This window comes from Nocardia sp. GP40 (assembly GCF_050434125.1).
Taxonomy (GTDB): Bacteria; Actinomycetota; Actinomycetes; order Mycobacteriales; family Mycobacteriaceae; genus Nocardia; species Nocardia albiluteola.
On record NZ_JBNPVW010000015.1, the window covers coordinates 1 to 57671 of the forward strand.

32 protein-coding genes (1 of these 32 running past the window's edge) are annotated in these 57671 nt (G+C 68.0%); 17 read left to right on the forward strand and 15 right to left on the reverse strand.

Annotated elements, in window-relative coordinates:
- The first annotated feature begins 24 nt into the window (after positions 1-24).
- The 3 genes from ABH933_RS35220 (at position 25) to ABH933_RS35230 (ending at position 12389) form a co-directional block, all read left to right on the forward strand.
- Positions 25-10308, forward strand: coding sequence for an amino acid adenylation domain-containing protein (locus ABH933_RS35220; RefSeq protein WP_429424419.1), 10284 nt, complete (start codon positions 25-27; stop codon positions 10306-10308).
- Positions 10309-10661: 353 nt separating this feature from the next.
- Positions 10662-11900 carry a cytochrome P450 gene (locus tag ABH933_RS35225; RefSeq protein WP_429424417.1) on the forward strand — a complete coding sequence of 413 codons (1239 nt, stop codon included), beginning with the start codon at positions 10662-10664 and terminating at the stop codon, positions 11898-11900.
- 30 nt (positions 11901-11930) lie between these two features.
- Positions 11931-12389, forward strand: coding sequence for a glutamate synthase-related protein (locus ABH933_RS35230; protein ID WP_429424415.1), 459 nt, complete (start codon positions 11931-11933; stop codon positions 12387-12389).
- A gap of 209 nt (positions 12390-12598) precedes the next feature.
- Here the strand turns inward: ABH933_RS35230 and ABH933_RS35235 are convergent, their stop codons facing one another.
- From ABH933_RS35235 to ABH933_RS35250, 4 genes are all read right to left on the reverse strand, one after another.
- Positions 12599-13519, reverse strand: coding sequence for an SAM-dependent methyltransferase (locus ABH933_RS35235; protein ID WP_429424413.1), 921 nt, complete (start codon positions 13517-13519; stop codon positions 12599-12601).
- 171 nt (positions 13520-13690) lie between these two features.
- Positions 13691-14380 carry a class I SAM-dependent methyltransferase gene (locus ABH933_RS35240; protein WP_429424411.1) on the reverse strand — a complete coding sequence of 230 codons (690 nt, stop codon included), beginning with the start codon at positions 14378-14380 and terminating at the stop codon, positions 13691-13693.
- Between the two features lie 931 nt (positions 14381-15311).
- Positions 15312-15986, reverse strand: a complete 675-nt coding sequence (locus ABH933_RS35245) for a DUF6875 domain-containing protein (protein WP_429424409.1) — start codon at positions 15984-15986, stop codon at positions 15312-15314.
- On the reverse strand, positions 15983-16873 hold the full coding sequence (locus tag ABH933_RS35250; protein ID WP_429424407.1) for a condensation domain-containing protein: 891 nt from the start codon (positions 16871-16873) through the stop codon (positions 15983-15985). Before ABH933_RS35250 ends, ABH933_RS35245 begins: the two co-directional genes overlap by 4 nt.
- A gap of 899 nt (positions 16874-17772) precedes the next feature.
- Here ABH933_RS35250 and ABH933_RS35255 point away from each other — a divergent pair.
- Positions 17773-19239, forward strand: coding sequence for a class I adenylate-forming enzyme family protein (locus ABH933_RS35255; RefSeq protein ID WP_429424405.1), 1467 nt, complete (start codon positions 17773-17775; stop codon positions 19237-19239).
- On the opposite strand, the gene ABH933_RS35260 is transcribed toward ABH933_RS35255, so the two are convergent.
- The gene (locus ABH933_RS35260; RefSeq protein WP_215921671.1) at positions 19236-19490 is read right to left on the reverse strand and encodes an acyl carrier protein; all 255 of its coding nucleotides are present in this window, start codon (positions 19488-19490) and stop codon (positions 19236-19238) included. The genes ABH933_RS35255 and ABH933_RS35260 overlap by 4 nt on opposite strands.
- A gap of 66 nt (positions 19491-19556) precedes the next feature.
- Between ABH933_RS35260 and ABH933_RS35265 the strand changes: the two genes are divergently transcribed.
- Positions 19557-20855, forward strand: a complete 1299-nt coding sequence (locus ABH933_RS35265) for a hypothetical protein (RefSeq protein ID WP_429424403.1) — start codon at positions 19557-19559, stop codon at positions 20853-20855.
- A gap of 274 nt (positions 20856-21129) precedes the next feature.
- Here ABH933_RS35265 and ABH933_RS35270 read toward each other — a convergent pair whose 3' ends face one another.
- Positions 21130-21525 (reverse strand): hypothetical protein, encoded by a 396-nt coding sequence (locus ABH933_RS35270; RefSeq protein WP_429424401.1) that lies wholly within the window; start codon positions 21523-21525, stop codon positions 21130-21132.
- Positions 21526-21728: 203 nt separating this feature from the next.
- Between ABH933_RS35270 and ABH933_RS35275 the strand changes: the two genes are divergently transcribed.
- Positions 21729-22352, forward strand: a complete 624-nt coding sequence (locus ABH933_RS35275; RefSeq protein WP_429424399.1) for an antibiotic biosynthesis monooxygenase — start codon at positions 21729-21731, stop codon at positions 22350-22352.
- Between the two features lie 229 nt (positions 22353-22581).
- Here the strand turns inward: ABH933_RS35275 and ABH933_RS35280 are convergent, their stop codons facing one another.
- The 3 genes from ABH933_RS35280 to ABH933_RS35290 are packed head-to-tail and all read right to left on the reverse strand — an operon-like array spanning position 22582 to position 26010.
- On the reverse strand, positions 22582-23082 hold the full coding sequence (locus ABH933_RS35280; RefSeq protein WP_429424397.1) for a winged helix-turn-helix transcriptional regulator: 501 nt from the start codon (positions 23080-23082) through the stop codon (positions 22582-22584).
- Positions 23079-25328 (reverse strand): molybdopterin-dependent oxidoreductase, encoded by a 2250-nt coding sequence (locus ABH933_RS35285; RefSeq protein ID WP_429424395.1) that lies wholly within the window; start codon positions 25326-25328, stop codon positions 23079-23081. The genes ABH933_RS35280 and ABH933_RS35285 overlap by 4 nt, the downstream gene beginning before the upstream one ends.
- A 52-nt stretch (positions 25329-25380) precedes the next feature.
- On the reverse strand, positions 25381-26010 hold the full coding sequence (locus ABH933_RS35290) for an LUD domain-containing protein (protein ID WP_429424393.1): 630 nt from the start codon (positions 26008-26010) through the stop codon (positions 25381-25383).
- A 154-nt stretch (positions 26011-26164) separates the two neighbouring features.
- On the opposite strand from ABH933_RS35290, the gene sigJ reads away from it, so the two are divergent.
- Both sigJ and ABH933_RS35300 read left to right on the forward strand, forming a co-directional pair.
- Positions 26165-27100: an RNA polymerase sigma factor SigJ gene (gene sigJ / locus ABH933_RS35295; protein WP_429424391.1), complete on the forward strand. Its 936-nt coding sequence runs from the start codon at positions 26165-26167 to the stop codon at positions 27098-27100.
- A gap of 103 nt (positions 27101-27203) precedes the next feature.
- A complete protein-coding gene (locus ABH933_RS35300) occupies positions 27204-27629 on the forward strand; it encodes a GlcG/HbpS family heme-binding protein (RefSeq protein ID WP_429424389.1) in 426 nt (141 codons plus the stop codon).
- A 101-nt stretch (positions 27630-27730) separates the two neighbouring features.
- Here ABH933_RS35300 and ABH933_RS35305 read toward each other — a convergent pair whose 3' ends face one another.
- The gene (locus ABH933_RS35305; RefSeq protein ID WP_429424387.1) at positions 27731-28009 is read right to left on the reverse strand and encodes a hypothetical protein; all 279 of its coding nucleotides are present in this window, start codon (positions 28007-28009) and stop codon (positions 27731-27733) included.
- Positions 28010-28313: 304 nt separating this feature from the next.
- Here ABH933_RS35305 and ABH933_RS35310 point away from each other — a divergent pair, with 304 nt between their 5' ends.
- Both ABH933_RS35310 and sthA read left to right on the forward strand, forming a co-directional pair.
- Complete coding sequence (locus tag ABH933_RS35310; RefSeq protein ID WP_429424385.1) at positions 28314-28814, forward strand: hypothetical protein; 501 nt, start codon at positions 28314-28316, stop codon at positions 28812-28814.
- Between the two features lie 13 nt (positions 28815-28827).
- Complete coding sequence (gene sthA / locus ABH933_RS35315; protein ID WP_429424383.1) at positions 28828-30228, forward strand: Si-specific NAD(P)(+) transhydrogenase; 1401 nt, start codon at positions 28828-28830, stop codon at positions 30226-30228.
- A gap of 74 nt (positions 30229-30302) precedes the next feature.
- Here the strand turns inward: sthA and ABH933_RS35320 are convergent, their stop codons facing one another.
- Together ABH933_RS35320 and ABH933_RS35325 are read right to left on the reverse strand one after the other, a co-directional pair.
- Positions 30303-30647, reverse strand: coding sequence for a hypothetical protein (locus tag ABH933_RS35320; RefSeq protein ID WP_215921692.1), 345 nt, complete (start codon positions 30645-30647; stop codon positions 30303-30305).
- Positions 30648-30707: 60 nt separating this feature from the next.
- Entirely contained in the window at positions 30708-31409 is a 702-nt protein-coding gene (locus tag ABH933_RS35325; RefSeq protein ID WP_429424443.1) for a GNAT family N-acetyltransferase, read from the reverse strand.
- Positions 31410-31888: 479 nt separating this feature from the next.
- On the opposite strand from ABH933_RS35325, the gene ABH933_RS35330 reads away from it, so the two are divergent.
- The gene (locus ABH933_RS35330; RefSeq protein WP_429424381.1) at positions 31889-33412 is read left to right on the forward strand and encodes an alpha-N-arabinofuranosidase; all 1524 of its coding nucleotides are present in this window, start codon (positions 31889-31891) and stop codon (positions 33410-33412) included.
- Positions 33413-33621: 209 nt separating this feature from the next.
- On the opposite strand, the gene ABH933_RS35335 is transcribed toward ABH933_RS35330, so the two are convergent.
- Both ABH933_RS35335 and ABH933_RS35340 read right to left on the reverse strand, forming a co-directional pair.
- Complete coding sequence (locus tag ABH933_RS35335) at positions 33622-34284, reverse strand: hypothetical protein (RefSeq protein ID WP_429424379.1); 663 nt, start codon at positions 34282-34284, stop codon at positions 33622-33624.
- Positions 34285-34354: 70 nt separating this feature from the next.
- A complete protein-coding gene (locus ABH933_RS35340) occupies positions 34355-35632 on the reverse strand; it encodes an ROK family transcriptional regulator (protein WP_429424377.1) in 1278 nt (425 codons plus the stop codon).
- Positions 35633-35882: 250 nt separating this feature from the next.
- On the opposite strand from ABH933_RS35340, the gene edd reads away from it, so the two are divergent.
- The 3 genes from edd (at position 35883) to eda (ending at position 39501) form a co-directional block, all read left to right on the forward strand.
- Positions 35883-37712 (forward strand): phosphogluconate dehydratase, encoded by a 1830-nt coding sequence (gene edd / locus ABH933_RS35345; protein WP_429424375.1) that lies wholly within the window; start codon positions 35883-35885, stop codon positions 37710-37712.
- A gap of 121 nt (positions 37713-37833) precedes the next feature.
- Positions 37834-38832 (forward strand): glucokinase, encoded by a 999-nt coding sequence (gene glk, locus ABH933_RS35350; protein ID WP_429424374.1) that lies wholly within the window; start codon positions 37834-37836, stop codon positions 38830-38832.
- A 51-nt stretch (positions 38833-38883) separates the two neighbouring features.
- Positions 38884-39501: a bifunctional 4-hydroxy-2-oxoglutarate aldolase/2-dehydro-3-deoxy-phosphogluconate aldolase gene (eda, locus tag ABH933_RS35355; RefSeq protein WP_429424372.1), complete on the forward strand. Its 618-nt coding sequence runs from the start codon at positions 38884-38886 to the stop codon at positions 39499-39501.
- Between the two features lie 91 nt (positions 39502-39592).
- Here the strand turns inward: eda and ABH933_RS35360 are convergent, their stop codons facing one another.
- Positions 39593-40132, reverse strand: coding sequence for a hypothetical protein (locus tag ABH933_RS35360; RefSeq protein WP_429424370.1), 540 nt, complete (start codon positions 40130-40132; stop codon positions 39593-39595).
- Between the two features lie 200 nt (positions 40133-40332).
- Here ABH933_RS35360 and ABH933_RS35365 point away from each other — a divergent pair, with 200 nt between their 5' ends.
- The 3 genes in view from ABH933_RS35365 to ABH933_RS35375 are tightly spaced (each overlapping or abutting the next) and all read left to right on the forward strand, a layout consistent with a single transcriptional unit that may run on beyond the window.
- A complete protein-coding gene (locus ABH933_RS35365; protein ID WP_429424368.1) occupies positions 40333-40752 on the forward strand; it encodes a YbaB/EbfC family nucleoid-associated protein in 420 nt (139 codons plus the stop codon).
- Positions 40749-42329, forward strand: a complete 1581-nt coding sequence (locus tag ABH933_RS35370; protein ID WP_429424366.1) for a WXG100 family type VII secretion target — start codon at positions 40749-40751, stop codon at positions 42327-42329. The genes ABH933_RS35365 and ABH933_RS35370 overlap by 4 nt, the downstream gene beginning before the upstream one ends.
- A protein-coding gene (locus ABH933_RS35375; protein WP_429424364.1) for a protein phosphatase 2C domain-containing protein crosses the window boundary here: on the forward strand, positions 42326-57671 show its 5' portion. 14750 nt of this gene lie beyond the right edge of the window; the window shows 15346 of its 30096 coding nt (coding positions 1-15346); the start codon lies at positions 42326-42328; the stop codon falls past the right edge of the window. The genes ABH933_RS35370 and ABH933_RS35375 overlap by 4 nt, the downstream gene beginning before the upstream one ends.

The following is a 57671-nucleotide window of genomic DNA, read 5'->3' on the forward strand; positions in this document are numbered from 1 at the left end:
CCGATAGAACACACGATCACTCGAGTGTTCACCGATGTACTGGGCATCGACACCATCGGTCTCGACGACTCCTTCTTCGCCCTCGGCGGAGACAGCATCATGTCGATCCAGTTGGTGACTCGAGCCAGGGCAGCAGGTGTGCTGTTCTCCCCGCGCGATGTGTTCGAGTGTAGAACGGTCGCCGGGCTGGCCCGGGTCGCGATCCGCGACACCGCCGCGGCGACCGCCCTTGCGGCCGAACTGCCCGGCGGAGGTGTAGGGCCGATACCGCTGACGCCGATCATGCGATGGCTGCTCGAGCGGGCGGAGTCGGGGTTCGGCCGCTTCTCGCAGGCAATGATGCTGGGTCTGCCGGCGGAGATCGACGGGCGGCGGCTGGCGGACACGGTGCAGGCGGTACTCGATCGGCACGACATGCTGCGCGCACGGCTGCGGCCGGACGCCGATGGGCAGTGGAGTTGGGAGGTGCTGCCGGTCGGAACGGTTCGCGCCGACGACGTCATCCACCGGGTGGCGAACGCGGGCGGGCTGGGAAGCGTCGAGTTCCGTGCGTTGGCGGCGGCGGAGCTGGATGTCGCCGCGGACCGGCTCGATCCGGGCGCGGGGATCGTGGTGCAGGCAGTCTGGTTCGACCCAGCGGACGCGGCGGAACCGGGCAGGGTACTGGTGCTGGTGCATCATTCGGCGATCGACGGGGTTTCCTGGCGGGTGCTGGTGCCGGATCTCGCGATCGCGTGGGCGCGGCTCGAATCCGGACAACCACCCGACCTTGCCCCGGTCGGAACCTCGATGCGCAGGTGGGCGCACGGTCTGGTCGAGGCAGCCCAGCGCCCGGAGCGTGCCGCCGAACTCGAGTTGTGGCAAACGATGGCCGTCGGTGACGATCCGGTGATCGGCTCGCGGCCCCTCGACCCCGCGATCGATGTCGCCGCCACTGCCCGCACGATCGAGGTCGGAGTGTCTCCCGAGGTGACCGAGGCGCTGCTGACCGACGTCCCCGCGAAATTCCGGGGCAGTGTGGGCGACGGGCTGTTGGCCGCGCTGGCGGTGGCGGTGACGAAGTGGCGGCGCGAGCACGCGACGGAGGCCACAGACCACCCGCTTGCGGACATGGTGATCGACCTGGAAGGGCACGGCCGCGAGGAGGACGCTGTCCCAGGTTCGGACCTGACCCGGACGGTCGGCTGGTTCTCCACAAGTTTTCCGATCCGGGTGGATCTGTCGGGCATCGATCTCGACGACGCGTACGCGGGTGGGGCCGCTATGGGGGCAGCGGTCAAGTCCGTCAAGGAACAGCTCCTCGCCGTCCCCGACCACGGGATCGGCTACGGCTTGTTGCGGTATCTCAACGAGGACACCGGCCCGATACTGCAGGCCCTGCCGACGCCGCAGATCGGGTTCAACTACCTCGGCCGCGTCTCCACGGGGATTCCCGAAGGAATGGCGGCGCTCGGATGGATGCCGGTGGACGGCGGCGGTGACCTCGGCGGTGCCGAACTTGCCGGTGCACGGAATCCGGATATGCCGGTGTCTGCGGTGCTCGATATCAATGCCCTCACCCTCGACGACGCGGGCCGGCCGCGACTACGAGCGATCTGGTCGTATCCCGCCGGGGTGCTCACGGCCGACGAGGTCCGCGAAGTGGCGGAGTTGTGGTGCCGGGCATTGACTGCGCTGGCGACCCATACCCGCCACTCCGGGAGCGGGGGACGGACGCCCTCGGATCTGGATCTGGTCAGGCTCGGGCAGTCCGAGATCGAGCGACTCGAGGACAGATATCCGGCGTTGAGCGACGTCTGGCCACTGACTCCGTTGCAGGAAGGGTTGCTGTTCCATGCGCTGGTCTCCGAGGAGTCGGTCGACGCCTACGTGATGCAGTTGGTCCTCGAGCTGCGCGGGCACGTCGATCCGCAGCGGCTGCGCCGAGCCGGGCAGGTGCTGCTCGACCGGCATGCGAATCTGCGCACCGCGTTCGTCACCGACATCGGCGCCGCACCGGTGCAGGTGGTCCACGAACATGTCGAGGCTCCATGGTCGGAGCTCGACCTGTCCGGGCTGGACAACGATGCACGGCATCGCGAGTGGGAGCAACTCATGGCCGCGGACCGCGCGACCCGATTCGACCCGGCTCGTGCCCCACTGATGCGCTGGATGCTGGTCACGACGGGGCCGGGGCACTACCGGCTGGTGCTGACCAATCATCACCTGCTGCTCGACGGCTGGTCGACGCCGCTGCTGCTGCAGGAGCTGCTGGTGCTCTATGCCACCGATGGCGACGCCGCGATGCTGCCGCGTGTCCGTCCCTATCGGGACTTCCTGGCGTGGATCGCCGGGCAGGACCCGGCCGCGGCGCTGGACACCTGGGCCCGCGTGTTCGACAGCGCCGACGAGCCGACCCTGGTGGCTGCGGACGATCCTCGCCGTCGATACACCGAATCACGTGAGGTGGTCGGCGAACTGACCGAGGCGCAGACCGCAGCGCTGACCGGTCTCGCGCGGTCCCGTGGAGTCACCCTCAACACCGTGCTCCAGACGGCGTGGGCGATCGTGTTGGGCGGGTTGACGTCCCGAGCGGACGTGACGTTCGGTAGCACAGTCTCCGGACGGTCCCCGCAGCTCGCGGGCGTCGAATCGATGATCGGGCTGTTCATCAACACGCTGCCGGTGCGCGTCCGTCTCGACACCACCGAGAGCCTGGGGCAACTGCTCGACCGAATCCAGGCGGAGCAGGTCGCGCTGCTCGATCACCAGTTCGTGGGTCTGACCGATATCGAGCGGGTGGCCGGGCCGGGGGGCGTGTTCGACACGATGACGGTGTTCGAGTCCTATCCGGTCGATCGCTTCGGGCTGACGGCGGACACCGATATCGCCGGCATGCGGCTGGTCGACGTGTACGGCACCGACGCAGCGCACTATCCGCTGGGAGTGGTCGCGCATGTCGACACGCGACTGCACCTGAAAATCAAGTACCTGCCCGAACTCTTCGACCACGACACGATGGAGGCGACCCTGCGGCGGGTCCTGCACGTGATCGGCGTCGTGACCACCGACCCTGATCTGCCGCTGGCCCGGCTGAATCTGCTCTCCCCGGCCGAATATCGGGAGTTGACGTCGGTGTCGGGCGATCCGGCTGTGCCAGGGCGAGTGTTTCCGGAGCTGTTGGCGGCGGCGGTGGAGAGGAATCCGAGGGCCGCCGCGGTGGTGTACGGGGATCGGCGGTGGACGTACGGCGAGCTGGATGCCGAGTCGAATCGGTTGGCGCGACTGTTGATCCGTCGGGGTGTGGGGCCGGAGGCGACCGTTGCGGTGGGGTTGCCGCGGTCGGTCGAGTCGGTGCTGGCGGTATGGGCGGTGGCCAAGTCGGGGGCAGCGTCCGTACCGATCGATCCCACCTACCCCGCCGACCGGATCACGTTCATGCTGACCGATTCCGGTGCGCGGGTCGGTATCACGGTGTCGACGGTAGCGGCAGAGCTGCCCAGCACGATCGACTGGCTCGTACTCGACGCCCCTGAGCTACGAGCCGATCTCAGCGCCACCTCCGTGGCCGCCATCACGCCGGCTGAACGGAAGGCACCGCTGCACGTGGCTCACCCGGTGTACGTCATGTACACCTCCGGCTCCACCGGGCGCCCGAAGGGTGTGATCGTCACCCATGCCGGACTGGCGAACTTCGCTGCCGAGCAACGTGACCGATATGCGGTGGTGCCCTCGGCGCGGATCCTGCACTTCGCGTCGCCGAGCTTCGACGCGGCCGTGCTCGAACAGTTGATGGCGATCGAGGCCACAGCGACACTGGTGATCGCACCGACAACCCTATATGGCGGAGAAGAGCTGCGGCACTTGCTGATCGAGCAGTCGGTGTCGCATGCGTTCATCACCCCGTCGGCGCTGGCGTCGATCGACCCGACAGGTTTGGATGGCCTGCGGGTGCTCGTCGCCGGTGGCGAAGCCTGCCCGGCGGGATTGGTCGGACGGTGGGCGCCGGGCCGAGCGTTCCACAACGGATATGGTCCGACCGAGACCACGATCATGACGAATATCAGTGCGGCGCTGGATCCATCGGCGGCGGTGACGATCGGCGGGCCGATCCGTGGGGTCGGGCAGGTTGTGCTCGACGCGTGGTTGCGGCCGGTACCGGTCGGGGTTGAGGGGGAGTTGTATCTCGCGGGTCCGGGTCTGGCTCGCGGTTACCACAACCGGATGGATCTGACGGCGTCACGATTCGTCGCCGATCCGTTCGCACGCCCGGGACAACGCATGTACCGGACCGGGGACCTGGTGCGCTGGCGGCGGCAACCGGAAGGGGGCCTGACCCTCGACTATGTCGGCCGGACGGATTTCCAGGTCAAGATACGTGGTTTCCGCATCGAGCTCGGCGAGGTCGAATCGGGTCTGCTGGCATGCGCGGGGGTGGCCCGCGCGGTAGCGACCGTGCACCGGAGTTCCGCCACCGGCGATAGGTTGGTCGGGTACGTGGTGCCCGAGCCCGGCGCCCACCTCGAGCCGGCTGCGGTCCTCGCGTCGGCCGGGCAGCGGCTGGCCCCGCATATGGTGCCCGCGACCGTGGTGATAGTGGACGCGCTGCCGATGACGGAGAACGGCAAACTCGACCGCACCGCGCTGCCCGAGCCCGACTTCAGCACGGGCCGAACCGAATTCCGGGCGCCGGTCACCGATGCGGAGACCACGTTGGCGGGACTGTTCGCCGAGGTACTGGGTCTCGACAGGGTCGGTCTCGATGATTCGTTCTTCGCCCTGGGCGGAGACAGCATCATGTCGATCCAGTTGGTGACCGGCGCCAAGACAGCGGGCCTGGTGTTCTCCGTGCGCGAGGTGTTCGAGCATAGAACGGTCGCCGGGCTGGCTCGGATCGCCGACCGCGAGAGCGCCGCGGCGGCCCCTCTTCCGGCAGAACTGCCCGGCGGGGGTGTGGGGCCGATGCCGCTGACGCCGATCATGTGCTGGATGTTCGAGCGCGGCGGATTCGACCGACTCTGCCAATGGGTGACGCTCACGCTGCCGGACGGCATCGACAGCACCGGGATCGCGGCGACCCTACAGGCGGTGATCGATCACCACGACATGCTGCGGGCCCGGCTACGGCCCGAACCGGCACATCCATCGGGGTGGGCATTGCAGGTGCAGCCGGCCGGGATATCCGCCGCGGGACTGATCCGGCACGTGCCGGTGGACGCGGCGCCGGACAGCAGCGCGTTCGCCGCGATCGCCGACACGGAGGCCCGCGCGGCCGCCGAGCGCCTCGACCCCGCCGCGGGAATCATGCTGCAGGTGGTCTGGTTCGACTGTGCCGGGCAGCCGGGCCGGCTGCTGGTCGTCGCCCACCATCTGGTGATAGACGGAGTGTCGTGGCGGATCCTCGTTCCCGACCTCGCTGCCGCCTGGGCCCAGGTGAGTGCCGGGCAACGGCCGCGGCTCGCGCCTGTCGGTACGTCGATGAGACGCTGGGCGCACGGTCTGGACACCGCCGCCGCGAACCTCGACGAACTCGACTGGTGGCGTTCCACGCTCGCCGCCGCTGATCCGCCGATCGGGACCCGGCCTCTCGACCCGGTCGTGGACGTGCAAGCCACCTCGGCCACGGTCAAGGTGACGCTGCCTACCGCGGTGACCCGCGCTGTACTCACTACCCTGCCGGAGGCGTTCCGCGGCAATGTGGATGATGCCCTCATCGCCGGGCTCGCATTGGCGCTGACCCGGTGGCGGCGCCGCCACGGCGACAACATCACCGAGACGCTGCTTACTCTCGAAAGCCACGGCCGCGACGACACGGTCCTCCCCGGTGCCGACCTCACCCGCACCGTCGGATGGTTCACCACCACCTATCCGGTGCGGCTCGACCTGTCCGGCATCGACATCGACGACGCGTTCGCCGCCGGCGCTGCCGCAGGGGCGATCGTCAAATCGGTCAAGGAACAACTCCGCCAGGTCCCCGGCCACGGGATCGGCTACGGGCTGCTGCGCTACCTCAACACCGATACCGCCCTCGTCCTGGGCGCGCTGCCCGACCCCCAGGTGAGCTTCAACTATCTCGGCCGGTTCGACACCATTCCCGACGCGTTACGCGAGAGCGGGTGGATGCCCGCCGGTAGCGACGCCGACGGCGGCGGTGCACAGAACCCCGACGCATCCGCGGCCGCCGTCCTGGGCATCAACGCGTTCACCATGGACACACCGGACGGACCCGCCCTGACCGCGGCCTGGGACTATCCGGCCGGCCTGCTCGCCTCCGCGGAGGTCACCGACCTCGCGGGACTGTGGCGCGACGCGGTGACGGCTCTGGCCGATCACGCGTCCCGGCCCGGTGCCGGCGGGCTGACCCCCTCCGACGTCGGCCTCGTCGACCTCGACCAGACCGCGATCGACCGCCTCGAGACCCGGTATCCCGCGCTGGACGATATCTGGCCGCTCACACCGCTGCAGGCGGGGCTGCTGTTCCACGCCCAGCTCGCCGAGGGCAGCCTCGATGCCTACATCGTGCAACTCTGTATCGAACTCGGTGGGCGCGTCGACCCGGACCGGTTACGCCGGGCAGCGCAGACTCTCGTCGGACGTCACCCGAACCTGCGGACCGCATTCGCGCGCGACGGCGCCGGCGACCCGGTGCAGGCGGTGCATCGGCACATCGAGGTGCCGTTCACCCAGGTCGACTTGGCCGGGCACGACGACACCGAGGCCGCGCTCGAACACGTCATGGACACCGACCGCCACTTCGACATGACCGTGGCGCCGCTGCTGCGACTGACGCTGATCGGCACCGCCCCCCAGCGGTACCGGCTGGTGCTGAGCATCCATCACATCTTGATCGACGGCTGGTCCATGCCACTGCTGACCCGGGAACTGCTGATCCTCTACGCCGGCGACAGCGACCCCGCCGCACTGGCCCCGGTGCATCCTTACCGCGACTACCTGGTGTGGCTGAAAAACCAGGATCGCGGCGCGGCGGAAACCGCGTGGGCGCGGGCTCTCGAGGGAATAGCCGAGCCGACTCTGCTGGCGCCCGAAGCCCGCGGCCACCAGCAGTCCGCTGCCGCGCGTGAGGTCCAGGTGCCGCTGAGCGAACACCGCACCGCGACCCTCGTCACCGTGGCCAACCGGCAGGAGACCACCCTCAACACCGTCGTCCAAGCCGCCTGGGCGATCGTGCTCGCGAGCGCGACCGCGCGCGAAGACGTCGTCTTCGGCACCACCGTCTCCGGGCGCCCGCCACAAATCCCCGGCATCGAATCGATGATCGGACTGTTCATCAACACCGTGCCCGTCCGGGTCCGGCTCGACTACCGCGAAACCCTCGCCCAGCTACTCCGGCGAATCCACACCGAACAAGCCGCGCTGCTCGACCATCACCACCTCGGACTCGCCCGAATCCAGCAGGCGGCCGGGTCCGGGGCGATGTTCGACACCGCGACCGTCTTCGAGTCCTACCCGGTCGACACCACCGGGCTGTCCGAAGACACCGACATCGCCGGAATGCATGTCCTCGACGCCCACGGACGAGACGCCGCGCACTATCCACTCGGCCTCATGGTCCACCAGGACACCCGGCTGCACCTGACCTTCAAATACCAGCCCGAACTGTTCACACAGCACCAGATCGAGGCCATCGCCGATCGGGTGCTGCGAGTGCTCGAGGCCATCGCTGTGCACATCGATCTCCCCCTCACCCAGCTGGAGCTGCTATCGCCGGTCGAGCGCGCCGCGTTGGTACCCGTTCGCGGTTGCCCCGGCGAGGTGATGTCGGTGCTGCCACAGGTTTTGACGGCCACGGCGAGGCCGGACACCGAAGCGGTGGTCTGCGACGGCAAGCGGCTGTCCTACCGCGAACTCGACGAAACCTCCAACCGGTGGGCGCGGGTACTGATCGACGCCGGAGCAGGACCGGAATCGTTGGTAGCCGTGGCGCTACCACGCTCCATCGACGGCGTGATCGCCGTATGGGCCGTCGCCAAAACCGGCGGGGCGTTCGTTCCGATCGACCCCACCCAGCCCGAAGACCGGATCACACGCATTCTCGTCGATTCCGGCGCCGCCGTCGGCGTGACACTGCAGACCCACCGGGATCAGCTACCGGACGCCATCAGATGGCTCGTCCTCGACACCCCTTCCTTCGCCGCGACGGCGACGTCGGCGCACTCCGAGGCGATCACCGACCCTGAACGCACAACCACACTGCGGCCACAGCATCCGGCCTACCTGATCTACACCTCGGGCTCCACCGGGACCCCCAAGGGGGTCATGGTTACCCACGCCGGAATCGCGAACCTGGCCGCCGAAATACGGGAACGGTTCGGCCTCTCCCCAATCTCACGAATGCTGGCTGTCGCCTCGCCGACCTTCGATGTCTCGATCCTCGAATGGCTCGGTGCCGCCGTCACCGGAGCCACCCTGGTCCTCGCACCCGTACCGATAGTCGCCGGCGCCGAACTGGACGAGTTGATCAACGCCGAACATGTCACCCACGCCGCTCTCACCCCAACAGTGCTCGCGTCGCTGCACCCCGACGAACTCGACACCGTGCACACTCTGATCCTCGGTGGCGAGACATGCCCAGCAGACCTGGCAACACGATGGGCCCCCGGCCGCACGCTGATCAACGCTTACGGGACTACCGAGACCACCATCCAGAGCTGCACCGACGTCTTCCTGACCACGACCGCCGACAGTCCGCCGCCGATCGGCGGCCCGGCCCGTGGGTTCTCCGCCGTAGTGCTCGACCGCGGATTGTGCCCGGTCCCGCCCGGAGTGGTGGGCGAGCTGTATCTGTCCGGACCGGGCCTCGCCCGCGGCTACCACGGGCAACCCGCACTCACGGCAGCACGATTCATTCCCGACCCGTACGGGCCGGCCGGGACACGCATGTATCGCACCGGCGACCTGGTCACCTGGACCACCGACCGAACATTGCAATTCAAAGGCCGGAACGACACGCAAATCAAGATCCGCGGCCACCGCATCGAACCCGGCGACATCGAAACCGCGCTCCGCAGCCATCCCGACATCGTCCATGCCGCCGTCGCGGTCCACACCCAGCCGAACGGTACGGACCGACTCACCGGATACGTCGTACCCACTCCCCACACCACACCCGACACCACTGCGCTGCGAACCTACCTCGCAACCCGGCTACCCACCTACATGATCCCGACGACCATCCTCACCCTCGGCCGGATACCCCTCACCTCCACCGGCAAAGTTGACTACAAAGCTCTGCCCACACCCGATCTGCGACACACGCGGTTCCGGGCGCCGTCCACCCCACTCGAGGCCACCGTCTGCGACGCCTTCACCCAGACCCTCGACATCGAACAGGCCGGCGTCGACGACGATTTCTTCACCCTCGGCGGCAACTCGTTGGCCGCCGCCCAACTGGTGGTGCGGCTGGCGGAGTCGACCGGTGTCGACGTGCCGGTGCAGTGGATCTTCACCGATCCGACACCGCAATCACTGGCCCGCCGCATCGATACCCGCCTCCACGGCATCGACGAACAAGACCCCAGCGACGCGATCTCGGTCATGCTCCCCCTGCGCCCGGCCGGTACCGCCCCGCCGCTGTTCTGCGTTCACCCTGCCGTCGGATTGGCTTGGTGTTTCAGCGGGCTCGTGCAGCACCTCGACCCCGACCGTCCCGTCCGAGGGCTGCAATCCCCGGCGTTCACCGATCCCACCGTGCGGTTCGACACCCTCGACCAACTCGCCGCCCGCTATGTGCGGGAGATCCGGTCCGTCCAACCGCACGGCCCCTACCATCTGCTCGGCTACTCGCTCGGCGGCACCATCGCCCACGCGATGGCGGTCCAACTTCGTCGCGACGGTGACTCCGTGGCCACCCTGGCCATGATGGACACCCGCGTCGTCACCGCCCGCACCGCTCGCGCTCCCACACCCACCATCGCGGAGATGCTCGCCGAGTTCGGCGGTTTCGCCTCTCCGGACGGCCACGCCGACCTGACCGTCGAGGCCGCCACCGAGTTACTGCACCAGCAAGGCGGACTCTTCACAGCCGTGACCCCCGAACATCTCGTGATCCTGCGCGACGACTACGCCCGCCTCGTCGACCTCACCTGGAACCACCGGCCGGCGCTCTTCGATGGCGACCTGATCTATTTCAACGCCGCCGACCACACGGACGACGACCCCTATCCGGCGCTCGCGTGGAACGACTACATCACCGGCCGTATCACCGAACACGACATTCCTGCCCGCCACGAACGGATGACCGAACCTCCCCCGCTTCGCGCAATCGGACTCGTCCTCACCGAGCACCTCCGCTCGACCCCGACCACCTAGCTGAAACTCCTACACCAGCAATAATAAACCGATACGGCTTTCGACCAATTGTGACTGCCGAGCAGTTCCGTCGCCCTGGGCGGCGACGGAATGGTTTTCTGTGGATATTTGCCGACCCAAAGAAAATGCTGGCCAGGTGCGGCGTTGGAACTGATCAGTGGCGCAATCGATCTCGGCCGATGGTCACGCGGACATCGTTGCTTTCTACGCCGCGGCTGCTGGGATCGCTGACGGAACCAACCAGCCCGGCAATAGCACTCTGTCGTAGTAGATGCCTATTATAAGGAAGAGCGGAGTGGGAGGCGACAATGCTGACTCGCACCTGGGTTCGGTGGCTGCTAATACACGGCCTAATGCGGTCCTATCTGCGGTGGTCGGCGCGTCGGGGCGATCCCCTCGCACAGATCGCCTTCGGCCAAGATCGCTCGCTCGGCACGTCGCCGTTCATCGAGGAGATCCGGCAGCGGGGCCGTCTGCCCAAGCTGTCGGGGATGTACGTCACCACGGACTACGAAGTGTGCCGTCGTATCCTGCGAGACAATCGCTTCGGCGTGGTCACACCCAATCATCCAGTCATCCCGAAGCCCATTCGCTGGGTGATGGCCAAGACGGATCAGGAACTTCCCAACCTGACCGAACCGCCCTCCATGCTGGTGGCCGATCCACCGGAACACACTCGGTACCGACGCCTGGTCGGACAGGCATTCAGCCCGAAGGCGATCGCCAAATTAGAGAAGCGGGCTGTGGAAGTGACCAATGGCCTGCTCGAAGGCCTGGAGTCGAAACCGCGACCGGATCTGATCGAGGACTTCGCCGCACAAGTGCCCGTCGCGATCATCGCCGAGATTCTCGGGTTTCCCGCCGACATGCATTCGACCCTGCTGAAGTGGGGGTACAACAGTGCGCCGCTGGTCGACCGCGGCCTGACCTGGACCATGTATCGCCACGCCACCGAAGAGCTGACCGAGGTCAAGCAGTACTTCGACCAGCGCATCGACAAGCTCACCGCCGAACCAGGCAATGACCTGCTCACCGTGCTGGTCACGAGTGGTGAGCTCACCCGCCGCGAGCAGATGGCCAACGGGGCCCTGCTGCTGGACGCCGGGTTCTTGACAACGGTGAATCTGCTTGGCAATGGAATCGCCCTGCTGACCAGCCATCCGGACCAGCTGGAACTGCTGATGGCGCAGCCCGAGCTGTGGCCGGGCGCGATCGAGGAAATCCTGCGCTACGACTGTCCCGTGCGGATGACGGGCCGGATGACCAACTGTGACGTCGACATCGCCGATCAGCACATCAAGCGCGGTTCCCTGGTCCTTCTATCGCTGGCCGGGGCAAACTACGACCCCGGCGTCTTCCCCGATCCCGAACGATTCGATGTGACCAGGGCCAATGCCGCGGATCACCTCGCGTTCAGCAGCGGCGTGCACGGCTGCCTGGGATACCGGCTGGCCCGGATGGAAGGCGTCATCGCGTTGCGAACCCTCTTCGAGCGATATCCGAATCTGCGCTTGGACGGCCCCCCGACCCCACGTGGCCTGATGAACCTGCACGCCTACCGCAGCATGCCCGCCAAACTCACTGCCGACTAATGTGTCGCGCCGGAATCAGCCCGGTTCATAGTGGCGGGCCTCGGGGCGAGCGGCAAGGTCGCCACGGGCATCGACATCGTCAAGCGCCTCGTGCAGGGAGCGGACTTCACCAACTCAGCTCGCTCGATGATGATGGCGGTCGGCTGTATTCAGGCCCAGCTGTGCCACACCAACACGTGCCCTACCGGCATTGCCACCCAGGACCCCAAGCGGATGCGTGCCCTGTACGTGCCTGACAAGGCGGACCGGGTCTTCAACTATCAGCAGCACTGTGTGGAGCAGGCCATGCAAGTGATGGGCTCAATGGGAGTCACCGGCCCTGGGGACTTGCGTCCCGACATGCTGCGGCGCCGGATCGATCACCGCGAAGTGTTCTCCTACGCCGACCTTTTCCATCACCTTGCCCCGGGCGAGCTGGTCCAGGCGCCTCCCGCGGGTGGCTGGGCGCGCGACTGGGATCTCGCCGACGCCGACACCTTCCACGCGTGACCACCCGAAGGAATCCGAATGAGCACCATTGCCGAGCTGATCGTCACTGCCCTCGCCGACCACGGCGTCACCAGCGTATGGGGTGGTCGGTGACGCGCTGAACCCGGTAACAGACGCCATCGGCGAAAACCGCGGGGAATGCGTCGATCTCGACCGCGACGTCGGTGCCGGGCGCGGCTCCTGCGACCGGGTAGGTAGCTCAGCAAGCCTTACGCCCTGTCGGATCGTCGGGCCGTGATGAACCGACCCGCGCGAGTCGGAAGCATCGTCGGCTCCGGGAACTGCGTGCCGTATTGCTCGGCTACGTCGATGGCGCGCTCGGCCGTCACCGTCCACCCGTGCTCGCTCAACCAGGCATCAACAGGATAGTCCTCCTCGTCTGGCCACAACTGCGCGATATCCAGGCCCATCCGGCCGGCCATGCGGGTCCACCGCTCCTGGAACTCCGGATCGCGGCGCAGGCCTGCCAAATCGTCGACGTACTCCAATTCGATGCTGCTGCCCGGGACAGCGAGTCCATCGACTGCGGACAGCAGCCGTTCCTTCGCCGCATTCGGCAGAAATGGCAATAGCCCCTCGGCAAGCCAGGCCGACGGGCGAGAGGGATCGAAACCCGCCTGTAGCAACGGGCGTGTCCATTCCTCCCGCAAATCCACCGCGACCACCCGCCGCTGCGCCCGGGGACGCGCACCCTGCTCGACAAGGACGCGGTCCTTGAACTCCAGCACTTTCGGCGCATCCAGCTCATAGATTACGGTTCCCTCCGACCAGCCCAGCCGGAATGCGCGGGCGTCCAGACCGGCAGCGAGCAGAACCACCTGGGACACCCCAGCCGCCGACGCCCCGGTGAAGTAGTCGTCGAAGTACCGCGACCGTACTCCCATATAGCGGGCCATCGACGCCCAGGGAATATCGGAATCGCGCTCGGCCGCGTCCAGCCGTGTCGGCACTTCGACCGGCGGGTCGGCCGCGTGCACGAATGCTTCCGCATAGGGGTCCGACACCAACCCGCCGTCGCGGTGTGTCTCCATTGCCCGGCCCGCCGCGACTGCGAGTGCCGTCAGCCCGACGCCGGTGACGATGTCCCATCGGGCCGACATGCCTCCCGTGGACTCGTTCGCACTTGTCATGTCTACCCAAGTTACGCGGCCATCGAGGCGTACAGCAATCTATCGGCTATTTTTCGATCGATGAGTTGCTCACGTGGGGAGGCCAGCCCAGCGGGCAAGGTCGATGCCGGCGATATACCGCCGGCACGACGACGATCGGCTCGGTGCAGACCTTCGGCAACGAGGTTCGTCTCACACGCGACGGAAGCGGGCGAGCCAACCGCTGATGTTGATTGGCTCGTTACTCGACGGCAGGACTGCCCGCAGTGTGGACTCATCGATGGCCTCTAGCTGCCAACCGTCGGCGAAGCCGGCGCGCAGCTCGTCGGGACTTTTGCTCGGCGGCATCAGATTCGGCGGTAGGCGGTGTTCCTCGTCGGCCGACAGCTCGCGCAATTGCGCGGCTATTGTCTCCAGACCCTGGCCACTGAGGGCCAGCAGGTACACCACAGCGTTCGGACGACAGGCACGGTGCAGTGCAGCCGCGTAGCGGCGCAGGGCGTCTTCGTCGAACAGATGCGCCAGACCGGAGTCGACGACGGTGTCGAAACGTCCGGTATAGGCGTCGAGGTCCAGTGCATCCGCCACCTCGAAGGTCGCCGCCGAACCACGCTCGGCGGCCTTGCCCCGGGCCTGCTCGACAGCGGTGAGCGACAGGTCCAAACCGATGACCGAGTAATCCTGGTCTGCGAGGTACAACGCGTTTTCCCCGGTTCCGCAACCGGCGTCGAGCACCGTGCCGGTGATCCCACCGGCCTGTTCGACGGCAACGTAGGCCGGTTGCGGGGCACCGATGTCCCACGGGGCACGGAATGGACCTACGCCGCGGTATATGGCATCGAAGTCGAGCTCGGTGGGCCGTTCAGCCGCTGAATCGGTCATCACACCACGATCCCTCACCAAACGGCCACTGGCAACCCATCGGCAATCTAGTTGCGGTATGGGACGAATGGTCGCCGGAACGGTGCGGTGTTGGTGATGCGCGGCGCACGCTGCGTTCAGGCTGGTGCATTCCGCATCATGCGGGAGTAATATAACTTGCGGGTCTTTCCATCGAACCCAGGCGTATTGTCCGCTCCGAGCGGCGTCGCGGCGCCCGACTCGGACAAATGTCATATAGCTGACGGGCTGACGAACAGGCCCGTCGATGGTTATCCGGGGGGCGAGCGGTCATTGCCTGAGCATCAAACGATAGCGAGACTCGCAGTGAGGACGACGGCCCTTGCAGCGTGGCAATTACCGAGCCGTCGCCGGCGCGCCACCAGGTGAACAGTCGAGATGGCGGTTGTTGTCAGACCGTCATAGTCCGCATGGGTCTGCTGCACGATGAGCTGACAAGATGTCACCTTTCTGTACAGCAGACCCCATCGAAGCTATCGAAGGTCGAAATAATGACTACAGGAAAGCTCAAGATTCTGGCAGTGACCGCGTTGGCGTTGTCCCTGGGTGTGCTCGCAGCTCCCGCGACGGCGGCCCCGGCTATGGCGACCTCGCCCGTGGCTGTGACATCGCACCAGGCAACCCCGATCGGTGGCGGTGGCTCGCTCCACATCTGTTTCCCCCTGGGCAGCTTTGTGTGGTGCATCTGAAATAGAAGGTCGATACCCCCGACACATCTCAGCACAACCTCCTGCCGATACGCCGGGGGTTTCTCGAGAGCCCGGGACTGTCTGAGAGAGATCTCAGACAGTCCCGGAGGAATTTCTTGACGGCCCGGAGGAATTGGCTGACGGTACGACATGCCGAGCGTCTTTGATATCGACCATGCTGACCGATTGGGGATGGATCAAATCTTTGCTGCGACAGCGCGAGATCAATTCGCGCGCGGCGGTTCCTGGCGCTCGACCAGCTTCTCGGCCAGGGAATGGCTCAGGAAACTGGGGATGCCAGGTGCGAAGATCCTGAGATAGGTATCGATCCAGTCGTATCGGGTCTTCAGGAATGCGAAGTCGGTCGGGGCCATCTGGCGCACGGCGAGCAGGGGCAACGGAGAATCGAGCGCTGGGAAGTCCGGGTTGTGCAGTCCGGCGACGGTGCAGCCCGGATAGAACTGCCCGAGCATCAATCCCTGCTCGACGAACTTCGTCTTCAGGTTGCGCTGGACGGCCTCCAGGTTCTCGTATTCGGTGAGGTCGGGAAAGACCGCCAGGACGGCCTTGAGCTTGGAGCCGGGTCCGCGCCCGGGAGGCAGCACGGGAAACAGATCGTTCATGTCGTCGACGACCGCTGTGAAGTACTCCTGGCCGATCTCGTCACCTTCGATGAATGCCGCCCAGAGGTATCGGTTTACCACCGCGCGCCCCGTATACGGGCAGACCGGGCCGGGCCGGCCGAGGTCGGGATGGGGTCGGCACAGGTATTCCACAGTCCACCTCCGCAATTCCTCGGCGCAGGGGTGCTCGTGCGGCTGGGCTGTCGCGTCGGTGGCGAACAGGTTGATCGGTTTCACGCCGGAGCGCGTGCCGATGCGTTCATCTAACGCTTTCATGATCGAGTCCTCTGTACTGTGGTGTGCACTCGCAATGCCAGAGTCGCGACGGTGTCCCCCGGATCGAGGACGATCCGAATCGGTGCCACATTGACAAACATCCCGGCCGACCGCCGCAGCACGGCGGTCGTGCGACCCGACACAGGAATGTTGACAAGCACCTCGTCCCGGCCGGTGCGGCGGGCCAGGTAGCAGCCGAATGCGGCGATTACCACCGCGGCCGGGCTCACGCCCAGTGCTTTGGCCGAATTTTCGATCCGCCCCACCGTTGACGCCGACAGTTCGGTCATTGCGACAACACTGTCCGCACACGGGGGCGCGTCCCGGTCGGCCAGGCCGGGCTCCTCGCCGACGTCGGCGAGTTTGCTCACCCAATATGCCTGGTCGTCGGTGAACCGCGTCGACTCCCGGTAGCTACGATCGGCCTCGTAGAGAGCGCGAATGTCTGCCGCTCGGTTGGGCTCCGCGATGCGGCCCTGCACCGCCGCGGTGTACAGCGCCGCAATCCGATTCACGATCATCATCGCGCCGTAGCCATCCATGGCGACGTGGTGGCTCCTGCAGTACAGCAGATAATGCCGATCCCCGAGCCGCACGATCGCGGTTGTGACCAGCAGGTCCCGTGTCATGTCCAACGGCGCGGTGTATTCCCGGCGCAACTCGCGGCCCGCTCGGATCCCCATCGTGCGCAGCAGATCGATATCGAGGTCACCATGGCACTCGATATACTGCGCCTCGGATATCGGCACATCCGGACTCAATTTCTGCGCCAGCCACAACCCCTGCTGTCCGGCAGACAGCGCTATCGGTTGTTCGACTGACGGGTCCCGCTCTGAATTGTCGCTCGATCCTCGGCCGGGGTCGAGTTCGGGTCGCGAAACGGTCATCTCAGCCTTCTTACACCGACCTCGCAAACCGCCGAGCACCAAGATCTTTTCTATATCCACAAGGGAGGATCGGCCGTGCGGTGCGGATTCTCGGTGTAACTCACCAAGGACACCGTTACGCTAGATGAAAACGACAGAGGACTTTAGCCTTTCGACTCGGCGACTAAATACCCTCCCGGTTCCACATTTGCGCCGGCCGACCCCTCGGATATCGGCATATCCGGACCTAATTTCCGCACCAGCCGCAACCCGCGCTGTCCTACAGGCAGCGGTTTCGGCTGTTCGGCTGACGCGTCCGGTTCAAACTTTCAATCGACCCTCGGTCAGGTCGATTTCAGGTCACGGATCGGTCACTATTTCGTTCTTAACCCCGACCTCGCCAAGTATAAGCCGAACAACACGCCCGCGCAAATAGTCAGCACCAAGATCATTCTTATACCCACCAGGGACTATCGACCGCGCTCTGCGGATTCTCGACAGAACTCTCACCATCGACGCCGATACGGCCGAACGAAAACGACAGAGGACCTTCGCCCTTCGGTTCGATGACCAAATGCCTTCCGGCAAAAGGAGAATCATGAATGTTCCACATGTCCTGTGACGGTTGATACCGAAATGACGCACAGTATCATAGGAGCAGGTCAGGATTGAGAGGTGGCAATGTTGACTCGCGCTTGGGTTCGGTGGGTGCTCACGCATGGCATCCCGCGGACCTATCTGCGGGTTGCGGCGCATCGCGGTAAACCTCTTGCCCGAGCGGAAGGCGCCATCGCGCTACGAGCCCTCTTCGACAGGTACCCGAATCTGCGTCTGGACGGCCCCCCTGTCCCTCATCCCCTGCGAAACCTGCACGCCTACCGCTCTATGCCCGCCACGCTAGTTGCCGACCAGGAGTAGAGATGATCTACGACAATCTGCTCGCGGTCACCGCGCGAGCGCCGATCACCAGCGGATTGCGGCAGGGTGAAGCATTTACGCCCTACGCCGCTCTGGTCGAGCGCATCGGCCGACTCGCCACGGGCTTCATCGAATGTGGCATCGAGAACGGCGATCCTGTTGCTCTGCTGATTCCGAACTCACCCGATCTTTTCGTCACCGCCCACGCGCTCTTCGCCATCGGCGCGATCGCGATGCCACTGGCCGAGACGTCCCCGCGAGCCGAACTCGCCATGCTCGCGCACAAGGTCGGCCCCAGGGCCGTCATCGCATCTCCCGGCCTCGCCGCCGCGGCCGAGATGCTGATTGAAGATGCAGCCCCCGGCATTCCCTTGTTCCTGACGAGCGCCCTGCCCGAAGGACGTGCAACCGTCCAGCCGCCGGCACTGCCCGGCGACACCGTGGCGCTCTACCTCTTCTCGTCCGGCTCTACCGGGCTGCCGAAGGTGGTGCCGCACACCCATGCCGAGCTCGTCGCCGATAGTGAACGGTCCAGCACGGCGTGGGACATTCAGCCCGACGACATCGTCCTCGACGTTCTGCCGGGCAACTTCTCGATGGGCTTCCTGCTGGGCGCTACGCAAGCCGTCGCCCGCGGCGCAACGACGCTGTACTGGAGCGATCCCCTGCCCCTGGCGCTATCGCGCCGGAAGCTGCTCGACACCATGGTCCGCGAGCGCGTCACCGTTATGGGTGCTGTTCCGGCGATGTACGACATCCTCACCGGTCAGAGCGGCGGTTTCGATCTGAGACTGCGCCTGGCCTTCTCCGGCGGCGTCGCACTGAAGCGGCGGGTCTTCGAAGCGGTACGCGAGCGCCTCGGTGTCACACTTCGCCAGGATTACGGCTCGACCGAGGCGAGCATGTTCTCGCACAATAATTCCGCCGATCCCGACGCGAACTGGGCCTCGGTGGGCAAGCCGGCGGGCGACGGCCGGGTCCGCATCGTTCCGTCGGAGACCGAATTCGGCCCATCCGTTGGTGAAATGGAACTGAAATCGTCGTCGCTCACGCGGGGTTATCTCGGCGATGCCGCGGCCAATGCTGAGGCATTCGATGAGGGCTGGTTCAGGACGGGCGACCTCGCCTCGCTCGATGAGGAAGGTCGCATCTTCATTCGTGGCCGGAGCAAGCTGCTGATCGAGGTGTCCGGCTACAAGGTCGACCCCATCGAGGTGGAGGAGACGCTCATGAGTTCGCCTGCCGTCGCCGAGGCCGCGGTGGCTGGTCTCCCGGATCCGGATGCGCGCAACGGCAATCGCTTGATCGCGTTTGTCGTCAAAGGGGCGGATGTGTCGGCCGATGAGTTGATCCGCTACACCCGCGAAAGGCTGTCGGTTCAGAAGGTTCCGGCCGAGATCGCATTCATCGACGCACTGCCGAGGAGTTCGGCCGGCAAGCTGCTCCGTGCGCGGTTACGCGAGCTCTAAGCGGGGCGCGTCATCCGCTGCGAAACGTAGGCTGCCAGATGCGCGGGGGATTCGAACAGGTCCGCCCGTATCTCCGTGTCAGGGAGGCTGATCTCGAATCGCTCCTCGAGAAAATGTACGAGTTTCACCAGACTGATCGAGTCCAGCAGACCGATCTCGAGGAGACGGGTCTCGCGATCAACCGGCGCCGCACCGATTTCAGCCGCCATGGCGGAAATATACTCGATTATCGGCCGTTCGATATCGTTCATCACTCCAACCCCTTATATACTCAGCATATCAGCCAATTTCATCGCAACGAAAATATGGAGGACGGCGTGGGCGAAATGCGCCCACTGGGCGAACGGGAGCAACTGCTCAGTGAACTGCACATCCGTGGCGAGCTGATCGCCATGCAGGTGCTGCACGTGCGAGGCCACCTCGATCCGGCGCTGGTACAGCGGTCGCTCGCCTGGCTCCAGACCCAGCATCCTATGCTTCGCGCTCATATACGTTACGGCAAGATCGTCTGGCGACCCCGGCCGCCCTTCGTCTCTCGCCGGCGCTGGTTCGACACCGAGGGCACCACGGAGATCCCGTTGACGGTGCTCGACGACACCGACCCGGACGCTTGGCGCAAGGTCTTTGCCGATGACATCCGCACACCGATCCGGAAGGGCAGCCATCCCCGGCTACGGATAACGCTGGTGCGACGGTCGCCCGACGCGGACCTCAACCATCTCGTCATCTGCGCCGATCACGCGACGCTCGATGCCCGGTCCGCCAATATGTTCGCTCGCCAGCTTCTGGAATTCCTTGCCGATCCGGCCATGGCGCAACTGAAATCGCCGATCAGCACCGCCCTGCCCCCGCCGATCGAGGAGGGCCTGACCAAGAAATCCGGCAACGACAAGAAGCTCGGCAGTGGCATGAAGACCACCTATACGCCGGCCATTCGGCTACCCAAGCAGACGGTACGCGATCGGAAGAAAGGAACGCGAGTACTGGCACGCTACCTCGGGCCCACCCCGACGGTAACGCTCACCGACGCCATCAGGGCCAACAGAACGACGCTTCACGGTGCGATAACGGCTGCGTTCCTGCTTGCCATGCGCGAACGGTACGGGCTCGACGCCATGACCGTGCTGAGCCCGATCGACCTCCGGCGCCTCAGTACACTCGCGCTACCGCGCGATACCTACGCCTGCTACGTCGACATCCTGCGTACCAAGCACCGGATAACCGACGACTTCTGGGTAACCGCCCGCGATGCCTCGTTCGGATTGATTGCCGCGCTGGCCAAGGACCGGGAGTCCGCCTCGATCATGAAGTTTCCCACTTGGGAGGTGTATCGGCACGAAGCCGGCCCGACGATCCGGAACAGGCGGCGCCTCGACGGACTCGCCGTTACCACGGCAGACGAGTCCGGCCTCCAGACCAGCTACGGCGCCTACGAGCTCGAGGGCATCACCAGGGCCGTTTCGCTCGACATGTTCGGGCCGTTTCTGTTTGTGATCGCCAACGAGCAACTCGGTGGCCTCGACTTCAGCGTTGGGTACACGCCAAGCGCGATAAGCGAGCAGGAGGCAGGCTGGCTCACCGACAACGCCGTGGCCCGGCTCGAAAGCGCTGGATGAGGTAGGCCGCGTCACGATGTACACCCGTTTGAGGGATATCCCCCCGATTACGGACCCAGAAACAGCCGTTCGTTCGGTAGCCTGGTCATCGGCATGCACTCTTCCACCGTGTTGGCGATGAATTCGATTGCACACCAGCGTCTTTGCCGCCAATCACGCATGAGTTGGGATGCCGCGGCGACTGTCGCTCGATAGTCCAAAGCGGTGCCATTCAGCCAGATCCGCAGGTGAACATCCTCGGCCTCCGGAAGCCCCGAACCCCCGGCCGGTCTCATCAACACGCTGTCCCCCCGCCGGCGACCTTGTCTACGCGCCATGCCAAGGCCAAGGCATCCACAAGCCCGCGCTTGAGCCACCGCACTTCCTGACTGTCGGTACGACGAAGCCGTAGACCGGCCTGCACCATCTCCAGGAAGCGCCGACGCTCGACACCGAACTGGACCAGCAGTTCGCCGGCACTGGCGCCACCGAACGGCGCCCAGCGGATGGCGTAGTCGATCACGGGCGCCAGTTCGGTATCAATCGATCGCTTCGAATGAAGGAAGTGCAGCTGGCTCGAGGACGAGCGAACCCACGACGAGTCGTAGCCGGCATGCGGCTCCGACTGCTGCGACGCACGGCGCCACGGTGCACCGGCACGACTTCGCTGTCGATTCTGTGAGTAGTCCATTGCGCATCCTCGAGCGGTAGTGCCAGGTCCGTTGCTTTCCACCATCCTTTTCCCGCGTTCGATACGCGACCGTAGAACTACCTACTTCTATACGTGTTCTTACCCGTGGCAGGCTCCCTTGCTTCGCGGGTTCTCGAGGAGCAGGCTCGAAGACACCGGTGGCGCCACCGGGCGTCGCCTCCGAGCCGAGAGGAGGTGGGGTCGTGTACGCACGCTCCACCACGATTCAGGCGCGACCCTCCGCTATCGACGCCGGGATTGCGCACGTCCGCGATCATGTGATGCCGGCCCTGCAGGAAATCCCCGGTTGCGTGGGGCTGTCCCTGCTGGTCGACCGGCAGTCCGGCCGGTGTATCGCCACCACCGCGTGGGAAACGGCAGCTGCCATGCACGACAGCGCGACCCGGGTCCTCCCGATCCGCGAGGGCGCCGCCGGTTCGTTCGGCGGCGGCAGCGCCCAGGTCGAGGAGTGGGAGATCGCCGTTCTGCATCGCGAACACAGAACGCTCGAAGGCGCCTGCGCCCGCGCTGTCTGGCTCAAGACAGATCCCGACCGGCTGGAAGGGGCCGTCGAGGCATACCGATCCCAGTTCCTGTCCGAGATGGAAACGCTCGAGGGATTCTGCAGCGCGAGCCTCATGATCAACCGGACATCCGGTCGCGCGGTCTCCTGCGCCACCTACGACAGCGCCGAGGCGATGCGACGCACCCGCGACCAGGCCGCCTCACTGCGGGCCGACGCCAGTCGGCGCTCCGGCGCCGAGGTGCTCGAGGGCGCTGAGTTCGAACTGGCGCTGGCGCACCTGCGCGTTCCCGAAATGGCGTAGGTAGCGCGGCCGACTACGAATCGACTCCCCTACCCCAACTGCCGTACATGGCGGACTGCACGGCATGTTCGGGTCGGTGAGGCGGTGCGCGTTGCCGCCGTCGCTGTTCACCCAGAGTTCGGTGAAGGTGGCGCCCCGCGTGGACGCTGGATCCGGTGTCGTGCGGGTGACGGCAGTCGACAGCCCGCGGCGCCTCTCACCGGGTGTCGGCCGGTGTGACCTCGCCCGCTCAGTCGATGGGGAATCTTCCTGTCGCCAAGGCGGATTCGCGCAAGCGCGCCGGAAAGCCCGGCCCCAGTCGAGCGGTGGTGTGCTCGTGACGCAGGGGCTCGCGGCAGTGGGCGCAGACGACCTCGGCATGGGTGTCGTGGTCGCAGGTGGTGTGGTGCAGGACAACGGGTTCGCCCGCCTCCGGGGCGAGATAGCGGTCGCCCCAGGCCATCATGGCGGCCAGGACCGGGAAGAAGTCGCGGCCCTGGTCCGTGAGGCGGTATTCGTGACGCACCGGTCGCTCCTGATAGGGGACCTTGATCAGCAGGCCGGTCTCGACCAGGCGGGTCAGGCGCTGGGCCAGGATGTTGCGGCTCAGGCCGAGGGTGGATTCGAAATCGTCGAAACGGGCTGCGCCGTAATAGGCTTCGCGCAGGATCAGGGGAGTCCACCAGTCGCCCAGGAGGTCGACCGTGCGGGCCACGGTGCACGGCCAGTTGGCGAAACTCGTCCGCTTCATGAACTCACCGTATCCAGGCGCGCGGGAACGTACTTGTGCCAGGGGGTTCCGACCCATTCGTCGCGCGCCTCGAAGGACGTCAGCTCGTTGGGGGCGGTCCCGGTGGTGACCGGTGCGCCCTCGGGATCCTCGACCGAGAGTCCGAAACCGTTGGGCAGCGAGAGATGTCCGGGGCGCATGCGGTCGGTGGGCTCGACCGGCACCCGCGCGGTGCCGCGGCGGGTGGTCACCTGGACCAGATCGCCCGCGCTCAGGCCGAGTCGCCCGGCGTCGGTGGTGCTGATGCGCAGCGTGCCGGCGGCATCGCGCTTGCGCCAGGCCGGATCCCGGAAGATGGTGTTCGCGGTGAACGCGCGGCGCTCGCCCGCGGACAGAATGAACGGCCAGTCGGCGCTGTCGCCGGGCGCGTCGGGCAGCGCGGCGACGACCTCGAGCAGTTCGGGAATGTCGAGCCGAATCACCCCGTCCCGCACCCGGTTCCACGTCTCGGCATAATCGTCCTCGGAGATGACGACGCCGTGCTCGCCCGCGAGAATGGCCTCGAACAGGCGCTCCCCGGCCTCCATACCCGTTCCGTACCCCGCTCGTTCGACGCTGGCCGGGAATCGCCGGACCATGTTGTATGCCGCGGCCCAGAGCAGGGCCGCCGACGCCGCACCGTCCGGGAGGGTCTGTCCCAGTGTGCGGTACAGCAGCACGGGCGCCAGTTTGGACCGGGCCGGATCGCCGAGCACGCCCAGGAATGCCATGGCGAATGCCTCGCGGCCCTGCGCCAGCGCGGCCCGCAGCGGCGCATAGTCGGCCTCGCCCAGCACGCCCGCGGCCTCCACCAGCCGGGCATGAATCTCGGGCTCGGGCAGCACGCCCTCGGGCGCGGGCAGCACCGGGTGGCGCAGGTGGAAGATGTTGCGTGGGAAGTCGAAATTGAAGAACGTGGCCTCGTACTTCTCGAACTGGGTGGGCGCGGGCAGCACGTAATCGGCCAGGCGGGCGGTCTCGGTCATGGCGACATCGATCACCACCACCAGCTCCAGCGCCTCCAGGGCCTCGCGCGTGCGCGCCGAATCCGCAAGGGAGTGGGCAGGGTTCGAGCTCTCGATGAACATCGCCCGGTAGCGCGCGGGATGATCGGTGAGAATCTCCTCGCTGATCACGTTGCACGGCACCAGGCCGCTGACGATCTGCGCGCCGGCCACGGGGCTGCGGGGCCCCTCCCCCGCCGGATGTCCGCGGTCGTGACCGAGATTGGACAGGCCGGTGAAGGCATACTGCGTGCCCGGCTTTCCGACATTGCCGGTGAGAATCCAGACCAGCTTCTCGACGTAGCTGACCACGGTCGAGTACCGGTTCATCTGCACGCCCAGATCCTCCAGCGCCGCCACCGAATGCGCGCGCGCCAGACGGTGCGTCGCGGCGGTGACCAGGTCGAGGTCGACATCGGCGATGGCGCAGTACTTGTCGATCGGCACCGCGTTCAGGACCGGCAGCACGGCTTCGAGGCCGGTGGCGTGCACGGCAAGCCAGTCGCCATCGATCAGGTTGTCGCGCACCAGGATCGCGGCCATGGCCGAGAGCAGGTAGACGTCGGTGCCCGGACGCAGCTGCAGGTGGAAATCGGCGAGCTCGGCGGTCTCGGTCCGCACCGGATCGAGCACGATCATGGACCGCGCCGGATCCTTGGCGATCTCCTTCAGGACGGTGCGCGCCCGCGGAAAGCCGTGCGACTGATAGGGGTTCTTGCCGATGAAGAAGGCCACCTCGGCGTGCTCGACATCGGCGCGCATCGGGTGGCCGGCCATCCGTGCGCCCACCCAGAAGTCGCCGGTCTTCTCCTGCGCCAGGGCGCTGGAGCGATACTTCATCCCGTAGGCCGCCATGGTCGCCGGGGCGTACGCGCCACCCAGGTGATTACCCTGACCGCCGCCGCCGTAGTAGAAGATCGATTCCCCGCCGAAGTGCTGCCCGAGCTCCAGCATTCGCGCCGAGATCTCCGCAATCGCGGTGTCCCAATCGATCTCCTCGAAGCTGCCGTCCTTGCGGCGGCGCAGCGGCGCGGTCAACCGGCCCGTGTGCCCGTTCTGGTACCGGTCCAGCTGCAGCGCCTTGTTGCAGGTGTATCCCGCCGAGGCGGGATGGAGCTTGTCACCACGGATCTTCTCGAACGAACGGCCATCGGGCCCGAGCAGCACCTGAATGCCGCAATTGCACTCGCACAGGATGCACGCCGTAGGTCGCCATTCGTTCATACCCGCAGCATACCCAGTTAGTTCACTAGCGCTACCCACTACCGGAAGATTCTCAGAATCCGATCGCCTCGCGCAGCAGCAGGACGGTGCCGCGACCCGGGACGGGCTCCAGATTGAGCATGAGAAGCCGGCTGACGGCGCTGGGACGTCCGTAAACCCGCTGGGCGCGTTCGCTTTCCAGCGGGAGGCAGTGTTCCTCGACGCGGCGCAGCGCGGCGTCCAGGTCGGGAACCACCTTCTGCGCGCCGACCACCCAAATCGCGCGGGCCGAGCCGCCGGCATAGCCGGGCAGCTGGCTGCCGCTGCCCGAGGCGATCACCAGCGAGCCGGTCTCGGTGACGGCGTGCACGCTGCCCACGATGACGTCGGGAGCGGCGAACATCCGCCGGATCTCGTCGGCCTGGGTGGCGCGGTCCATCGCCAGGCCGCGCGGGCGCAGGGCGTCGTAGCGCCCGCTGTCGTTGATGTCCGCCTCGATGCCGGACAGGCGTAGCGTCTCGCTGGCGCCGGTGAAGACACTGGCGCCCGCGGGAATCAGGTCCGCGACGCGGGCGCGCGCGGCGGCGGCGTCCGCGAGGATTTCGACGGCGAAGTTGTGCGCCGTCAGGGCCGCGGCGGCCCGCTCCAGGCGCTGCGCGGAGGCCGGGTTGGTGAACGAGGGCGCCGGAATCTGGGTGGTCATCGGAGTTCTCCAGGGTTGAGGTTCACCCGGGCCGAATGCGACCGGGTTCACCGTTGACGACAACGCAGCTCTCCGGAATGTCAGGCCTGGCCTCACATTCCGGCGCGGTGCCCGGTCGTAGTGGTAGGGAGAAAGACGAAGGGAGCCGCACGACATGACCACTCGAGACGCCACCGATCCACGCCGCTCCGATCCGGACCTGGACGCGGTCATGAGCGAGCGGCGTCAGCTGATCAACCTCACGTACCGGCTGCTGGGCTCGCTGGACGAGGCGCAGGACGCGGTCCAGGAGACCTATGTCCGCTGGTACGCCCTGACCGCACCGCAGCGGGACGCCATCGAATCCCCGGGCGCCTGGCTCACCACCGTCGCCACCCGCATCTGCCTCAACCTGCTGGGCTCGGCGCGCGCCCGCCGCGAGACCTACGTGGGCGACTGGATCCCCGAGCCACTGCCCGACCCGGCCGAATGGGACCGCGTCCGCCCGGCCGGCGCCGTCGACCCGGCCGAGCGCGTCACCCTCGACGAATCCATCAGCATGGCCTTTCTCGTCGTGCTCGACGCGATGACGCCGGCGGAGCGGGTCGCGTTCGTCCTGCACGACGTTTTCCGCTACCCCTTCGCCGAGGTCGCCGAGATCACCGGCCGCACCCCGGCCGCCTCCCGCCAGCTGGCCTCCTCGGCCCGCCGCCGAGTCCGCGCCGCGCAACCGGCCGCGACCCCGGCGGACCGGCAGACCGAGATCGTCAAGGCCTTCAAGATGGCGTGGCAGGCCCAGGACATCGACGCCATCGTCGGACTGCTCGATCCCGATGCCACGGCGACGGCCGACAGCGGCGGTCGCGTCATCAGCTTCCTGGACCCCATCGAGGGCGGCGAGCGGATCGCGCGCGCCTGGATGGAGCTCGCCGAACGGATACCCAGCGACCTGACCTTCCTGGAACGGACCGTGAACGCCAGGCCCGGGCTGGTCGCGCGACAGGGCGGCGTCACAGTGACCGTCTTCGCCTTCGACATCGCGGGCGATCGGATCCGCCACATCTGGGTGGTACGAAATCCGGACAAGCTCCACCGCTGGACGCAGAGCTGAGCCCGCCTCGCGCACGAGATGCTCTCGGCTCGTTCATCTTCGGGCGATCCGGTCGAGTTCCACCGGAACGATGAGCTCTCCCGATACGGCTAAGTTCTAGATCATGACGCAAACTCCCAGACTTCCCGGACTGACCCTGGCCGATGCCGATCGGCTGGTGGCCTCCGCGCTGCAGGTCGGCGCCGAGCGCGGCTTCCCGCCGCTGGCGGTGGCCGTCCTGGATGTCAGCGGCGAGGTGATCGCCCTGCGGCGGGCCGACGGTGGCATGCCGATGACCAGCCGGATCGCCGTGGCCAAGGCGCGCACCGCATTGCTGACGCTGCGGCCCTCGGGCCAGATCACGCTGCCCGGCCCGATCACCGACAGCATCCAGCACCTCAACGACGGCGACTTCATTCCGTATGCCGGTGGCGTGCTGGTCACCGTCGACGGCGTGATTCTCGGCGCGGCCGGAGCCTCCGGCGCGCACGCGATCGAGGACGAGGAGGCGGTGCAGACCGCGGTGGACCGCTGGCGCGAGGAGCGCTGACGCCCTGCCGCACAGGGCTGACCTGAGATGTCCGCGGCTCCGCGCCCGCCCACCGAGAGCGCGGGTCCGTACCCACATCAGTACCCGTAATGCGTTCTCGCCTAAGCGGATCGACGTCCATGGGCCGGCGGAAGCGCGTGCGGTTGCGGGAGCCGAGCGTCGGGCCGCGCGGGGCGTAGGTGCGGGAAGCGGCGCTGGATACCGGCGAGCAGGCGCAGGATCTCCCGCAGATTCTGTTGCAGGTCGCGAATCTCCTGCTGCAGCCGACACTCTTCGGCCAGCATCGCTTTCATGAAGATCTGCGCCTGAGCCGCCTCCGCGGCGGTGTGTGCGCGGCGCCGCTGCGCTTCGGTCATGCCGTTGTCGGTGAAGCGTTCCATGAGACCAACTCGTTCGTAATCGAGATGTGTGATGTAGCGCCGCCAACAACGCGAACTCTACTGTATCGGTTGCCCTTTCGCGATATTCGCCGCGCGATTGATCGGATGTCCCGGAATGACATCCATCACCGACGGAAATCCATGGTCTTTGCTGTACGAAAATGGTCCCGCTCGAATGCCCGAACGTCGACGATCCGCGTGCGTCGTTCAGGGAAGGTTCACGAATGCACGGCCATTAACCTGGGGTTTACTTACGATTCGATCGAGCCCGGCGTTCAACCGGTTGCCTCGGTAAGGTCGCAGGATGCGGCTCACGGTTCACCGATCCTGGCGCAGGATCGCCTACGCGGTTCTGGCGTTGCCGGTGTCGTTGTGCCCCATCGGGATCCGAGAGCGCGCGGCGCGATGGGCGCGCGAGACGTCGTTCGAATCCCGCACACCGGGACGGGGATACGTTGCCGCGCACACCGTGCTGGGAGCGGCGCTGGGGCTGCTCACCTGCTTCCTGGTCTTTCTCGCGGGCCTGGCCCTCGTGCGCGGTCTGGCGTACCCGCTGGTTGGCGATAATGGACTCGAAAACTCCTGGGGCGGACCGACTCTCATGGGAGCCTGGGCCGTGCACGCCGCGTTCGCGGTGCTGCTTCAGCCGGTGGCTGCGGTGCTGCTCGCGGATGTCGGTGTGCTGCAACTGCGCTTGGCGGATCGGCTGCTCGCCCGCGGCGGGGCATGGTGGCCGGTGCCCGCGGCCGTCGCGCTCGCCGCGGCGGGTGTTGTTCTCTTCGTCGCGTGGTGGCATCAGATCTGAAAGACTGAGGCGCATGTACGACTACGACGTGCTCGTCCTCGGTTCGGGTCCCGGCGGTCAGAAGGCCGCCATCGCCACCGCAAAGCTGGGTAAACGGGCCGCCGTGATCGAGCGGCGGGACATGATCGGCGGGGTGTGCATCAACACCGGCACCATTCCGTCCAAGACCCTGCGCGAGGCGGTGCTCTATCTGACGGGCCTGAGCCAGCGCGAGATGTACGGGCAGAGCTACCGGGTCAAGGAGGACATCACCGTCACCGACCTGCTCTCGCGCGCCCAGCACGTGATCGGCCGCGAGGTCGACGTGATCCGCAACCAGCTCTCCCGCAATCACGTGACGCTGCTGCCGGGCATGGGCTCGTTCCTGGACGAGCACACCGTCGAGGTGATGGACGGCAGCGCCGAGGGCCGGAAAGTGACCGCCGAGAACATCGTGATCGCGACCGGCACGACGCCCGCCCGGCCGAGCACCGTCGATTTCGACGGCAAGACGATCATCGATTCCGACGGCATCCTGCAACTCGAGCGGGTGCCACAGTCGATGATCGTGATCGGCGCGGGCGTCATCGGCATCGAGTACGCCTCCATGTTCGCCGCGCTGGGCACCAAGGTGACGGTGGTGGAGTCGCGGGAGCGGATGCTGGACTTCTGCGATATCGAGGTGGTCGAGGCGCTCAAGTACCACCTGCGCGATCTCGCGGTGACGTTCCGGTTCGGCGAGACGGTCGCCGCGGTGGAGCGGCATCCGCGCGGGGCCATCGCGATCATGGAGAGCGGCAAGAAGATTCCGGCCGAGGTGGTCATGTACTCCGCGGGCCGCCAGGGCATGACCGAGAGCCTGCGACTCGAGAAGGCCGGGCTGAGCGCGGACAAGCGCGGTCGCGTCTCGGTGGACGACCACTTCCGCACCGAGGTCCCGCACATCTACGCGGTGGGCGACGTGATCGGCTTCCCGGCGCTGGCCGCGACCTCGATGGAGCAGGGGCGCCTGGCCGCGCACCACGCGTGCGGCGAACCGATGCACACCCTGTCCGCACTCCAGCCGATCGGGATCTACACCATCCCGGAGATCAGCTTCATCGGCCGCACCGAGGACGAATTGACCGCGGCGCGTAAGCCTTTCGAGGTCGGCGTGTCCCGCTACCGGGAGCTGGCCCGCGGCCAGATCATCGGCGACTCCTACGGCGTACTCAAGCTGCTGGTGTGCCCGGACAGCCGCGAGCTGCTGGGTGTGCACGTATTCGGCACCGGGGCAACCGAATTGGTGCACATCGGACAGGCCGTGATGGGCTGCGGCGGCACGGTGGACTACCTCGTGGACGCGGTCTTCAACTACCCCACCCTCGCGGAGTCGTACAAGGTCGCGGCGTTGGATGCGATGAACAAGATACGCCAGATCGAGCACATGGACTGACCGAGCTGCCGGTGCTCGGCGACCTCGGCCCGCCCTCCCGGACCACGCCCGGAAGTCACTGCGACACCGCAGGGTCAGGGCAGCGCCTGCGGCACCGAGCGCGGGTTGTAGTAACCCTGCAGCCCGCCGGTGACGCCGCCCACCACCGCCCCGAGCAGGGCCCCGGGGATTGCCCCGACGCCGGAACCCAGCGCGGCGCCGAGCACCCCGGACCCGGTGGCGCCCACAATCGCACCGCCGACGATGCCGTTGTGCACCGGATCATGGTCGAGGGCATCGGGATTCGTCGCCACCTCCAACGGAACGCCCTGAGACGAGGACGAGGCGGCGGCGATCCCACTACTCTGCAGCGCGACGGCCAGCGGCACCGCCCCGATCAGCACGGCACGGCCCACACAGCGAACAACACGATGGCTCATGGTGGCACACGATAGCCATGTCCGCCCGTTCCGGCAGCGCGTCCGCCGAGAAAGCACTGCCTAACCCGGTGCTTGCACGATGGTGAGCACCGAGCGCTTACGCAGGCTGAAACCCAGAGTCTCGTACAGGCTTATCGCGTTCGTATTCGACGCGAGCGCATGCAGGAACGGGATCTCGCCGCGGGCGCGGATGCCCGCGCCGACCGCGCGGATCAGGCGGGTCGCGATGCCGCGGCCACGGAATTCCGCGTCGGTGCAGACCGCACTGATCTCGGTCCAGCCGGGCGGATGCATCCGCTCCCCCGCCATCGCCACCAGCCTGCCGTCCACGCGCAGACCGAGATACCTGCCCATCTCGATGGTGCGCGGCGCATAGGGGCCGGGTTCGGTGCGGGCGATCAGCTCGAGAATGTCCGGGACATCCGCCGCGGTGAGCGTGTCGAGACCGGGATCGGAGGCCACGCGCAGCGCGGTGCCGTCCATCTGGACGGAGCCGATTTCGTCGAGCACCGTCCACTCCGGGGGCGGCACATGGCCGCCTCGCAGGCCGGTCGTGCCGCCCGGTCCGAGCACCGTGGCCAGGTCGGCCCAATCCTGGTGATCCAGTTCCGGCGGATGACCCACGAAGCGCGCGACCTGCGGGTCATAGCGGCCGATCCGGCCCACCCAGCTCGCGAACCGGCGGTGCTCGCCCCGCAGCGAGGCTCGTACCGGGTCGTCGAGCGGATGTGACGCGGCGCCGCCCGGTACCGGATCGGCGATCGACGGGGTTCGAGCCGAGGGCTCGGCGGCAACGAACGACTCAGCGGTCAAGGCATACTCCTGGCGCGACAATGTCCGACCACCAGGACGTTAACGAGGAGTCCGGGCATTGGCACCGGTTGCGATCATCGCAATTCGATTGGACGGCAGCCGGATCGATCGCGGCTCGCGACAGCCCGCTGCCGCCCGTCATCACAACATCCCGAGCCACCGTCGGGATCCGGAGTCGCGCTTCGGGACTCAGGACGTTTCGGCGCAATTCTACGTCGGCCCTCGGGCCCGTACCGGCCGATTACCCGTCGGACCGTATCGCCATCTCGGGTGGCAACCGGCGCGGGCCTTGTCCTCGACGAGATCGAGCCCGAATTCCGTTGAGGTAGTGACTGGAGCGCTTGACCAGCGCCCCGGCAACCCCTAGCCTGTGACACGCAGCACACATGTGATCGCTAACATCGCTCTGCCCACCGCCGGGAGGTCCCATGGCCGATGACCACGAAATGCCCGGGGCCGCGGTCGAAATCGTCCTGGATCTCGAGCACGATCGCGGGCCGATCGATCGGCGGCTGTTCGGATCGTTCGTCGAGCACGTGGGCCGGTGCGTCTACACCGGCATCTACGAGCCCGGCCACCCCACCGCGGACCATGAGGGGTTCCGCGGCGACGTGGCCGAGCTGATCGACGAGTTGGGCGTCACCGTAATCCGGTACCCGGGAGGCAATTTCGTTTCCGGATACCGATGGGAGGACGGGATCGGCCCGCGCGATCTGCGGCCCCACCGGCTGGATCCGGCATGGCGCTCGATCGAGACCAATCAGGTCGGCACCGACGAATTCCTGCGCTGGGCCGCGCGCCGGCGCGTGGAGCCGATGCTCGCGGTCAATCTCGGCACCCGCGGCATCCAGGCCGCGGCCGACCTGGTCGAGTATTGCAACGTCGCGGGCGGCACGCAGTGGTCGGATCTGCGGCGCAGCAACGGATCCGCCGATCCCTACGGGGTGAAGCTGTGGTGCCTGGGCAACGAGATGGACGGGCCGTGGCAGATCGGGCACAAGACCGCCGCGGAGTACGGCGCCCTGGCCGCACAGGCCGGACAGGCGATGAAACTCGTCGACCCGGGCATCGAACTCGTCGCCTGCGGCAGCTCGCACCACCGGATGCCCACCTTCGGGTACTGGGAGTCGACCTCGCTCGAAATAGCTTGGGATGTGGTCGATTACGTCTCGATGCACGCCTATTACGAAGAGCTGGACGGCGATCGGCGCAGTTTCCTGGCCTCCGGGTTCGCGATGAGCGAATTCATCGACGACGTCGCGGCCACAATCGACGCCGTGGCCGCCCGCAAACACAGCCGGACCCGGCCCAGGATCTCCTTCGACGAATGGAATGTCTGGTACCAGGCCCGCTTTCCGGGCACCGAGAACCTGGAGATCGATACCAGCGGGCCGCGCATCGAGGACGTCTACGGGACGCTGGACGCGGTGGTCGTCGGCGATCTGCTCATCACCCTGCTCAATCATGCCGATCGAGTCGCCGTCGCCTGTCTGGCGCAACTGGTGAACGTAATCGCGCCGATCATGACCGAGCCGAACGGAAATGCTTGGCGGCAGGCGATTTTCGCCCCGTTCGCCGCCGTCGCGGTGGCCGCGCGCGGCGTGGGCCTGGTCGCCCGCATCCGCACACCCGAGGTCGAGACGAACCAGTACGGCGACGTTCCGGCGGTCGCGGCCGCGGCCACCTATGACGCGCCGGGGCGCACGTTGTCGATATTCGTGACCAATCGGGCCGAGCACCCGGTCGATGCGGTCATCAGCATGCGTGGCGAAATCACTTGGACCACAATCCAATCCACATCGGTGATCATCGCCGATGACAAGGGTCCCCTGGATGCGGCCGCGGCTCGCCATGTGCGCCAACGCCTGCCGGGCACTCGACTGGAGGGATCCACGATCACTCTCACGCTGCCCGCCGAATCATGGTCCGCGGTAGTCGTTTCGGCAGCCTGACACGCAGTTCCCAACGGTGACAGCTCGAGGAGCTCGCCGAACTCTGCCGCGACAGCCCGCGTGCGGACTGGGAAACCCTCTGCTCGGGGCCCATCATCGACTGGATCGAGGGACGACTGCACCGCGGCTGGCTGGCGCAGGCCGGGGAAGACTCACCGTTCCGGGTCCTACCGTGGCCGGAACCCTGGCTCGCACTCCGCTGAGGGCGCTTACGGTCCGACGGTGCAGCCCGACCGCATCTGCGCGATGTACGGCCGCAGGCCCAGCGCCATATCGGTGCAGGCCGTCAGCAGCACATCGCATTCGACGCGGTCCAGGGGATGTTCGGCGACGACGCGGGCGCCGAGGATCGGGACGGGCTCCGGCCGGCCGGTGCGGTCCCACCAAAGATAGGTGTCGCCCATGCTGTCGGCGAGGCGATGCGAGGCCCAGCCCGAGGCCTCGCGAATGAGGTCGATCCGGCCGAATTCCGCCCCCATCCGATCCAGTACGACCAGCCGGAACAGGTCGCGAGTGGCCGCCTCGCCGGGGTCGGGCACGAAGTGGAGCAGGGTGCCGCCGGTGGCCGCGACCGCCGTGGTGGTCTCGCCCCGCACGAGAGTGCCCACGGCGCTGCCATCGCCGCGCCGTAGGGCCAGGGTCGTCTCGTCCGCCGGTTCAGCGAGCAGGACGCCGCCGTCGAGGTAGCCGATCCGGTATCGACTGTTCTTGTGCCCCAGCAGAATCGCCGAACGCGCACCCCGCCCCTCACCGCGGGCGGCCACCGCGAGCGGCTCCCCCGGCCCATCCCGGAACACCATCGTCACTCCACCGGGCGCCTCGCACACCACCCGCCCCTCGAGCATCGTCGAACCATTCCGTCGGGCAGGCATAGCCACGATCGTAGGACTGTGATGCACATCTCACACTGATATCAACTACAGTCCGGCGTTTCTCTTTTACTCAGGCGTCGAGCAGAGCGTTGACCGCGGCGGGGGCCAGGACCTGGTCCAGGATCATGGCCGCACAGGCCGCGACGCCACTGGGGGCATCCGCGGCGCCGGGTTCCACGCGCAGCGAGCGGGTGGCCAGGGCCGAGGAGCGCTGGTAGATCACCTCTCGCATGCCCGCCGCCAGGGGCTCGAAGGCATGGGACAGATCGCCTCGAACAATGATGAGGGCGGGGTTGAGCAGGTTCACCGCACCGGCGACGACCTCGCCGATGCGGCGGCCCGCCTCGCGGATCACCCGGGTCGCCTCGGGCTCCCCGGCGCGCGCCAGGTCGACCAGTTCGGGCAGGCCGGAAATCGATTTCCCCTGCGCGGCAAGCTGTTCCAGCAGCGCCCAACCGCCCGCAACGGTTTCCAGGCAGTGCATGTCCCCGCAGCGGCACGGGCGATCCGGGGCGTCGGCGACCTTGATGTGCCCGATCTCCCCGGCCCCGCCCCACGCGCCGCGCAGCAGCCGCCCGCCCGCGACGATTCCGGCGCCGATCCCCGTGGAAGCCTTGAGCAACAACAGATCCCCAACCTGCGGATGCCGGGCGTGCTCGGCGAGGGCCAGCGCGTTCACGTCGCTGTCGACCCGTACCGGAACGCCGAAACGCTCCGAAAAGTATTCGGCCACGGACACATCCCCGAGTCCGGGCCCCGCGCCCATGCTGTGCCCGGTGGCGACGTCGACGGCACTGGGCACGCAGATACCTATGCCGTGCACGACCCGCCCGGGCGTGCGCCGGACATCCGTCATCGGCCCGTCGTCGCCGTCGCCCCGTGACCCCCCATGACGAACCACCGCGTCGTTCGACGCCCGCACGCCAGATGGGTGCGTCTCGTCCACTTCCCCTGCCAGCAACCGATCCATCTGCTCCGCGGCCTGGATCAGCACCGCCTGCGTCACTCCCCCCGGCGGCACCACAAACTCCGACTCGGCGAGCACCCGGCCAGCGAGGTCGCAGACGGCGACCTGAGCGCGGCTGGCGCCGATCGAGGCGGCGAGCACCACACCGGATTCCGGGTTGAACACCAGGCGGGTCGGCGGGCGGCCGCCGGTGGAACCCCCATCGGCGCGCTCGGCGACCAGGCCCCGGTCGAGCAGCTGCTCGACCCGCAGCGTGACCGCCGTGCGAGACAGGCCGGTCAACCGCCGGATATCCGCGCGGGTGACCACCGCGTGGCCGCGGATCAAACCCAGCACGTCCCCCGCGGACACTCCGGGCGTCGCCATCGGCCGACCGGTCACCGCCGCGCCTCCCTTCGCTCGTCCACGCCGCCTCCTTGTGTCGGCAGGTTACCCGCTGCCAGCGGCCGGCCATGGCCCCACCTCGCCGCGGTTCGAGCATCCGCCCAGATCAGGGCCCATCACCGGCTATTAAGTCTTTCTAAAACCAAAGTTTGCTTGCAAATAATCCTAAGGTCCCCTAGCGTTCTGTGTGTTCGATCACAAGCGAGGAGTCCGCGAGTCCGGGCGCCTCGAATCCACCGCCGGGGAGATGAATTCCGTGGATACGCATCCCGTCGTCACCGCCGTCACCGCACGCATCGCCGAGCGCAGCGCTGACGGTCGCCGCGCCTATCTCGACCGCATCCGGGCCGCGGGTTCGCAGGGCCCCGCCCGAATGTCGCTGGCGTGCAGCAATATCGCGCACGGCTTCGCCGCCTGCAGCCCGGCCGACAAGCTGGCGCTGCGCGGGGAGACGCGGCCCAATATCGCCATCGTCTCCGCCTACAACGACATGCTCTCGGCGCATCAGCCGTACCGGGACTATCCGCGGGTGCTGCGCGACGCCATCTCCGGCGCGCGCGGGGTGGCGCAGTTCGCCGGTGGAGTGCCGGCCATGTGCGACGGCATCACCCAGGGCCGCACGGGCATGGAACTGTCGCTGTTCAGTCGGGATGTGATCGCGATGTCGACCGCGATCGCGCTGTCCCACGACATGTTCGACGGGGCGCTGCTGCTGGGCGTGTGCGACAAGATCGTGCCGGGCCTGGTGATCGGGGCGCTGTCGTTCGGGCATCTGCCGGTGCTGCTGGTGCCCGCCGGGCCGATGCCCTCGGGCCTGCCCAACAAGGACAAGAGCCGGGTGCGCCAACTTCATGCCGAGGGCAAGGCGACGCGCGCCGAACTGCTCGCGGCCGAGTCCGCGAGTTATCACGGCCCGGGCACCTGCACCTTCTATGGCACCGCGAACTCCAATCAGCTGCTGATGGAGGTGATGGGCCTGCACCTGCCCGGCGCCAGCTTCGTCGCGCCGAACACCCCGCTGCGCGAGGCGCTGACCGCGGCCGCGGGGCGCCGCATCGTCGAGCTGACCTCGCTGCGCGGCGGCGCGGCCCCGATCGGAGAGGTGATCGACGAGCACGCCATCGTCAACGGCGTCGTCGCGCTGCTGGCCACCGGCGGCTCCACCAACCACACGATGCACCTGGTGGCGATGGCAGCCGCGGCCGGAATCGACCTGCGCTGGGACGATTTCGCCGAACTGTCGGCGGTCGTGCCCACCCTGACCAAGATCTATCCCAACGGCGCCGCGGACATCAACGCGTTCCAGACCGCCGGGGGAATGCCCCTGCTGATCGGCGAGCTGCTCTCGGCCGGGCTGCTCCACGACGATGTCACCACCGTCGCGGGCCACGGCCTCAGCGTGCACTACCGCTCGGCCCCCGCGCTCGAGGCCGACGGCGAAATCGCCTGGGGTAAGGGTCCATCCGACAGCGGCGACAAGACGGTGCTGCGCTCGGCGGCCGACCCGTTCGCCCCCGACGGCGGCCTGCGCATGCTCGACGGCGCCCTCGGCCGCGCGGTGATCAAGGTGTCCGCGGTGGCGCCGGAACATCGGGTGGTCCGGGCCCCCGCACGGGTTTTCGACGATCAGGAGGGCTTTCTGACCGCGTTTCGGGACGGCGAGCTGGACCGAGACACGGTGGCGGTGGTGCGGTTCCAGGGACCGCGGGCCAACGGAATGCCCGAACTGCACAAACTGACCCCAGCATTGGGAGTGCTGCAGGATCGGGGCCATGCGGTCGCCCTCGTCACCGACGGCCGCATGTCCGGCGCATCGGGCAAGGTGCCCACCGCCATCCATCTCACCCCCGAGGCCGCCGCCGGCGGCCCGATCGCGCGGATCCAGGACGGCGATCTCATCGAATTGGACGCCGAGACAGGGGAATTGGATATCCTTGTCGCCCCAGAGGAGTTCGCCGCCCGTATACCCGCAACATGCGATACGGCGGCCAGCGGCACCGGCCGGGAGCTGTTCGCGGCCTTGCGCGGATCTGTCGGCCCGGCCGATCGGGGCGCAACCGTCTTCGGCGCGGCCTGATGGGACTACCGTACCCACCGCTCGGGGCCAGAAAACTCCGGCCGCAGACATGCCGATGCGGCGGCCGATTCCCGGCAATGAGCCCGCACAGGAACACCCCGACAACCGAAACGAATCACCGATGACCACGTCTATGCCCACCGCCGACGCACCTTGGCTCGTAGCCGATATCGGCGGTACACATGCCAGGTTCGGCCTGATATCACAGCTCGGTGCCGAACCCACCGACGTGCGGATCCTGCGCTGTGCCGACTACCCGGATCTGGTTGGGGCCGTGGAGGATTACCTCGGGCGGATTCCGGCGACCGTGCGGCCGGTGGCGGCGTGTGTGGCCGTGGCCGGGCCGGTGCGCGGGGATCGGTTCCGGCTCACCAACGCGCATTGGGACTTCTCGATCTCCGAGAGCCGGATGCGGCTGGGGCTGGGGCATCTGGAGCTGATCAACGATTTCACCGCGCTGGCGCTGGCCGTGCCGGAGCTGCCGAGCTCGGCGTTCGTGCGGATCGGCCCGGGCGTGCGGTGGGCGGCGGAGCCGATGGCGGTGATCGGGCCGGGCACGGGCCTGGGCGTGGGTGGGCTGATGCGGGTACAGCAGCGGTGGGTGCCGATTCCGGGCGAGGGCGGCCACGCGGGACTGCCGGTGGAGAACGAGGCCGAGGCGCAGGTGGCCCGGGTGCTGCGCGAACAGCATGCGGTCGTGGATGCCGAAACGGCGCTGTCCGGCCCCGGCCTGGCGCGGCTGTATCGGGCACTGTGCGTGGTGCACGACGTCACGCCGGAGGCGGCGCGCCCCGAGCAGGTGTGCGCGGCCGGACGGCGGGGCGTGGATCCCGTTGCCCGCGAGGCGCTGTCGATGTTCTGCGGCATGCTGGGCGCGTTCGCCGGAAACGTTGCGCTCACCCTCGGGGCCCGGGGCGGGGTTCTGCTGGGCGGGGGGATCCTGCCCGGCATCGTGGACTTCCTCGCGGACAGTGATTTCCGCGACCGCTTCATCGGAAACCGGGCCGTGCACGGCTATCTCGACCAGGTAGCCACCGAGCTCATCGTTGCCGCGACCCCGGCCCTGCGCGGCGCGGCCGCTGTGCTGGAACAGCGGGTCCCGGTCCCCGAACCGGTATGACCGCCCCATCACCAATCTCGTTGGACGACACCAACACTCTCTGGAGGACCGATGAATCCCCTTGATATCGCACCGGTCATCCCGGTCGTCGTGCTCGACGATCCCGGCACCGCCGTCCCGCTGGCCGAAGCACTGCTGGACGGTGGCATCGGAATCATCGAGGTCACCCTGCGCTCCAATGCCGCGCTGCCCGCCATCGAGGCGATCGCCGCCGAGGTGCCCGAGATGCTGGTCGGGGCGGGCACACTCGTCACGCCGGTGCAGATCGAGGCCGCCGTGACGGCCGGTGCGCGCTTCCTGGTCAGCCCCGGCGCCACCCCCACCCTGCTCGACGCCCTCGCCGACACCGGCCTGCCCTACCTCCCCGGTGTTGCCACGGTCTCGGAAATCCTGACCGTGCTCGAGCGCGGCGTCACCGAGATGAAGTTTTTCCCCGCCGAATCATCCGGCGGCGCATTGGCCTTGAAGGCATTCGGGGGGCCGCTGCCCCAGGTCCGCTTCTGCCCCACCGGCGGCATCACCCCCGCCACCGCGCCCGGCTACCTCGCCCTGCCGAATGTCGGCTGCGTGGGCGGGTCGTGGCTGACGCCCGCCGAGGCTGTGCGCACCGGAGATTGGGGCCGAATCAGCGATCTCGCCCGAGCCGCCGCGGCTCTGCGGATCGACTGACCGGCAGATCGCCTGCCGGCCAAGCGGATGCGGTCCGCGCGGAAGGGCGGCGCGCTTCCGCGCCGCCCCGCATCCCCTCTTCGCCCGCGGATCAGCTCAGCACGCCGTCCATGCACATGCTGGACGAGCGCCAGCTCGGGCCCGGCCGGACGCCGGAATCGAAGTCCCACAGGGAGATCGGTCCCGCCGAACGCCAGTACAGGAACAGGCCGGTCGAGTCGGTGACCGCGGTGAAGATATCCCCACTGCCCTGGATCAGCTGATCGCCGACGCAGTAGTCGTTGTACTGGGTGCCGGGCTGCCACGCGCCCGCGCTGAAGTTGCCCTCCGGGTTTCCGGTGGCGCCCGGATTGGGCACCGTGCTGTGGTGGTTGGTGGCGCCGTCCTTGGTCCAGTAGGCGACACCGAAGAGATCCTTGTGGCAGGTGAAGGCCCACCCACCGGCATACACCCGCAGGCCCTGCCGGTAGGTGCTGCCCGCCCACAGGCAGGGCACCCCGGGGGCGTCCGCCCGGGCCGCGGGCGCACCGACGGCAATGCCCGCGACCATGAGCACGGCCGCCAGCATCGGAATCACCGCCCCGATCGCCGTCCGGTATCTCTTGGCCGATCCATCGACTCTGCTGCTCATCACTGCACTGCTCTTTCCAGGGCTCGGAGCTCCGGCGAGACAACCCGCCATCATCACCGGAGGTCATTTCACTCTGGGTCAATGTACCGTTATTTAGCGGCTCATCAATAAGCGACTTCTTCGGGTTGGGAACCCTGCTTGCCATCAGCGGGAATACGACCGATGGACGTGCTAGCGGCGAGATCTCGATAATCACCGCCATGATTCGCCAGGAATGGGATGAATCCGGATCGAGCAGCGAACAACTGCGGTCACGGTTCAACGACGTCCTGGACGCGTTCGACGACCACCACAGCGCGCTGACCATCGCCCGTCAGCAGCTGGCCGAGCTTCGCACCCACGCCGAATCATCCGATCGCGCGGTCCGGGTCACGGTGGACTCGTCCGGCGCGGTCGTCGAGATCGCCCTGCAGCCCGGGGCGATGCGCACCACCGCGGCATCGCTCTCCGCGACCCTCACGGCGGTGGCACAGGCGGCGGCGCAGCAGGCCAGGGTGCGGTGCAGCGACATCCTCGAGCCGCTGAGTTCGGCCACGAACGCGGTGGCCGACCGGTCCGAACTGATTCCGGGGACGCCGAGGCTCCGGGCAGCCCCACTCGATCCCCCCACGACGCAATGACTTCCGGGTCATCGGGCAACTCACTGTCGGTCGATCCCGAGGCCCTGCGATCGGTGGGTACGCATCTGGAGGGGCTGGGGTCGCAGGCCAAGCAGATTCTCGACCGGCTCACCGAGGTGATGGCGCAGCAGGGCAATTGCTGGGGCACCGACCAGGCCGGCGAGCAGTTTGCGAAAACCTTTGAGCCGAGCGCCCATCAGGACGTGGAGGGGCTGCGGACCCTCGCCTCGAATCTGAATCAATTGGGCGAGGGCACGGTGAATTTGGTCGACACCTACGAACAGCAGGATGCGGTCAGCACCACCGAAATGGCCCGTGCGGTCCCGGAGTTCGCCGCACCGATGACCACCACGCCCGGCACGACCGCCGGACCACCCGCCGCAGTCGCCGCGCCGTCGATCGGACCTATCGCGAACAGGGTTGCTGCACAGCAGAATTCGCCCGGATCGCTCGTCTCCGGACGGCCCGCATCGGTCCAGCAGCCGGCCAGGCCCGTGCGGTCGGCGACACCACCGCAGCAGCCCGTCTCGCGACCGCAACCATCGTCACAACAGCCATCCTCACAACAGCCGTCCTCGGCCCCACAGCAGGCGTCATCCAATCGAGGAGGGACAGACCGGCCGCCGAACACCCCGGGGACGAGAACCCCCGCAACACCTTCCGAGGCCAATCGCGCGGCGCCGCCCGGTAGCGATGCCGCGGGCGCGTCTCCCTGGTCGAAATCCGACGGATCGAAGAATTCCGCCGGAACGCCCTGGTCGGACGGTGGGTCCGGGAGGCCCGGTGGGTCCAGCGCCAGACCGCCGCGGGTGTCACCACCCGAGGATGACGAATCGCCCCCGCGCCGGCCGCCGGGCAGCCCCGGGGCGGAGAAGAAGCGCAGGTCCAGCGCCTCCGCGCGCTCGGACGAATCGCCGAATGCCCGCATCGCCCGTGAGCTCGCCGAGCGTCACGGCATCGCGGTCCAGGGATTCACGCTGCCCGGTGTCGATGAGGAGACGGTCCGCGAATTCGCCGCGGCGGTCGACGACATGCTGGCCAAGTATCCCGCGAGCGGGCTGCGCGGCGTGGGCATCGCCGATCTCGGTGGGGCGGCGGCTCAAACAGAAGTGGACGAGGGGGCCTTCATTCTGCTGGCGCTGGCGGCCGCGCTCGATCCGGAGGGCTACGCCCGAAATATCTTCGCCGCCACCGAATCCGGCCATCTGGTGCGCGGATCCGAACAGCGACCAGTGTATTCGACCATCGTACGGGAATTCGGACGGGTGCTCGATGTGGCAACCGGCCTACGCGCCCGCAGCGCCGCTCAGAAGACGCTCATCACCCAGTATCTGCGGGTCGTCGCGCCCGAATATCAGCGATATTCGCTGGGGCGCATCACGGCCGGATACCGGGATTGGCGCGGGCAGCTATGCGGATGTTGCTTCCTAGGTGGGCAATTCGATGCCGGGAGCGCGGTGGCCGAGGCGTTCCTGGAGACCGAACTGCACGGCGAGCAGGCCGGGGAGCAGGCGGCTTGCCTGCATCGGATGCTGGTGGCGATGGCGCCCGAGGCCACCACACCCTCCGAGCTATGAGCCTGACGCTCCCGTCCTGGGTGCCGCCGCGGCTGTTGGGTTTTGTCGCCGGGCATTTCCCCAAGGCGGACGAGGACAAGCTCGGGCTGCTTGCCGACGGTTTGGACGCCTCCGCACTCGAGCTGGGGGAACTTGCCGTGGCGCTGGAGGCGCTCGTGCCCGCGGTGGCCCTCGCCGCCGTCGGGGCGGCCGTGGCCGGAGTGGTCGAGAACATCACCCAATCCGCGAAAGATGCACGCGCGCAACAACAGTACGCGACCAGCCTCGCCGACCAGGTGCGCTCGATGCGGAACAACGCCCTGTATACCAAGGTCGCCGTCTTCAGCACGCTCGCGACCATGGTGGCCATCGAGGCCTACTCGGCGCTGACCGGGCCGGCCGGGGTGGCCGAGTCCATCGCCGAGGAGGAGGCCGCCCTGGCCGTCATCGAGGAGACGGCGGCGAAACTCGTCACCGACGTCGTCGAACAGGGTATCGAGAGCGAGACCGAGCGTTCCGCGATCCGGTTGGCCATCCCCAAGATCATCGGGAAGGGCACCGTGATCGGCGTGGTCCAGGGCGGCGGCGGCAGTCTGCTCGGCGAGGCCGTGCTGGTGGCCGAGCACGATCAGAGCTCGATCGACTGGAAGACGGTCGGCGAGGCGACGGTCGCGGGCGGGGCGGGTGGCGTCGCCGGATCGCTTGTCGGCGTGGCCGGGGCGTCCCGCGCGAAGGGCGTGATGGGCAAGCTGGTCGTGGGCGCGCTGGGCGGCGTGGCCGGATCGGCTGCCGGGTACGTCGCGGACCTGCCGTTGACCGGCGGCAAATTCTCTCTGGCGGAACTGCTCTCGGCGGCCGGCACGGGCGTCACCACGGGCCTGCTCACCTCGCACCCGTTCCGTCGCGAGCCTGCCGCGGCCGATCCCGCCACCGTGCCCGAGGTCACCGTCCCCGGGGCCGCCGCGGACCTGACGGACGTCATGGCACCGAGGTCGCGGGAGGCCGTGCTCGAGGCCATCGCCGCGATGCCTGCCAACCCCAGCGTGGTCGTGCATTTCGAACCCGGGGATACGGCGTTCGCGGAATCGACTGCCGCAGCAGTGGATTCGATGCTTCGCGGCAACGGCTGGACCAACCGCGACCAACTCACCGCCGTATCCGAGTTGATCCGCCACGCGGGCAGCATCGCCCCGGATCGTGCCAATCCTGATCCCGCTACCCCCGGACAGAACACCGGAGCCGCGGAAACCGACACCGGCACAGGGGGAGCCAGCCGGAACACCGAGCCGGCAGTGCGGCTGACGCTACGCATGGCGGTCGGCGACGGCGAACCCACCCTGCGAGTATCGATTGAGAACGAACACCCCGCGAGCACTCCGGGTGTTACCCCGGAGATCACCGAACTCCTGGCCCGCGCAACGGTATCCACTATCGCCCCCGACGGGCAAATTCACGCCGAATTCCGCGAAAGCGGCACATCCACCCAACCGCCCCGGGTCACCGCCCCGGTCACCGAGGAACACGGCCGCGCCACCGCCGCAACCGAAACCACCTGCCCGGGTGGCCATCCTGCAGTCGACGATCCGCACACCACCACCCCCTCCGCTCCCCGAAACCCGGTCTCGCCCATCCCTGCGACAGCCCACACCGCAACCGAGGCCACCAGGCCGGGCAGCCATCCGGCAGTAGACGATTCGCACACCGTCGACGCCGAAAACCCGTCGACGGCAGAGCCTCAGGCCGCATCACCGCACAATTCCGCCCAGGCGACCCGCTCGGGCGGGCATCCGGCGGCAGACAGTCCGCCCATCGAGCCCGGCGCCCGCAAACCCGCCAACGCCGGCGCGACCATACCGGAACCTCCGAAACCTCAGGGCGACAACACAAACGCACCCGCGCGAGTGACCACACCGCCCGGCACGAACCGTTCTCCCGGACAACCCGGTGGCGAACAGCCCACTTCCGGCGAACACCCCGGCACCAGACCACCCGGCGAGACCGCCGGGCCCGGCGCGGACGCACTGCCCTCCGACAGCCAGGGGTGGGGCGACCCCCGGTTCACCCGACCGGGCGACGACGGTCCTGACCCGTTCACCACCGAACTGTCCGGAGCCGAACTCAAACAGGCCGCCCGCGATCTGCTTGCGCTGCAACAGCAACGCTATGGCGACGGTGCGTTGCCCGTCTCGGACGAGGTCCTGCGCCACACCATCTTCCACGGCGACGAGCGGGACGCGGCGGTCGCATTGATCGAGCACTACCGGCGTGCCACCGGTATGCAGCCCTACGCCTCCCAGGTCGAGGGGTTCCTGCACAGCGTCCACGGCCCCATCCAGATGGACCCCGCCGAGGGAAAATCGAACACCTTCGCCCTCACCCAGGCGTGGCTCGCCGTCAAACGCGGCTCGGCGGTGTTCCTCACCGTCCGCGATTCGCTCGTGGGAAGCCAGCTCGCCCTGGTCGAGAAGGCGTTCACCGGACTGGGATTCGACTTCGCCCGGGTCGATTCGCACGCCACCCTGCCCGACCCGAAGGCGGGACGGCCGATGTTGTACATCGGCCATGTCGACGAGTGGGCGCACTACCTCAACCGCCATCAGAGCCTCCCGACCAGGTACGTCGTCATCGACGAGGTCGACGAGGTCCTGCGCTGGGCCCAGACGCTGTGGGTGGTCTCCGACGGCCCCGAGACGCTCGCCGGCGGCCCCACCCGCGATGCCGTCATCGCGGCACGGAACTTCCTGCGCGAGAACCTCCATCCGGTCGATCGGCAAGCCTACGAGGCAGTCAAGGAGACCCGCGCACAGACGGAAGAGACGTTGCGCGGCATCTCCGCCGAACGCGACGCCCTCTACGCGAAGGCCAGGGCCGATGGCGCCGCGCTACGCGAGCGGACCCGGGCCGAGCTGGAGCGCCTGAACGCCGACCCGAACACCACCGCCGAGGACCGCGCCGCGTTCTATCGGCAGGCCCGCGCCGACTTCGCCGACCTGCGCGCCACCCGCGACGCCGAATCCGCGGCACTGTCCACGCGGGCCGCGCAAGCCCTCGCGCACCGCGACGCCGTCGAGGCCGCGGCGAAGCAGGCGGTGGCGGAAATCCCCAGCGACACAGAACATCTCACCGCGAGTGATTTCTCTGTCGATGCACTGCAGCGGGGTGGCCGCGCCGAGCTGACCGACGCCGCGCGGGAGAAGATCACCCGGATCTACCAGGACACCGAGGGACGCGCCCCCACCGAGGAAGAACTCCACCGCATCACCATGGCCGCGCAGGCCCGCGCGACGCCCCGAAGCCGGGCATTCCGCATTCACGACGGCCAAATCCACATCATCGACCAAACCAGCGACAAAGTCGGCACCGACTTCCAGACCGGCTCGACGAGCCGCTGGAACAACGGCGAGGCGCAGGCCATCGAGGCCGAATACGACCTGCAGATCCGTGGGGACACCGCGCATTCGCGCAGCGTCAACGCCGAAACACTCTTTGGACCCGAACATGCCGAACTCGTCACCGGCGGCTCCGGCACCGCGGAGGGATCCTCGGCCTACATCACCGAGCGGTATGCGAATGTCGGCAAGGCCGCGGTCATCGATCGGCGGCTGCCGTCCCGAATCCGGTCCGGGACCGACGTCATCGCGCCGACCGAACTCGCCAAATTCCAGCAGATCGCCGCCGACGCCAAGCAGGTGAACTCGGCCGGGCGCGCGGTCCTGATCGCCACGGACAACGACGCGTCGGTGCACGAGCTCTCCGCACTCACCGACACCGAACACGTCGCCATCGACTCGCAGTGGTTCCTCGACCACGGAGCTAATGCCGAGAAGGACCTCGAGGCCGTCTTCGAGCGCGCCGGTCGCCGCAAGATGATCGTCATCATCAACCGTCAGGGCGGCCGCGGCGTCGACATCAAGATCACCAAGGTGGTCCGCATGCTGGGCGGCCTGCACGTCATCGGTACCGCACGCTCGCATATCTCGCCGGATATCGATAAGCAGCTGTACACCCGCACCGGCCGCAACGGCGATCCCGGCACCTACCAGTTCTACCAAACCCCCGGCGACGCGCTGTACGCCGGCGGCAACCCCGCGGTCCGCCGCGTCGTCATCCGATACACCGACGAATACCACGAGGCGTACGTCGCACACGAGGCCGAACCGACCCCCGAGACGCACGACAACCTCATCACGGCCGAGAACCACATCCGCCAACTCGGCCAGGCACTGCAGGCCCTCACGATGCACATCCCGCCGTCCCACGCGATGAACACGACTGCCGGGCAACCGGAACAGCCGTCGGCAGGCCATCTCGGCGGGGCAGGTCCATTACTCGGCCCGTGGGCCCCCTCGGACACCTCCACCCCTACGCGGTGGCATTCGGCCATGTCGGCGGCGACCTCGGACGCAACCCGGCATTGGAACCCGGGCGCACGCGCCGCGACCGTGAACACCGCCGCCCGGCTCGCCCAGTTCCTCCACGGCGGTAGCGATGCCGGCGTCGTTGCGGCTCAGGATGTTTCGCAGGGCCACCCGGCGGCACCGGGACCCGCTGCCGCACAGGGTAACCCTGCGGGCGATCCGGCGAACCCGACCAGTGCTCCGGCGGGCGCACCGGCCGGAGAGTCGCTGGTTCAGGGAACTTTGCCTGCGCCACAGGCTGTTTCGTCCGCCGAGCATGACGCCGGGGCGTCCGCCGGGCATAAAGCCGGGTCGTCCGTGCACAGCACCTCCGATAACGGCGTCCACACCCTGCGGGTAAACCTGGGCGAGGCGACCGGCGAGACGGCGGCCCTCGACGTCCGGGTCACCGACGACGCGAACCCCCAACTCCACGTCCATATCTCGACCACCGTAGACGCTGTCGGCGACACACAGGATCCGCTGGCAGCCATGCTCCGGCTCAACGATCGGGCCAGAGCCCTCAGGGCCCTGGTCGACGAGCTGACCGAGCAGCAGCGATGGGCCGCCGGCGCGGCCGCACTGCTGGCGGGAGCGTTCCTCAACGCGATGAGCACCGAGAAGACGCGCGTGGAACTGGAGCTGCGCCGCGACGCCGCGGGCGGACGCACCCTGACGGCGCACCTGTACGCGGACGACGACCAGGATCCGATCGTCCTGGAGTTCTCCAACGAGAATGCCTTCGGCGGCCCACCCGCCACCGCATCGTCGCAACCGGTGCGCGGGCGAGGCCGGCCCCCGGTGGTCACCGGCGACGGCACCCCCACATCGGCCACCCCGAATTCCGCAGCGCGGCCGCGAGTATCAGCACCGTACCGTTCCGCCGAGCAGAAGCGAGCGGACGAGATCGCCGCGCTGTGGAAGGAACTCGCCGCGGATGTTCAGGCCGAATTCAACAGGACGCGACGGCGGCGCGGGGACGACGACAGCGCCGGCACCGGGACGAACGCACCCGGCCGCAGGGGACCACGCGCCCCCCAGACCCCACAGCCCGACGGCCGGGGGAACGGACGCGACGGTGCCGCACCCGCGCCGGCCGCACCCGGACCCTCCGGCGGCGCGACGACAACTCTGCCACGGCAAAATACCGGCGCCCGCTCGCGGAATCGAACGCATCCGGGCGGTACGGCCCCGGCACGGCCCGGCACCGTTTCCCCCGGGCCCACCCGTACTCCGGTGCGCCGCAGGACATCCGGCACGGCCCCCCACAACGCCGCGCTGCGACCAGCCGTCAACACCTGCCTGATCGACGCGGCACGCCAGGCCAACGCCGACCAACGCGCCCCCGTCATGGCCGTGCCGGAATACGACTCCGCGAACCCCGCCGGAACGCCCGCCGGTCGACTCCCAAACCTCCTGCACGGCAGGGATATCCAGGGCATTCCCGGCGCGACCGCCGAGGCCCGCGACGCGTATCTGCTGCAGGCCCTCATCGACTCGGGCGCGAACTCGACCGCCCTGCTCATCACCGACCGCACAGTCCTCATCGACCGCCCCCGCCAACCCGGCGACCCCGGCGGCGACACCAACCTGGACGTTCCCGACGACTCCACCGCCTCCGGCACCCTCGTCACCGACCCCGCCAGCCCGGTCCCCGCGGGATATATCCGCGTCGTCCGCCGCATCGGCGCCCACGCCACGACACTCACCCACAAGGGCCGAACCCCGCACGGCACACACAGATTCATCCACAACGGCCGCCCGTTCAGTTACGACCCCCGTACCGGCCTGTTGCACGCCCCCGACGGCACATCCACCGCCCTCACAGCCCTCACCGGCGGCACACCCGAAACCACGACCGCCGCATGGACGATCGGCTGGCGCGACGGCGAACACCTGGACAGCCTCGGCGACCCGGACCTGTCCCCGCCCGCGGACGACCTCCCCATCGGCATGGCGACGCCGCCGGACGATGGCCCCGAACATCCTGCGGGACAACGGGACGAACGCCCACCCGACGGTGCCGATCCACCCCGCGCCGAGGCGGGAACATATCCCCACCCCAGTCCGGCCTGGATGGGACCGCGCCGCCCGCGGTACGAGGGCGTGCCTCAGACCGAGAGCGTTGTGCGGCCGCCGGAAACCGGACACGGGAAGTCATTTTCACTCACCGTCGATGCCCAAGGGCGGGTTCGCCGAAACGGCAGGCTGTACAGCAGCGGCCCCGGCGGTACCGCCCTCGCCCACGGCGTTGTTCCGGGTGATTTCCGTGCAGCGGATCCGAATGCCTTGCCTCCGAATGTTATTCCGGCCATGTTCTGGCAGGGCGTCATCGAGAACGGCGTCGTCCGGCGGATCGAACTGCGCCCGGAGGACACCAGCCCGGTCTCCGAGGCCGACGGGTCCCGGTCGCATCTGCGGTCCGCCGCGAACCTTCGATACGAGCTGACCCGCCTGGGGATAGATCTGACGCACGTCGAATTCGTCGACGACAGGCAGGGATCGCTGTGGACGCGGCCGGCGCAGGGGCCCACCCTCGGTCAGGTGCTCGAGGCCGGAGGTACGGCCGAACTGGCGGATATGCTCGCCGGATACGGCGATCACTCCTGGGTGGATGTCGAATCCGTGGTGCGGGACGGAGGAATTCTGCGGGTTCGTTTGCGGCTCAACCCGGTACGCGACGAGCCAGGGTGGGTCACCCTGGTCCTGGGCACCGACGACGGCGTGCCCGCACGGCGCTACGAACTGATCGAGCCGGGGTCCGCACCGCTGCGCTTCGCGGCCGCGCTGGACGAGTTCGAGCGAAAGGTCATGCAACCGTGGCTGGTTCGTTCCGCCGGGGCGGCAGCGGTCGCCTCGGCCCTCGCGCTGCGATCGGATCCGAGCGACTCGCGTACGGACGAGAGGCCCTCATCAAGCGAGGGGGCGCTGCGCATATCGCCCGACGGCACGATCCTCGGCGCGAACGGCGCCCCGTACACGACCGGCGACGAGGGTGGGGAGTTCCGGCTGTTCGACCTGGCGACGGGCGAATTCCGCCGCTTCCCCTCGGGCGAGATCGCGCGGTACCTCGACTTCGACTCGCAGGCGATCCCGGTGATATGCCGAATCACCGACGGTGTTCTGAGATCCGTCCAGCTGGCCGACGCGCAATTCGACGACCCTGAACTCCGGCCGCTGATGGTGAGGCACGGGGCCCGGCTGCGCCTGGCGATGCTGGGGCACGGACTGAGCCTCGACGGCGTCCCGTTCTCCGACACCTGGGCACAGGGCCGCGTGTGGCGGACCGACGGGAGCGCGCGCCCGGGTGAGGTACTGCTCCCGGAGGAGTTCATCGGATTCGGCGACGGGTTCTGGGTGGGCGTCAGGAGCGTCATCACATCCGGAACGCAGGCCACGGTCGCCATCGACATCAATTCGGTCGACGAGTCGCAGAACCGCTCCCCCGGCAGGGCGCGAGTGATCCTCGATCGGCCCGGCGACGTGACCACCGCACGCATCGAACTGATAGATCCGGGTTCGGACCCCGCCCGAACCGCACGGGCGCTGACCGAATTCCGCCGTGGGCTCCTGCCCATCCTTTCTCGCGGGCGAACATCGGCGCGGGCGCGGCAGGCCGCCGAAGAGCGGGTGGAGCAACTGCGCCGGGAGGCACAGCGCGAGACCGGCCACGCCGGATCGGAGCGCCTGGAGCGCGCCGCGGCCGCGATCGCCGAACTCGACTCGACGGCCGCCGAACTGGGACGCCTCGCCCGACGGCAGGCGGTCACGCGCGATGCCGGCGCGGCCGTCGCCGCCCTGACCGCACAGCTGGCCGTGGCCACGAGCGATCCGCTGTTCGTTCCGGAGCCGAACGCGGCTGCACCGGGCCCGTTCGATCTGCTCGCCGCCGCGCATCGCATGGTGCGAGACCTGTACCCCGATCTCGAAATCACCCGGGACGATCTGCTTTCCGGCGCGGCGGCCGCGCGGGCACTGCCCGGATACGACCATCTGACGGGGCTGCTGGTGCTGGCGGGGCCGGGCGCGTCGGTGCTGATGCTGGATACCGGCGACGACCCGTATCTACTGATCAACGTCGACGACGCGATCGTCCGGCAGGGACTGGATCCGGCTGCGGCGAAACGGATTCAGGACGGCCGGTTCACCCACTCGCCGAACGCCCGGGGGATCTTCTTCGATCGAGCGGGCCGTCCGTTCGTGCCGTCCGGACTCGCCTCGCTCGTCACCGCGCACGGGCGCTCCCATCCGTTCCGGACCGCATCGGCAGACCTACCGGACGCCGATTCGCCCGGGCAGGCCCGCACCGTCCGCTACATGTTCCGCTACGTCACCCCCGACGGCCCCGAGCGCTACCTGTGGGTCAAGGCCGCGGCGGGTAAGTGGCAATTCCCCAGCGCCACCGTCCTTCCCGGCGAGTCACCGGCCCAGGCGGTGGCCCGCGAGGCCGCCGCGGAGCTGGGCCTGTCCAGCGCGGAGCTCGGGACGGTGACGCTCGCGGGGCTCGGGATCCTCGACGGGCCGGACGGACCCGAGACAGTCCTCGTGGCCGACGTCCCCGCGCCCTTCGTCACCGATCCGGACGGCTACGAGACCGCCGAGGCCCGCTGGTGGACCCATGACGACATCTCCGCCCTGGACGGGGTCGGCGAGGTAGTCGACGGGCTGAGCGAGCAACTTCCCGGGGTGCTCGGCCTCCTGGACCCGGTTGCCGTCGCGCGCGCCTACCGGCAGCTCCCGACGACGCTGGACATCTATGGGATCCCGTACGAGCAGGCGCTGGGCGAGATCGTGCGGCGCGTGGCCGCGCATCCCGAACTGGCGGGCATCCCGGTGCCCGCACTGGTGGCGGCATATGTGTACATCGCAACGGAATTCGCTGCCCCACAGCGGAATACATTCGGCTGGGGCGGCGCCAAGGCCACGGTCCTCACGGCGATGTCGGGTGCATGGCCCGCGCCACCACCCGGGTCCCACTCCGAGAGCGCACCACCACAGGACTCGAGCCTGTTCGCCGCACAGCTCGCGGTCGAGGATCGGTTGCGCCGGTTGGAAACACGACTGGCCTCCGCGACCGCGGACCACCGGCAGGGAACCCCACTGGACCGGCTCCGGGGCATTGTGGACGACCCGGCGCTGATCGAGGCCGCCGCCGATCACGTGGCATCGAGCGAGGCGATCCGGCAAATCCGCTGGCACGCCGCGTATGTCAACTCCTACATGATGCACCTCGCGCAATGCGAGGCAGATGTCGAATCCGCCCTCGCACGACGCGATTTCGAGCGCGCGGAGGAACACTCCGAGGCCTACCGCGATGTGGCGAGGGCTCTCGCCAGGTATCGCGCGCGCCTGTGGAACCTGCTGTTGCGCTACTCCGATCCGAGTATCGACACCGGTCGGATCGGCCAGCCGGACGCATCATGGGCGGGCGTGGCCATGCTGATCGGTTGCCTCTACGACGGTGCCGCGCCCGGCCTGCGGCGTCTCGGCCGGGGGCCACACACCAGGGAAAGCATCCTGGCCGGAACCGAGGCGTTCCACCGGCAGCACCCCGGGAACGACGAGTTATTCGGGCTCCTGCAGGAACTCCCGTCGAACTGGTCGATTCTGGTGATGGCTCCCGACGAGGATCCGCATCTGCTGTACAACTACGGCGGGGACTACGTCTACACCTGGAAGCTGATTCCCGGTGCCGACGAATTCCGTCGCGCCACTGGGGAATATCCCCCCGGAACGATTCTGCTCGCGCTCGACGAGAACGCGAAACCCGCCGTGCTGCCGGGCTTCGACCAACGATTCGACCCCACGGGATGGATGGCCGAACAGCTCCGGGACCGTGTTGCCGCCGAGGCCGCAATCCCGGCGCTGAAGGCACTGGCCGCCGAGGCGGCCGCGGCGCATCCCCGCGCCGCCCGAGAGGCGTTGGAGCAAGGCCGGCGCATAGACGAGACACTCCGCGAGGTAGACGAACTCGCGGCCAAGCTGATCGCCGCAAGACTCCGGCGGGCGGATATCCGGGCCGCCGCCGAGGAGTTCGCCGAGCCCGGGGAGACACGCGGCGTCCCCGAGCGCCGCGATGTCGACGCCGAGCTGGCGACGGTCGACGCCGAGATCGCGGACCTCCGGGAGCGGATCCGACGGCAGATCCAGTCGCAGGACCTCTACGACATGGACGCCGAGCGGGCCGAACCGGGCGTGAATCCCTGGGCCGCATTGTCACTCGTCCTAGCGGACATCAAACGATCGAATCTGCCCAGCGACCCCGGCGATCGTCCGAACCTGCCGCGTACCTCGGACGAATTCCTCAGCGGAAGAGGCGAATTCGTCCTCACCACCCTCGGGCAACGACAGGCGCTCGGCCTCCTCGAGCAGATGGACGGCGGCTCGACGGCAGTCGTGTTGCGGGACGGCGAGCCGCCGCACCTGCTGGTTCGCTTCGACGGCGAGCACGGCGGCGGGATCTATCGGCTCGAACCCACCGGGCAGCTCGCCCCCGCCGCCGGCGCCGAGTACCCCGCCGGAACCGGCGTCCTGTTCCTGGGCAAAGACGGCACCCCGGTCGTCCCCGGCACCAACATGTGCCTGCAGAACGCCCCCCGATGGGTCAACCTCGCCGTCGGCAGGAAGGTCGCCGAGCCGGCGGCCTACGACCCGGACAACGTCGCCGGCACCGCCGGTGGAGAACTCGCCACCATCCTCGACGGCCTACCGGTCCAAGGCATCCGGGGCACCGACAACCTGTCGGTCCACGCGAACCTCCTCGAGAAACTCCTGCGCGCGGGCCCCGGCGCCACCGCAATGGTCATCGACCAACGCGCCCTCGACGACAACGGCACACCGGGCCCCGTCATCGGCGCACACGCCTACGCGCTGACATACGTCCGCGAAAGGTCTCCGGGCGTACACATATTCGCCGTCGACGGCAGGGAGGTCGATTACCACGTCACGACCCCCGAGCACCCGGGGACCTTCCACGCTCCCGACGGCCGCCCCTTCACCCTCGCCCATCTGACCGGCGGCACCCCCGAAACCACCACCGCCACCTGGGCCGTCGCCTGGAACCACAGCGGTGAGCACCTGCCGGAATTCGGTGATCCCGGACTCGAACCCCCCGACCCCGACCTGCTCATCGGCCGGTCCCCCGTCGGACCCGACTGGGGCGCCGCGATCGTCAAGGCGCGACGCGCGTTCAGCGCGCGCCTTCGACTGCTTCACGCGAATTTCGTTGCGGCCGCCCATATCCTGGACTCCGACCGCACGCCCGCGACGGTGCTCCAACGACTGCGGGCGACCGACGCCGATCCGGCGTTGATCCGGGACGTCGAGCGGTATATCGAATCGCTGGAGCTGCGAAGGCAATTCGACGAGGAGACCGCCCGGCTGCGGGCCGCACTGCACTCCTACACCGCACGTGCGGAGGAACCGTCGTATCACACCGGGCTCGCCCAGGAGATCACGCTGCGGCTGCACGGGCTGCGTGCCCTCCTGGACAATCCGCTGGTCGCCGGGGAGAACTTCGATCCGGCGATCTATACCACCGATCCGTGGGCTGCGCTGTCGCAGACGCTCGCCGACCTGTACGGGTCCCCGGCGGACCACGACGCCGCGCCCCGTACGGAGGCCGACTTCCTGGCCTCGCTGGAGCGAGCCGCGATCGCCGCGGATCTGGACTTCGGCGACTACGTCCGGCACAATCCGGGGCAGGGAAATCTGTGGGTGGCCATGGAGGGGCTGCCCGTCGGCTGCACCCTGGTGGTGATGGACGGCGACCAGCCGCCACGGGTGGTGATCCGCGCGGACACCGTCCGGGGTGAGCAGGCCTACTATCTGCTGGACCCGGCGACGTATACGCAGGACGCCACCGAGCTCGATTTCTCCCCCACCGCACGCCTGGTGCTGTTCGACGAGAACGGCAAACCCCGGCGGCTGCCGCTCCTGCGCGAATTCACCGACGTTCCCGGGACGATGGTCCGCCTGCTGGCTTCGGTCCGACCCGATCGGCTGGACGGGTTGCGCCGGACGATCGCCCAACGGCAACACATCGCGCGGCAGGCTGATGAGAATGCGAAAGTCGCCGGCACGGAACAGGTTCGCCCGCCCGAGGAGGCGGAATACGCCCGGCGGCTGACCAGCCGGCTCGCGAGGCTCGAGAGACTGGCCGCGATCATGCGCATGGGCCCGCGGGAACTTGCCCGGCTGGCCCCGGGCGAGCTCACGATGCTGGTCCAGCACTACCACGCGGTCTACGCGTGGGCCGGCGCGCTGTCGGGCCTCGATCGGATCCAGGCCGACGGCACGACCCCGCGGGTGACTCCGGAGCTGGGACGTTATCTCCTGGCCGACGAGCAGGTTCGCGGCTTCGACGAGGAGCCGGAGCCGACCGAAACCCGCCAGGAGCACCTGGATTCCCGCGGCTCGACGTCGGTGGCGGGCCTCAGCAATATCGGCAACAGGCTACGCCACGGGCACTCCAATCAGGATGCGTTCGAGATTGCCGCCGTCGAAATCGACGGTGAGACAGTCCAAATCGTCGCCCTGTCCGATGGGATGTCGAGCAGTGACCGGGGCGATCACGCCGCGCGGGTGGCCGTCCAGGAGGCCGTCGCCGCCGCGGTCGCCGCGGTCGGTGCCCGGCGTGCCGGGGAACCGTTCGATGCGCTCGCGGCGATTCGGGAGGCGACGTCCGCGGCTCACGACGCGGTGGCCGAGCTGGCCACACGGGGCCGGTATGCCTGGTCGGAGGTCGCTCCGACCGGCACCATCGCCCTCGCGATCATGGAACCGGGCAAGGGCGCGAACGGCGGAACCAGGGTCACCCTCGACTGGGTCGGTGACACCCGGTTGTACTGGGTCCGGCTGGACGGCGGCGAATCGAGGTGCCTGACCCAGGACGACACCCCGGCGGGCGATGCGCTGGCCGACGGGAGGAGCATGCCGGGCACCGAGAGGGCCATGTCGGAAGCCGAAGCCCTGAAGCGCGAGAATCTGGGAGGCGAAAACCCCCATGGCTTGAACTTCTGGCTCGGGGAGGAAGCACGCCACCGCAAATCCCACGCCATATCCATGGATCTGGAGGGCGAGGGTGTCCTGCTCGGATGCACCGACGGAATGTGGAACGCGCTGTTCACGGCGAAAGCCCAGGCCGGGGACCAGTACCTGACCGGAAATTCTGCCGAGGACCTCGCCAGAATATTCCGCGACGCCTGGGATAAGAACGGGGGCAAACTCCGCGGCGCTTTGGCACGGCTCACCAATTACGCGCTGGAGTACGACGGTGACGACAACATCACCGTCGTGGGGGCCGACCCCAACCGCCGGCGTCCTCCCGTCACGGGCGACGGCCGTTCCGCCGGAGGTCCGGCCCGGCCGGGGGGATCCGACCCGCGCGCGGAGTGGATCTGGGGGACGGACCCCGTGGGCGGTGCGACGCCGCAGACCGGCATTACGACCGCCCCGGGAGTCGCCGCACCCGCGGTCTCCGGCCGGAGGGGTGGGCGGAAAATGCTCAACTCCCGCTGGACAATACAGCTGCCCGCACCGATCTCCGCCGTCCCCGGCTCGACGAACAAGGTTCCGGCCCTCGCCGCGGCCACCACCTCGGCTGCCGTCGCCCCGGCTCGACCGAGAGGGCAAAGTCTCGGCCGGACAGCCGTTTCCCCGCGAGTGCGGGTCGGCACCGACGGCTACGCCGAACCCGGCGACACTCCCGACGGCAGTGCCCAGCAGCCTCCCGGCGACGTCCCAACCGGTGATTACGACAGCCCCACGGCCTCGGGTGGCGATTCCGGCCCCGGCGATCCGGCTCGACCGGATGCCTCATGGTCCGGCGAGGATCCCGAAGAGATTGCCCGGCAACGGGATCTGGTGGCCGCCGCGGCCGGCATCGACCCACTCGAGTTCCCCGAGGAAAGTCTCTCGACCGACCTGGACGAGGTCGGAGCCGTCTGGGGCCGGGCCATCGCGGCGGCACAGCGGGAGGTCGCCACGGAAATCAGCCGTTGGGCCAATGCACTGGGCGTCGCACCGGAAGACCTCGCGTACGCCGACATTCCGGAATCCCGCTACCATGATCTGCTAATCTCACTGCGCGACAATTTGATTCGCCGCCGGACAATGCTGCAGCGGCTGCCCGGACTGGTCGATGCCTACCGCACCGCCCGCTACGCTCAGGTAGACGCCCACGACCGGGCCGACGAGTCCGCGGCACAGCCGGCCGTCGATGCGCTCGTGGCGCAGGGCGCCGAACGCATCGAGGGACACCCGAACGTCGTGTACCTGCGCGCCCGGAACCGGCTCGTCGTCGTCGCGCCGTCCGGAGGACACGACCGCATCCTGCTCCGCCTGTCGCTCGACCAGGCCCACCACCCCGCGTTCGCCACGGCGCACTCCGCGCATCCCGGCTTCGATATCGAACTCCGGGACGCACCCGGTACCGGCCCGGCCCCCACCACACCGTTGCGTACCCAGGGTGCGCGAAACGAAATCCTCGCGGAACTTCTGCAGCACTATCGGCGGCAGGCTCTGCTCGAGAATTGGCACGCGCTGGCGGAAATAGTGGGGTGCAATGTTATTGCCCTGGCCGATGCGAGAATCCCCGACGCCCTGACGGAGTTTCGGGATCTCGCGCATCTGCGAGAGGAGATCCTGGACAGCTTCACCGCCCTCTACCCTCCGTACGGCGACATCCTGCACCTGCTCGCAGGGGATCTGCGGTCCGCGGAGGAACGGTTCGATGAGCACAATGACCGGCTGATACAAAGATTGGATCAATACCGGCCGCGCACGGGCAGACCGCTGCTGGATCCTGACGCATCGCCACTGCTGCGATCCCCGGCCGATACCGGATCGGTGGAAACACCCCCGGCCAGCGTCGGCCGGGCTCTGGACACGGTGGCCGAGGCCGTCGCATCCAGCCTGGCGGAGATCCGGGCGTGGAGCCTCGCGGCGTTCGGTGAGGAGCCACCGG

What these genes read in the sequence shown, in the direction of transcription:
- ABH933_RS35225 (WP_429424417.1), top strand. Translation starts at nt 10,662, where the DNA reads ATGCGGTCCTATCTGCGGTGGTCGGCGCGTCGGGGCGATCCCCTCGCA.
- ABH933_RS35235 (WP_429424413.1), bottom strand. Translation starts at nt 13,519, where the DNA reads ATGACAAGTGCGAACGAGTCCACGGGAGGCATGTCGGCCCGATGGGAC.
- ABH933_RS35240 (WP_429424411.1), bottom strand. Translation starts at nt 14,380, where the DNA reads ATGACCGATTCAGCGGCTGAACGGCCCACCGAGCTCGACTTCGATGCC.
- ABH933_RS35245 (WP_429424409.1), bottom strand. Translation starts at nt 15,986, where the DNA reads ATGAAAGCGTTAGATGAACGCATCGGCACGCGCTCCGGCGTGAAACCG.
- ABH933_RS35250 (WP_429424407.1), bottom strand. Translation starts at nt 16,873, where the DNA reads ATGACCGTTTCGCGACCCGAACTCGACCCCGGCCGAGGATCGAGCGAC.
- ABH933_RS35255 (WP_429424405.1), top strand. Translation starts at nt 17,773, where the DNA reads ATGATCTACGACAATCTGCTCGCGGTCACCGCGCGAGCGCCGATCACC.
- ABH933_RS35260 (WP_215921671.1), bottom strand. Translation starts at nt 19,490, where the DNA reads ATGAACGATATCGAACGGCCGATAATCGAGTATATTTCCGCCATGGCG.
- ABH933_RS35270 (WP_429424401.1), bottom strand. Translation starts at nt 21,525, where the DNA reads ATGGACTACTCACAGAATCGACAGCGAAGTCGTGCCGGTGCACCGTGG.
- ABH933_RS35280 (WP_429424397.1), bottom strand. Translation starts at nt 23,082, where the DNA reads ATGAAGCGGACGAGTTTCGCCAACTGGCCGTGCACCGTGGCCCGCACG.
- ABH933_RS35285 (WP_429424395.1), bottom strand. Translation starts at nt 25,328, where the DNA reads ATGAACGAATGGCGACCTACGGCGTGCATCCTGTGCGAGTGCAATTGC.
- ABH933_RS35290 (WP_429424393.1), bottom strand. Translation starts at nt 26,010, where the DNA reads ATGACCACCCAGATTCCGGCGCCCTCGTTCACCAACCCGGCCTCCGCG.
- sigJ (WP_429424391.1), top strand. Translation starts at nt 26,165, where the DNA reads ATGACCACTCGAGACGCCACCGATCCACGCCGCTCCGATCCGGACCTG.
- ABH933_RS35300 (WP_429424389.1), top strand. Translation starts at nt 27,204, where the DNA reads ATGACGCAAACTCCCAGACTTCCCGGACTGACCCTGGCCGATGCCGAT.
- ABH933_RS35305 (WP_429424387.1), bottom strand. Translation starts at nt 28,009, where the DNA reads ATGGAACGCTTCACCGACAACGGCATGACCGAAGCGCAGCGGCGCCGC.
- ABH933_RS35310 (WP_429424385.1), top strand. Translation starts at nt 28,314, where the DNA reads ATGCGGCTCACGGTTCACCGATCCTGGCGCAGGATCGCCTACGCGGTT.
- sthA (WP_429424383.1), top strand. Translation starts at nt 28,828, where the DNA reads ATGTACGACTACGACGTGCTCGTCCTCGGTTCGGGTCCCGGCGGTCAG.
- ABH933_RS35320 (WP_215921692.1), bottom strand. Translation starts at nt 30,647, where the DNA reads ATGAGCCATCGTGTTGTTCGCTGTGTGGGCCGTGCCGTGCTGATCGGG.
- ABH933_RS35330 (WP_429424381.1), top strand. Translation starts at nt 31,889, where the DNA reads ATGGCCGATGACCACGAAATGCCCGGGGCCGCGGTCGAAATCGTCCTG.
- ABH933_RS35335 (WP_429424379.1), bottom strand. Translation starts at nt 34,284, where the DNA reads ATGCCTGCCCGACGGAATGGTTCGACGATGCTCGAGGGGCGGGTGGTG.
- edd (WP_429424375.1), top strand. Translation starts at nt 35,883, where the DNA reads ATGAATTCCGTGGATACGCATCCCGTCGTCACCGCCGTCACCGCACGC.
- glk (WP_429424374.1), top strand. Translation starts at nt 37,834, where the DNA reads ATGACCACGTCTATGCCCACCGCCGACGCACCTTGGCTCGTAGCCGAT.
- eda (WP_429424372.1), top strand. Translation starts at nt 38,884, where the DNA reads ATGAATCCCCTTGATATCGCACCGGTCATCCCGGTCGTCGTGCTCGAC.
- ABH933_RS35360 (WP_429424370.1), bottom strand. Translation starts at nt 40,132, where the DNA reads ATGAGCAGCAGAGTCGATGGATCGGCCAAGAGATACCGGACGGCGATC.
- ABH933_RS35365 (WP_429424368.1), top strand. Translation starts at nt 40,333, where the DNA reads ATGATTCGCCAGGAATGGGATGAATCCGGATCGAGCAGCGAACAACTG.
- ABH933_RS35370 (WP_429424366.1), top strand. Translation starts at nt 40,749, where the DNA reads ATGACTTCCGGGTCATCGGGCAACTCACTGTCGGTCGATCCCGAGGCC.